Genomic DNA, 55,120 nt, shown 5'->3' on the forward strand with positions numbered 1-55,120 from the left:
CATCAGGAAGTCGCGCAGGCTCGGCCAGATCCATGGCCGCATCAAAAAATCGAGGCTGGGATGGCCTGTCTGCTGGAAGCCGGCGGCCGAGAAGATCGTGGTGATCAGCACGGCGCCGAAGAGATAGGCGGCGTTCTGGTAGAAGGCCATTGTCGTCGCACTTTCCGTCACGCCGACCTTGCGCGCCATCAGCTGCGAGAAGCTGTAGAGAAACGCCGAGGCGAGCGACAGCAAGGCCGCCCATTCGAAGATGCCGGCGCCGGGATTGACCATGATGACCACACCGAAAAGCCCGACCGTGCCGGCGGCAAGGCTCTGCCACGGCACCCGTTCGCCGAGATAGGGACCGGCCATGGTCATGATCAGCAATGGCGTCAGGAAGAAGAGCGCCGCCGCATCGGCGATCGGCAGCGCCGGTATCGCCAGGTAGTAGGCGCAGTAAGACACGAACAGGATCATCGAGCGCGTTGCGAGGAAGCGCCAGTTGGGCGAGGCGAGTGCCGGAAGCCCGACATCGCGATGCACCAGCAGGAGCAGGATCGGCAACGCCACCACGGCGCGGATCAGCAGCGCTTCGCTGACCGGATAGGTGCCGGCCACGGCCTTGATCAGCGCGTCCTGGATCGAAAACACCAGCACGCCCAGGCAAAGGCAGAGGATGCCGAGAAGCGTTCTGTTGTGCATGGTGCAGGAGTGCCTGGCTAAGAGGTCGTCCCGATATTTGTACCTTGAGATCGGGCGGAACGAGAGCGCTTGTCGGCGCCTCCTGTTGGGCCAGCGGCGACAGCGACTGGCGCACAGCTGCCCCAAAAAAATACCCGCCGGCAAGATTGCGGCGGGTGAAAGTGAGGACGGTATTACCAGTCCGCAGCCGCATCTCTTGCGACCACCTTCCAATGGGTAGCGGGACTATTCCCCGCCGTTTGACACGATGCAAACGAATTGGAATGATGGCAGCCATTAGAATTTCTTATGGCTGAAAACGTTTTCATGACCGCACGCCTCGACAGCGACCTGCTGCGCACCTTCCTCGCGGTTGCCGAGAGCGGCAATTTCACCCGCGCGGCCGAAGGTGTCGGGCGCACCCAGTCCGCGGTCAGCATGCAGATCAAGCGCCTCGAGGAGGTCGTCGGCGAGGTGCTGTTCACGCGCGGCGCGCGCGGCGTCGCCCTGACCGAACGCGGCACCGAACTCGTCGGAAATGCGCGCCGCATCGTTGCCCTGCTCGATGAAACGGCGTCGTCGATGCGCGCGGCGCCGCTTGGCGGACCGGTCCGCATTGGCATCCCCGAGGAATATGGCCAGCCTGTTCTGTCGCGTGCCCTGGGTGCCTTTGCCAAGCGCCATTCGAAGGTGGAGGTGACGGTGCGGTTCGGCTATTCGGTCTCCCAACTGGCTTCGCTCGCGGCCGGCGAACTTGATCTTGCCGTGGTCTTCGAGTGGCAATTTCCATCGGGCGCCGAAGTCCTGATGAATGACCCGACGGTCTGGGTGACCTCCATTCACCACCAGCTGCATCTGGAGCGGCCGCTGCCGGTTGCCATGTACACCCGCCACGGCTGGTCGCGGGAGTATGCGCTTCGCTCACTCGAGCAGCGCGGCATCGATTACCGTTTCGCCTACACCAGCGATACCACCAACGGCCTCTCCCTTGCCGTCACCGCCGGACTGGCGCTGGCGCCGATGGCCCGCAGCAACATTCCACCGGATTGCCGCGAGCTGACGGAGGCCGAAGGCTTCGGGGCGATCGACACGACCAGGGTCGTCATGCATCGCAATCCGCGCGCCAACAGCGAAGCCGTCGACGCCATGGCCGACGCCATCCGCGAGGCTTTCCATCAGCGGCGCTGATCGCTGGGAACAAGCCGTATCCTGCCATGCTTCCTGACAAAAGGCTGTCAGGAGACCAATGGGCGGAGTGCGTCGGTACAGGGGGAACAAACGTAGTGAGCTCCCGGCTACCGCAGCTCCAGCAAGCGTTCGAGATAACTCCGCTCCAGTTCGGGGCTGAGCGCATTGCCCAGGCGCTTGCGTATGGCGTCGAGTATCTGGCGGGCGCGCTGCACGTCGATCTCGTCGGGCACCTTGGTCGAGTCGCCGAAGTCGGGACCGGTGGTGGCGCGGGGCCGGCCGAGCGGGTCGCGGTCGGCATTCTGCTGGCGGCCGCCTTCGCCGCTGCCGCCCTGGTCGCCCTGCATGGCCTGCATCTGCTGCATCATGTCCTGGGCGCCCTTGCGCAGCGCTTCCAGCGCGCGGCCCTGGTGGCCGACGGCGCGTTCGCTTTCGCCCTTGCCGAGTGAACCCTCGGCCTGGTTCATCGATTCCCCGGCGTCGCCAAAACCTTCGCCCGGCTTGATGCCGAGGCCCTCGAGCCCCTTCATCAGCGCTTCGAGGTCCTTTTCCAGCTGCCCTTGGCCCTGCTGCATCTGCTTCATCGCGTCGGCAAATTCCTGCGGCGTCATCGGCCGGCCCTGCTGGCCTTTGTTTTGCTGGCCTTGCTCGCCCTGTTGCTGCTGCTGGCCCGGCTCGCCGTTCTCGCCGAAGGGATCGCTCTGCTCGCCTTGGCCGCGCTGCATCTGGTCCATGCGGAAGGTCTCGTTCATCATCTCCTGCTGGCGCCGCATGATCTCGCCGAGCTTGTCCATCTGCTGGCGCATCTCGGAATTCTGCTGGCCCTGCTGACCCTGCTGCCGTTTGCCGGCCTGCAGGTTGTTCATCATGTCCTGCAACTGCGACAGCAACTCGCGCGCCTGGTCGCGGTTGCCCGACTTGGCGAGGTTCTCGATCTGGTCGAGCATGCGCTGCAGGTCGCTCTGGCGCAACTCCTGGGCCGGCGTCTGGTCCTGCGCGGTCCTGTTCTGCTGGTTGCGTTCGGCGAACTCGCGCAGGAAGTCGTTCATCGCCTCGCGCAGCTCGGCCATCAGCTTGTCGATTTCTTCGTCGCTGGCGCCGCGTTCGAGCGCGTCCTGCAAGGCCTGCTGGGCCTGGCGCAGGCGCTTTTCCGCCGCCGACAGGTCGCCGTCCTCGATGCCGAGCGCCACCTGCCAGAGATAGGTGACCACCTCGCGCAGTTGGTCGTCAGAGCTGGCCATCTTGAGCCGCGAGCGGGCGCTCATCAGCGCCAGGTAGTGCGAGAGATTGTCGATCGTGTCCTCGGGACGCAGTGTGATCGCGTCCATCAGATCAAGCACGCGCCGCTTGGCGTTGGCGTCGAGCGCCAGCAGGCGCCGCTGTTCGATCACCGCCCGGGCGAGCGGGTTGGTGAACGGTTTTTCCGGCAGGATGATCGTCTTGGTTTCGCTCTTGGCTTCCTGGCCGGCATCGTCGCTAACATGCAAGGTGAGCTTCACCGAAGCACCAGCCCAGACATGCTCTGTCAGGTCGCGCGTCGCCTTCACCGGCTTCTTGGTCGCACCACGGCGGGGCAGGGAAAGCGGCATTTCGGGCGGGCCATAGAGCGGGCGTGCATCCACCGGCTGCGCGTCGGCAAGGGCGAAGTCGGCCTTGGCCGAGGCCGCGCCATAGTCGTCCTCGATATTGTAGGTCAGTTCCAGCGTGCCGTTGACGGCGCGTTTGGGCTCACCGACGAAGCTGATTTTCGGCGCGCTGTCGGGAATGACGGTGAAGGCCCAGCTGTCGAGCTCGTCGTCGCCGGATTTCAGCGTGAGCTTACCCTGGGCGGTGAGCTTTTCGGCAAACTGCCTGACCGTGGCAACCGGGCCTGTCGCGACAGGCGTTGCTGCGTCGGTGTTGACGCCATTGGGTACGATGTCGCGCACTGTGCCTGCGGCATCGGTGAAGGCGAGCGTTTCGTCGCCCGAGCCGCCGGTGACGCGTAGCGACAGTTCGCTGCCCTCGGGCACGTTGATGACAGGAACGTCCCTGCTTGCATCGGCGGTCAGGAAGATCGGTGCCTTGCCGGTATATGTCGGCGGCGTCACCCAGGCGTCGATGCGCGGCGGCACAGTGTCGTGCGCCGCATGCGCCCGGAAGGCGTCGCCCAGCCGGCCGCCGGTCGGGCCGAAGGAAAATGCGAAGGCGCAAACGAACAACAGGGCAGCGGCGGCGCGTAGTGCCCATGGGTCGCGTTCGGGTACTTGCGTCCGGGGCAGGTCGCCGCCCAGCGTGCCTAGCCGTTCGGCCATGCGCTTCTGGTGCTCGCGCCACAAGGCGTCGGCAAAACTGTCCGGCTTGCCCGACGGCTTGTCGGTCTGGACCTGCACCGGCGTGTGCAGCAGCTGGTTGGCGCGTTCGAGACGGCTGTCGATCTCAGCCCAGCTCGGCAGGCGGAAAAAGCGCAGCGGATAGAGCGAGGCCAACGCGGCTGCGACGAAGGTCACGGCCAGCCCCAGTCGCGCCATGTCGGGCAGGAGCCGGAACAGGCCGAGCCAGGACAGACTGACGAACAGGCTGGCAATAACGATCAGCGGCAACACCAGCGGCCAGCCGCGCTCGACGATCATCGCCGTGGCGATGGCCAGGCGCGTCCTGCCCAGGCCGGCGGCAATGCTACGATGCAGCGCTGGTCGTGTCGGTTCCGTCATCGGCCCTTCCGCTTGGGCGGCGCGGGATGCAGCCACCCTGCCTCAGGGAGAATACCATCAATCGCGGCGAAGGCGAGGCGACCAACGTAATCGTGAAGCTCAACGCACAGCACTTCCGGGGCGGGCGTAAGGAACGTCGTAGAATTCCCTGCTCACCCTGACAATCTGGTGCGCCGTCAGGCGAGCCAGTCGGGCACGGAATCGAGGCCGATCAGCTCTTCATAGGTCCGGCGCTGGCGGACGACATGGAAACGGTCGCCGTCGACCAGAACTTCGGGCACCAGCAGCCGCGTGTTGTAGGTGCCTGCCTGAACCGCGCCATAAGCGCCGGCCGTGCCGACGGCAATCAGGTCGCCGGCCTTCAGCCTGGGCAGGTCGCGGTCGAGGCCGAGGTAGTCGCCGGTCTCGCAGACGGGGCCGACGATGTCGACGGTCATGCGCGGCGCGTTTGCTGCCGGCTGCACCACCGGGCGGATGTCGTGATAGGCATCGTAAAGCGTCGGCCTGATCAGGTCGTTCATCGCCGCATCGACGATGAGGAAATTCTTGGCGTCGCCTTCCTTCACGAAGATGACTTCCGAAACCAGGATGCCGGCATTGCCGACGATCAGCCGGCCCGGCTCGAACATCACCTTGAGGCCGAGCTTGCCGACGCGCTTGTGCACGATCTGGGCATAGGCGTCGGGCAAAGGCGGCGGGTTGTTGTCGGTCTTGTAAGGAATGCCCAGGCCGCCGCCGAGGTCGACATGGTCGATCTCATGGCCGTCCGCCTTCAGCGTTTCCACCAGCTCGGCCATCAGCGCAAAGGCGTCGTCGAAAGGCTGCAGCTCGGTGATCTGGCTGCCGATATGCATATCGATGCCGGTGACCTTGATGCCCGGCAGGGCTGCTGCGCGGGCATAGGCTTCGCGCGCCCGCTGACGCGGGATGCCGAACTTGTTCTCGGCAAGCCCGGTCGAGATCTTCTTGTGCGTCTTGGCGTCGACATCAGGGTTGATGCGCAGCGACACTGGTGCGGTCCTGCCGTTGGCAACAGCGCGTGCCGACAGAAGCTCGAGCTCCGGCTCGGATTCGACGTTGAAGCACAGGATGCCGGCCTGCAGCGCGAAGTCCATTTCGCGCGCCGTCTTGCCGACGCCCGAAAAGACGATCTTCCCGGCCGGGATGCCGGCGGCCAGCGCGCGCCGCATCTCGCCTTCCGACACCGTGTCGGCGCCAGCACCGAGCTTTGCCAGCGTCCTCAACACGGCCTGGTTCGAGTTGGCCTTGAGCGCATAGCAGACCAGCGCATCGAGATCTGCGAAGGCCTTGGAGAAGACCTGAAAATGACGCGTCAGCGTCGCGGTCGAGTAGCAGTAGAACGGCGTGCCGACGGCAGCGGCGATATCGGTCAGCGCCACGTCTTCGGCGTGGAGGACGCCGTCACGATAGTCGAAATGGTTCACGGCAGCATGCTTTCGAAAATGAACAGCGGCTCAGAGCAGCGGGTCGAGGATGAAAGGCTTGTCCTCGACCGGTTTTACCGGTGCCGGGCCCGCCGGCTGGCCGGCCTTCTGGGCATCCTTCTGCGCCTGCACGGCAGCCTCATAGGGGGTGTCGAGGTCGCCCTTGCGGCCGCAGGCGGAAGCCATGCCAACCGCCGCAATCAGCCCGAGCGTCACCAGAATCCTGCCAGCGGTCATGTTCCATCCGTCCGCGAAAATTTCCCCGCTGCTTGTAGCGGAGATTCTTGGGCTTTGCACCCCGGCTAGATCACGCTTTTGCCAGCCGTTTCTTCCAATAGCGAACCTGCTTCTTGACCTCTGCAGGTGCTGTTCCACCGAAGGACGTGCGGCTCTTCACCGAGTTCTGCACCGACAGCACGGAGAAGATGTCGTCGGTGATGCCGTCATGGATCGACTTGAGGTCTTCCAGTGCCAGCTTTTCGAGCCCGACCTTCTTGCTTTCGGCCAGCGCCACGGCACGGCCGGTGACGTGGTGTGCCTCGCGGAATGGCATGCCCAGCGTCCGCACCAGCCAGTCGGCTAGGTCGGTGGCGGTCGAGTAGCCCGAGCCGGCGGCCTTCTTCATCGCCTGCTCGTTGATCGTCATGTCGCCGACCATGCCGGTCATCGCGGCCAGCATCAGGTCGAGCGTCTCGGCGGCGTCGAACACCGCTTCCTTGTCTTCCTGCATGTCCTTGGAATAGGTCAGCGGCAGGCCCTTCATGACGGTCAAGAGGCCGATCAGGTGGCCGTTGACGCGGCCGGTCTTGGCGCGCACCAGCTCGGCGGCGTCGGGGTTCTTCTTCTGCGGCATGATCGACGAGCCGGTCGAGAACGAATCCGACAGGCGCACGAAGCCGAATTGCGGCGTCGACCAGATGACGATCTCTTCGGCGAGGCGCGACATGTGGGTGGCGCAGATCGCAGCGATCGACAGGAACTCCAGCGCGTAGTCGCGGTCCGACACGCTGTCGAGCGAGTTGCGCGTCGGTTCGCGGAAGCCGAGGGCCTTGGCAGTCTTGAAGCGGTCGATGGGGAAGCCGGTGCCGGCAAGCGCTGCCGCACCCAGCGGGCTCTCGTTCATGCGTTCGATGGCGTCGCGCACGCGGCTGAGGTCACGGGCGAACATCTCGACATAGGCCATGCAGTGATGGCCGAAGGTCACCGGCTGCGCCGTCTGAAGATGGGTGAAGCCGGGCATCACGGTAGAGGCATGCTGCTCGGCACGTTCGAGGAAGGCGGCGATCAGCCCCTTCAGTGCCTCGGCGACGCGATGGAACTCGTCCTTGACCCAGAGCCGGAAGTCGACGGCCACCTGGTCGTTGCGCGAGCGTGCAGTGTGCAGGCGTCCGGCGGAGGCGCCGATCAGTTCGGCAAGGCGCGACTCGACATTCATGTGGATGTCTTCGAGCCGGGTCGAGAAGGCGAACTTGCCGTCCTCGATTTCTCGCAGGATCGTGTTCAGGCCGTGAGCGATTTTCTGTTGATCGCCAGCCGAAATAATGCCCGTTTCCGCCAGCATCTCGGAGTGGGCGACGGACCCTCGGATGTCCTGGGCATACAGCTTCTTGTCGAAGCCGATCGAGGCGTTGATCGCTTCCATGATCGCAGCCGGGCCCGAGGCAAAACGTCCGCCCCACATCTGGTTGCTGGCCTTCTTGTCGCTCATCGTGATACCCGGGCTCCGGAGAAAATTGATTAGATGTCGGACCGCAGAAAAATGTTTCCAGCCCCACGCCATATACTGATTGCCGCCGTTGCGGGCGTGATCGCCGGCGCGGTCGCGGTATATGTCAGCACGACCCTTCCTGGCAACAAGACGCCGCAGCCGACGGTCGCCGCCGACACCAGTTCTGCAAGCCCCGACGACAAGCTGTGCGCGGCGAAGGCAGAAAAGGCCAAAGCCGTGGGTGCCGTCGCCGTCGGCCATGTCGCCGCGATGATGCCGGCCGACCCGCCGCAGTCGCTGAAGACGCTTGCCTTCAACGATCCCGAGGGCAAGCCGATGACCATCGCCGACCATGCCGGTCGCACGTTGCTGGTCAATCTCTGGGCCACCTGGTGCGCGCCGTGCCGCGCCGAGATGCCGGCGCTCGATGCTCTGGAGCGCGAGATGGGCGGCGAGGAGTTCGAGGTCGTGGCGATCAATGTCGACACCGGCGACGACACCAAGCCGCAGAAGTTCCTCGAAGAGATCGGCATCTCCTCGCTTGGCCATTACCGCGACAACACGCTCGCCGTGTTCAACGATCTGAAGAAGCGAGGGCTGGCGCTCGGCCTGCCGGTCACGCTTTTGATCGACGGCGAAGGCTGCCTGCTTGCCAACATGAACGGCCCCGCCGAATGGGCCAGCCCCGACGCCAAAAAGCTGGTCGAGGCGGCGCTCGCCAATTAGGGCCTTGCGTGTCCACACACGTTTGCTTTTGCGCCACTGCAATTTGAGATTGCACTGTCGAGGCCGTCATCTTCGCGGTTTTCATCCGCGAAGGAAGCCGCGCGGCATGTCCGTTCCATTTCCAGCCGTTCATTAGCCGGCGTTGTCGGCAGGTGGGGCGAGTCCAATTCTCGGCAATTTGTTTTCGTTTTCTAGAAAAACGAAAGCATGTCATGTGGTTGTGGAAAAAGCGAAATCGAAGCGCGCCAAATGCGACCTTCATGCGATCGCTACAAAACTGTTGTGGCGTTGTCATAATCCGACAATACTGGTCCCAGCGGAACTAAACATTTCGCCAACCAGAACGGGAGCGAGACAATGAAGACCCTAGGCTTCGCGGCCGGAGTTGCCGCCACCATGACGCTGTTGTCCAGCACCTCCGCCTTCGCCGTCACCGAGATCTCATGGTGGCATGCCATGACCGGCGCGAACAACGAGGTCGTCGAGCAGCTTTCCAAGGAATTCAACGAGAGCCAGAGCGACTACAAGATCGTTCCGGTTTTCAAGGGCACCTATCCCGAAACGTTGAACGCCGGCATCGCCGCCTTCCGCGCCAAGCAGTCGCCGCACATCATCCAGGTTTTCGATGTCGGCACCGGCGTCATGATGGGAGCCGAAGGCGCGGTCAAGCCAGTCGCCGATATCCTTTCCATGGGTGGCGCGGCCTTCGACAAGAGCCAGTACCTGCCCGGTATTGTCGCCTATTATTCGAAGCCGGATGGCACGATGCTGTCGTTCCCCTACAATTCGTCCTCGCCGATCCTCTACTACAACAAGGACATCTTCCAGAAGGCCGGTCTCGATGCCGACAATCCGCCCAAGACTTGGCCGGAAGTCTTCGAAGCCGCCAAGAAGATCAAGACCAGCGGCGCTGCGAATTGCGGCTACACCTCGACGTGGCTGACCTGGATCGGCCTGGAGAATTTCGCCGCCTGGAACAACCTCCAGTACGGCACCAACGAAAACGGCCTTGCCGGGACAGACGTCGAGCTGAAGTTCAATTCGGAGCCCTTCGTCAAGCACTTCCAGGCCATCGCCGACCTCGCCAAGGACGGCACCTTCAAGTATGGCGGTCGCACTTCCGAGGCCAAACAGCTTTTCCTCGCCGGCGAATGCGGCCTTTTCACCGAGTCCTCGGGCGGCTTGGGCGACGTCATCAAGTCGGGCATGAACTATGGCCTCGGCCAGTTGCCCTACTATCCTGATCTCGAAGGCACACCGCAGAACACCATCCCGGGAGGCGCCAGCCTCTGGGTCTTTGGCGACAAATCGGACGAAGAGTACAAGGGCGTCGCAGCCTTCTTCACCTTCCTGTCGCAGACGCCGATTCAGGCCCGCCTGCACCAGGTGTCCGGCTACCTGCCGGTCACCATTGCTGCCTATGAAGAAACCAAGAAGTCCGGCTTCTATGACAAGAACCCGGGCCGAGAGATTCCGATCACCCAGATGATGGGCAAGGCCCCGACCGAAAACTCGAAGGGCGTGCGCCTCATCAACTTGCCGCAGGTCCGCGACATCGAGAACGAAGAGTTCGAAAAGATGCTCGCCGGCCAGCAGACCGCCCAGCAGGCGCTCGACAACGCTGTCACGCGCGGCAACAAGGCGATCCAGGAAGCGATCGGCAACTGACGCCCGCTTGATGCCCGCTTGATGCCATCGTAGTGCTGCCGCTCATCCGCCTGCCGGCACCTTCTCCCCTTATGACGGGGAGAGGGACAAGCTGCAAGGTGGCCCGCTCCCTCTTTCCGTTCTTCACGGGGAGAGGGTAAGGGTGAGGGGCAGCGCAAACGCTGGGCCGAAGAATGCGGCGCCAGGCCATTTCTGACAAACGCGTAACCAGAGGCCCTCATTGTCCCCACGCGTCGTCTTTCCCAACAAGATCCTGCCTTACCTGCTGGTGGCGCCGCAACTGGCGATCACCTTGATCTTCTTCTATTGGCCGGCCAGCCAGGCGTTGCGCCAGTCGATGCTGCGCGAGGACCCGTTCGGGCTGTCGTCGAAATTTGTCTGGTTCGACAATTTCAAGAAGGTGCTGTCGGACCCCAACTACCTCAACTCGATCCAGGTCACGGCGATCTTCTCGATCTCGGTCGCGGCGGTGGCGATGGCGACGGCATTGCTGCTCGCCGTCATGGCCGAGAAGGTGGTGCGCAGCCGGGGCCTCTACCGCACGCTGATGATCTGGCCATATGCGGTCGCACCCGCCATTGCCGGCATGCTGTGGCTGTTCCTGTTCAACCCCTCGATCGGCTCGCTTGCCTATGGCCTGCGCTGGCTCGGCATCAACTGGGACCCGCTGCTCGATGGCGAGCAGGCGATGGTGCTCGTGGTGGCTGCCGCGTCGTGGAAGCAGATCAGCTATAATTTCCTGTTTTTCGTCGCCGGCCTACAGGCGATCCCCAAGACTTTGATCGAGGCGGCGGCCATCGACGGCGCCGGCGAAAACAAGCGCTTCTGGACCATCGTCTTTCCGCTGCTGGCGCCGACGACCTTCTTCCTGCTGGTGGTGAACACCGTCTACGCCTTCTTCGACACTTTCGGCATCATCCATGCCGTGACGGGCGGCGGGCCGGGCAAGGCGACCGAGACGATGGTCTACAAGGTCTACAATGACGGCTTCGTCAATCTGATCCTCGGCGATTCGGCGGCACAGTCGGTGATCCTGATGGTCATCGTGATCGCGCTCACCGCCATCCAGTTCCGCTATGTCGAGAGGAAGGTGCATTATGGCTGAGCCGAAAGCCCTTGTGCCTGCGAGCGGTCACGACAAGCTGATGATCGGCCAGTCGATCGCCGGCATTTACGTCGCGCATGCCATCCTGATCCTCGGCATCGTCATCGTCGCGTTCCCGATCTACTACACCTTCGTTGCCTCGACCCATTCGCTGCAGACGATCCTGCGTCCGCCGCTACCGCTTTTGCCCGGCGACCGTTTTGTCGAGAATTATTACGAGGCGCTGTTCGGCGGCGTCGGGCGCATCGGCGGGGTCAGCGTCGCAACCCTTTTGTTCAACACCACCATCGTTGCGCTCGGCATCGCCATCGGCAAGATCGTCATCTCGATCCTGTCGGCCTATGCCATCGTCTTTTTCCGCTTTCCGTTCCGCATGGTGTTTTTCTGGCTGATCTTCATCACGCTTATGCTGCCGGTCGAGGTGCGGATCCTGCCGACCTACAAGGTGATGGTCGATCTCGGCCTGATCGACACCTACACTGGGCTGATTTTGCCACTGATCGCGTCCGCCACCGCGACGCTTCTGTTCCGCCAGTTCTTCCTCACCATCCCGGGTGAGCTGGTCGAGGCCGCGCGCGTCGACGGCGCCGGCCCCTGGCGCTTCTTCAAGGATATCCTGCTGCCCCTGTCGCGCACCAATATCGCGGCGTTGTTCGTCATCCTGTTCATCTATGGCTGGACGCAATATCTCTGGCCGCTGCTCGTCACCAACCGTAACGACATGAACACCATCGTCATTGCACTGAAAAAGATGATCTCCTTTGCCGATGCCGATACCGAATGGCATCTGGTGATGGTCACATCCATGCTGGCCATCGTGCCGCCCATCCTGGTCGTTGTGCTGATGCAGCGCTGGTTCGTCCGCGGCCTCGTCGATACGGAGAAATAATGGCAACCGTCGATCTCAAGGACGTACGCAAGGTCTATGCCGGCGGGGTCGAAGCGGTGAAGGGCGTCTCCATCGCCATTCCCGACAAGGCTTTGTGCGTGCTCGTCGGCCCCTCGGGCTGCGGCAAGTCCACGCTTTTGCGCATGATTGCCGGGCTGGAAACTATTTCGGCCGGCACCTGCTCGATCGACGGCAAGGTGGTCAACGCCATCGGCCCGACCGAGCGCGACATCGCCATGGTGTTTCAGAATTATGCGCTCTACCCGCATATGAAGGTCTACGACAACATGGCCTACGGCCTGCGCAACCGCGGCATGCCGAAGGACGAGGTCGACAAGCGCGTGCGGACCACTGCCAAGACGCTGGAACTCGAGCACCTGCTTGAACGTCGCCCGCGTGAGCTCTCGGGCGGCCAGCGCCAGCGCGTCGCCATGGGCCGCGCCATTGTGCGCAACCCCAAGGTGTTCCTGTTCGACGAGCCGCTCAGCAACCTCGACGCCAAGCTGCGCGGCCAGATGCGCGTCGAGATCAAGAGCCTGCAGCGCCAGCTCGGCGTCACCTCGGTCTATGTCACCCATGACCAGCTCGAGGCGATGACGCTGGCCGACGTTCTGGTGGTGATGAATGGCGGGCTGGTCGAACAGCTCGGCGCGCCGCTCGACATCTATGAAAAGCCGGCATCGACCTTCGTCGCTTCCTTCATCGGCGCGCCGCCGATGAACCTTCTGCCGCTGCGCGGCGGCCAGCTCGTAGATGCGGTGACTTTGCCCGAAATAGCAGGCAACGCCGCAACCATCGGCTTCCGCCCCGAGGACTGCGAGGTCGGCGCCGATGGGGCAGTGTCTGGCGATGGCCTTAGGCTGATGGCCAGGGTCGAGGGCGTCGAGCCGGTGGGCGCCGAGAGTTTCCTCTATTGCGCGGCTGGCGGCGGCAAGATCGTGGTGCGCGTCGCTGGCCGCACCGAGGTGCAGGCGGGCGACCAATTGCCGATCTTTACGCGGCGGGAAAAGCTGCATTTCTTCGGCAGCGACGGCAAGCGCGTCTAGAGGGAGGGCGACGAACCTCGCTGATGTTGTGTCTTGCTGAGCTTTCGACGTGCGCATGGCTGTCCGATAGCAATCGTGAGCGATCGCTTGAATTTGACGACCTGTGCTAACCTCTTGTTCATGCAGCCTGATCGAAAATCGGCTCACGATCCAGGAGGTGTCAGATTTGCCGGCATCGTTGACGAAACTGTCTTCAAGGGCATGGTTGCAACTCGCGGGTTGGACAGTGTTCGGAACGCTCGGTTGTGTCGCCGTCTCGCTCGTGGTCACGATTGCCCTGTTTCGCAATGCCGGCTCGGAAATGCTCGGTCTCGCCTTGATCGAAGCGACGCTCGTGCCGATACTTTTGGCAGCACCGCTGTTTTTCTATCTGACGCTCAAGCTGCGCGAACTGGCCGTCGTCAACCACAAGCTCGTTGTCGCCGCCTCGACCGACGCACTGACCGCCTGCCTCAACAGGGGGGCGTTCTCATCCCGCGTCGAGAATGTGCTTACCCGCGAGATCGCGCGCCGCCAGCGCGCCATGGGCGCGTTGCTCGTCATCGACGCCGATCACTTCAAGATGGTCAACGACCGTTTCGGCCATGCCGAAGGCGATGAGGCGCTGCGCGTCATCGTCGCGGCAATCCAGCCCTGCCTGAGGGGAGACGACATGCTCGGCCGTCTCGGCGGCGAGGAGTTTGCCGTCTTCCTGCCCGGCGCGTCGCCGCTCAGTGCCGCAGATATCGCCGAGCGTATCCGCCGTTCGGTGGCCGACGCACCCTTCCGGCCCGGCGGCAACCGCCACACGCTGACGGTCAGCGTCGGTGGCGCCCTGTTCGACCGGCCGGTGTTGTTCGAGGAGCTGTTCCGCGTCGCCGACCTGCATCTCTACGAAGCCAAGGGCGCAGGCCGCAACCGCGTCGAACTGGCGCCGATGCCGCCGGAACGGACGCCGAGCTGGTATTATCAGGGACGTCCGAACTGAGGCAGCAGGTTCATGGCAGGCGAGGCGCCCGCCGGAACGCCGCTCAGCGTGTCGGGACCGGGTGCTCGCCGCGATAGTCGTAGAAGCCGCGTCCGGTCTTGCGGCCGAGCCAGCCGGCTTCGACATACTTCACCAGCAGCGGGCAGGGGCGATACTTCGAGTCCGACAAGCCGTCGTGGAGCACCTGCATGATCGACAGGCAGGTGTCGAGGCCGATGAAGTCGGCGAGCTGCAGCGGCCCCATCGGGTGATTGGCGCCGAGCTTCATTGCCGTGTCGATGGCTTCGACGGTGCCGACGCCTTCATATAGCGTGTAGATCGCCTCGTTGATCATCGGCAAAAGGATGCGGTTGACGATGAAAGCCGGGAAATCCTCCGAGACCGTCACCGTCTTGTCGAGGTTGGCGACATAGGCCTTGGCGGATTCGAAAGTCTTGTCTTCGGTGGCGATACCGCGCACCAGCTCGACCAGCTTCATCACCGGCACCGGATTCATGAAGTGGATACCGATGAAGCGCTCGGGTCGATCGGTCTGGGCGGCCAGCCGCGTGATCGAGATCGACGAGGTGTTGGTGGCGAGGATCGCCTCCGGGTTCAGCTGCGGACACAGCTGCGCATAGATCTTGCGCTTGATCGTCTCGTCTTCGGTCGCCGCCTCGATGACGAGATCGGCGCTGGCGAGGTCGGCCATGGCGGGTGCGGACGAGATGCGGTTCATCGCATCCTTGCGGGCCTGGTCCTCGAGCTTGCCCGAAGCGACCTGGCGCGCCAGATTGCCATTGATGGTGGCGATGCCTTTTTCGATGCGCTCCGGCGACAAGTCGTAGAGCAGCACACTGTAGCCGGCGAGTGCCGAAACATGTGCGATACCGCCGCCCATCTGGCCAGCGCCGACAATGCCGATCGTCTCGATCTTACCCGTCATCACACCTATCCCGTCGCAGGCTCTTTTAGTTTTGTGCAATGCAAACTAAATGGCCGGGGTAGCACTCGTCTACCCCGGCCATCACATTTTAATCCCTGAGCTGATCGGGCGTCAAAGCGCCTTTTCGAGCTCGGGCAGGACAGTGAACAGGTCGCCGACGATGCCATAGTCGGCCACCTGGAAGATCGGGGCCTCTTCGTCCTTGTTGATGGCGACGATGACCTTCGAGTCCTTCATGCCGGCGAGGTGCTGGATCGCACCCGAGATGCCGCAGGCGATGTAGAGATCGGGGGCGACCACCTTGCCGGTCTGGCCGACCTGCCAGTCGTTGGGAGCGTAGCCGGCGTCGACCGCAGCACGGCTGGCGCCGACGGCGGCGCCGAGCTTGTCGGCGACGGGCAGGATGACTTCCTGGAACTTCTCCGACGAACCGAGCGCGCGGCCACCCGAGATGATGATCTTGGCCGAGGTCAGCTCCGGGCGATCGCTCTCCGACAGCTTGTTCTCGACGAAGGAGGACAGGCCGGGATTGGCCGCAGCGGAGATGGTCTCGACGGCGGCCGAACCACCTTCGCCCGCTGCCTGGAAGGAAGCCGTACGCACGGTGATGACCTTCTTGGCGTCGGTCGCCTGCACCGTCTGTATGGCGTTGCCGGCATAGATCGGACGCTTGAAGGTGTCGGCCGAGACGACCTCGATGATTTCCGAGACCTGGGCGACGTCGAGCAGAGCAGCGACGCGCGGAGCAACGTTCTTGCCGGTCGAGGTGGCAGCGGCGACGATGGTGTCGTAGTTGCCGGCGAGGCCGACGACGAGTGCCGCAGTCGGTTCGGCCAGGCGTTCGGCCAGTTCTTCGCTTTCAGCGAGCAGAACCTTGCGCACGCCCTTCAGCTTGGCGGCTGCATCGGCCGCTGCCTTGGCGCCCTTGCCGGCGACCAGCACGTCGATGTCGGAACCGATCTTCAGGGCCGCCGACAGCGCCTTGGCGGTCTGGTCGGAGAGCGAAGCGTTGTCGTGTTCGGCGATGAGGAGAATTGCCATGTTTTTGATCCCTTTCCGCTTCGCTTAGAGCACGCCGGCTTCGTTGCGCAGCTTGTCGACGAGCTCAGCCGCGGTCTTGACCTTGATGCCTGCCTTGCGGCCACCCGGCTCCTCGGTCTTCAGCACCTTGAGGCGCGGCGTGATGTCGGCACCGAAGTCGGCGGCCGACTTCTCGTCGAGCGGCTTCTTCTTGGCCTTCATGATGTTGGGCAGCGAGGCATAGCGCGGCTGGTTGAGGCGCAGGTCGACTGTGACGATCGCCGGCATCTTGAGCGACACCGTCTGCAGGCCGCCGTCGACTTCGCGCGTCACGTTGGCATGATCACCGGCGAGCTCGATCTTCGAGGCGAAGGTGCCCTGGGCCCAGCCCAGCAGGGCCGCCAGCATCTGGCCGGTCTGGTTCGAATCGTCGTCGATCGCCTGCTTGCCGAGCAGCACCAGGCCCGGCGTCTCAGCCTCGACCACGCCCTTCAGCACCTTGGCGACGCCGAGCGGCTCGACGGCTTCGTCGGTCTTCACCAGGATGGCGCGATCGGCGCCCATGGCGAGAGCGGTGCGCAGCGTTTCCTGGGCCTGCGCAGGTCCGATCGAAACCACGACGATCTCTTCGACCTTGCCGGCTTCCTTGAGGCGGATGGCCTCTTCGACCGCGATCTCATCGAACGGGTTCATCGCCATCTTGACGTTGGCGAGCTCAACGCCCGAGCCGTCCGATTTCACGCGCACCTTCACGTTCGCATCGACAACCCGCTTGACCGGGACGAGAACTTTCATGGGCTGGTACCTCTCTGAACAGCGATATTGTGCGCGCTATAGCAGCGCTTGGCCCCACGCAATTGTCGATTGCCGACATATTGGGCGGAAAAACAGACTTGATCTCGCGCTTTTGGTGGCGGGAGGGCTGCCGCAAGCGGCGGGACCGTAGTTGCGGCTAACCTTAGCGTCAATATCTGCTTGAAGCTCAAATCGTTTGAAAAAAGCTGTGCCAGCGGCCGCTATTGCCGGCCCCAGCGCGTGGTCGGCTGGGCTGTCGGCGGCTCGGGCGTAGCGGGCTCCGGCATGGCCGGCGCCTCGGCCTTGTCAGGGCTCGGCACCGCCTCTTCGGCATCGGCAAACAGCGGCACCTCGCGGCGGCGCAGGACGAGCACCATTACGGCACCGGCGACGATGCCGCCGACATGCGCCGCCCAACTGACCTCGTCGTCGCCGCCGATGGCGATCATCAGGAACTGGAAGGCGACCCACAGGATCAGTGGGATCCAGGCCGGAATGCGCAGCGGGATACGGGCGAAGGCCAGCACCCACACCTTCACCCGGGGGTAGAGGATCAGGTAGGCGGCGACGATGCCGGCGATGGCGCCCGAGGCGCCGATCAGTGGCGTCTGCGAATCCGGCAGGATCAGCCCGTGCAGGAAAGCGCCGGCGACCGCGCAGAGCAAGTAGAACACCAGGAAGCGGAAATGCCCGAGCGCATCTTCGACATTGTCGCCGAACACCCAGAGGAACAGCATGTTGCCGCCGAGATGGAAGATGTCGCCATGCAGGAATGAATAGGTGACGTAGCTCAAGTTTTCCGGAATGATGATCAGATCCGGCGACAGCTCCGCCAGATCGTGCACGACGGAGGGGATGTAGCCGAGCCCGAGCACGGCAGCGGTGGCAAAGTCCTCGCCGCCGACCGTGGTCAGGAGATACACGATGACGTTGATCGCGATCAGGCTGAGCGTGACATATTGCAGCCTGATGTGGCGCAGGTGATTGGAATCATAGAGCGGAATGAACATGCGGCTCGCTTCCGCCCTCCCGGCAACCTTATCAGCAAATCAGCGGTTCTTGCCGGGAACCCATAGCACATCGGCTTTTCCGTTGTCATTGACCACGCGCGCGGCAACGAACAGCAGGTCGGAAACCCGGTTGATGTAGCGTATGCCCTCACGGTTGACGTGTTCGCCGGGGTCCTGCGCCAAGGCCACCATCACACGCTCGGCGCGGCGGGCAACCGTGCGGGCCAGATGCAGCGCTGCTGCCGCCGCCGATCCGCCATTCAGCACAAACGAGCGCAGCGGCTCGAGACCGGCGTTCAGCACGTCGATGTCGGCCTCGATGCGCGCGGTCTGGCTGGCGATGATGCGCAGCGGCTCGTAGCCAAGGTCCTTGCCGGTGTCGGGGGTCGACAGGTCCGCGCCGAGATCGAACATGTCGTTCTGGATGCGGTAAAGCATGGCGTCGATGTCGGGGTTCTCCGTCGCGGTATGCACCCGCGCCATGCCGATGCAGGCATTGGCCTCGTCGACGGCGCCATAGGCTTCGACGCGCAGGTCTGATTTCAGCCGCCTTTCGCCCGAGCCCAGGCCGGTGGTGCCATCGTCGCCGGTGCGGGTGTAGATCTTGTTGAGCTTGACCATTCCGCGCTCCGCTCAGCCGCCACGGGTGAAATAAAGGGTGAGCAGGATGAACACCAGCGCCACTGCCTGCAGCAGCACGCGTGCCTGCATCAGCTTGTTCGAGGTGTTGCCGGAGCCGCCGCGCAGCATGTGGATCAGGCCGCGGATCAGGACCACCACCACGGCGAACATGAAGACGACGGCGAGGATGTTGAAGACGGTAGCCATATTGGTTCCAGTTCAGTCGTAGGCCGGTCAGGCTTGGCGGGCCAGAATTCTGTAAAGCAGCGAAGCAGGCAGCAGCCGCTTCAGCACGACGCCGATTCTCGCGGGCGTCGTGACAACATAATGCGGGCGCGGCCGGGGCGACAGCAGGGCGTGTCGCAATACCGCATGAACCGCTTCCGGTCCCAGCTTGAGCCGCGATTTCGAGCCGCCGCTGGACAGCCTGTCGAGTTGGGCGCGATAGGCCACGTGGTGGGGCGAGTTTTCGTGGTCGATGTAGCGCAGGAACCAGTCGAGCCCGTTGGTGGCGATCTTCGAGCGTATCGGGCCGGGCTCGATCATCGCGACATGGACGCCGCTGCCGGCGAGTTCCTGACGCATGCAAAGCATAAGCCCCTCCAGCGCATGCTTGGAGGCGGAGTAGGCGCCGCGGAACGGCACCGGCGTCAGGCCGAGGATCGACGAGCAGTTGACGATGCGGCCGTGGTTCTGCGCACGCATCACCGGAACGACGCGCCGTGTCAGGTCGTGCCAGCCGAAGAAGTTGGCCTCGAATTGGTCCCGCAGTGCCGCCATCGGCAGATCCTCGACTGCGCCCGGCTGGGCGTGCGCACCATTGTTGAACAGCGCGTTGAGCCTGCCGCCGGTACGTCCAAGCACGGTTTCGACCAACGCCTCGATCGATTCCGGCTTGGCGTAGTCGAGGAACAGCGCCTCGAGACCGTCGGTCTCGAGTGCCGCCAGATCCTCGGTCTTGCGCGCCGTGGCGAACACGCGCCAGCCCTCGGCCTTCAGTGCGCGGGCGCAATGGGCGCCGATGCCCGACGACGCGCCGGTCACGATTATCGTGCGTAACTCGTTGATCGGGTTCACTTCGTTTTTGCCCGGCCTTGCAAATGAGGGCAAAGCCTTCCCATATTCGCCGCCACGAAACAATTGGCCAATTCATGATTGGCCGTGTCACTGTCGGCCGCTAGGTAGTTGGCCAGGACCCAACGGACGGAGCGGAAAACTGGAGCTGATGCGCAAGATCGTCGCCACGAGGCGCGTGCTCTTCGACGCAGCCGGCCATTTCCATGATGACGACGGTTGGGCGATGGCCAGTCATCTCGCCATTTCGGCGCTGATGGCGCTGTTCCCGTTCCTGATCTTCGCCACCACGCTCGCCAGCTTTCTGGGCGCCGATGCGTTCGCCGAAACGGCCGTGCATCTCGTCTTCGACACCTGGCCCGACCAAATCGCGGCCCCCATCGCCCGCGAGGTGGTCAATGTTCTCACCGTGCCGCGCACCGATCTTCTGACCTACGGCGTCGTGCTTGCCGCCTACTTTGCCTCAAACGGCGTCGAGGCGCTGCGTACCTCGCTCAACCGTGCCTACCGCATCACCGAGACCCGCACCTTCTGGTTCCGGCGTATCCAGAGCATCTTCTTCGTGCTCATCGCCACGATCAGCTTTGTCGCCATCTCGGTGCTTCTGGTGTTCGCGCCGATCATCGCGCGCATCCTCGAAGCCAAGTTCGAATGGATCCAGCCCTATATGGGCACCATTACCGTCTGGCGCTTCACCATCGCTTCGGCGGTCATCGTATTCGGCCTGTTTGCCGTGCACATGTGGCTGCCGGCCGGCCGCCGTCGCTTCCTCAGCATCATCCCCGGCATCGTCTTCACGCTCATCGCCTGGGTTGTCGGCTCGACGATCTTCGCCGCCTATCTCGATACCTTCTCGTCCTACGTCACCACCTATGCCGGCCTCGCCTCGATCATGATCGCGGTGGTCTTCCTCTACATCGTCTCGGCGATCTTCATCCTCGGCGGCGAGCTCAATGCCGCGATCAGCCGCTATCTCGAAGCCCGCGCCCGCGTGCCGGGTTGAGCCGTCGCCAGGCCGACGCCGAGCGTGGCGATCGCCATGCCAACCAGTTGGATCGCCGACAGTTCTTCGCCGAACAGCAGCCAGGCAAGGACAGCGGTCACCGCCGGCACGAGGTAGAACAGCGAAGCGACCTTCGATATGGCGCCGTCGCGGATCATCACCATCAACAGGAAGATCGCGCCGATCGACAGCACGAACACCAGCCAGGCCATGGCGAAGATCAGCTCGCCATTGATCGTCACCTGCTGGTGTTCGAAGGCGAAGGAGGCGATGGTCATCAGGATCGCAGCGCCGACATATTGCCAGAATGTACCTGATACCAGGTCGCTGGCCGCGCCGACGCGCTTCTGCCAGATGGTGCCGGCACTGATGCCGGCCATGGCGATCACTGACGCAGTCAGCGTCTGCCAGGTCACGCCGCCGCCGATCGCGCCGAGCTTGGGGGAAAGCACGATCACCACGCCGACGAAGCCAATGGCAAGCCCGACCCAGTGCTTGGGCTTGATCTCCTCGCCGAGCATCTTTCCTGCAAGTACGGCGGTGACCACCGGCTGCAGCCCGGCGATCAGCGCCGACAGGCCCGCCGGCAAGCCCTGGTGGATCGCCCAGAACACGCCGCCGAGATAGACCCCATGCAGCAGCATGCCGATGAGTACGGAGTGCAGGGCGGCCCGCCGCGTGAGCCTGGTGGAGCCGAGCGCCAGCATCACTGCGGCGAGCAGCAGGAAGGCGAGGACGAAGCGCACGGCCAAGAAGGTGAACGGCTCCGCCCAAGGCATGGCGTAGCGCGCGCCGATGAAGCCCGTCGCCCAGAGCAGCACGAAGGTGGCCGGAATCAGCCGCTTTGGAGAAGATGTCATGGATACCCCTGGCGCCGCCGGACGCCGCTTCCGGAAGGAATCTTACCGGGATCGCTCTAATGCCGAACATTAGGACAATCAAAATGAAACGATTGATCCATAGATTCACCGGACCTGATCTGACGACCTGATCTGGGAGAAACTTGCCCGGGAGGGGGCCTGGGAGAACTGCACAGTCGGCCTCTGAAAGGACCGCGCATGCTGTGGAATCTCGATCCGGGCTGGTTGATGATGGCGGTCGCCTTCGTCGCCGTCATGGCCTTCTTCTTTGGTGCTGCACTCGACGCCATCATGAAGGACGACGGCTTCGGCCCGACCGGCAACATGCTGCTGTTCACCACTGGCTTCTTCGGCGCGGTGCTCGTCGCCAACAGCTACGGCATCACGCTGCGCGACCTGCAACTGGCGACCGCCTGGGGGCTTGGCGGCGCCTTCATCTTCATCAGCGTGCTTGCGCTGATCAAGGCGGCGATCGCCCGGATGCTACAACCTTAGTGCATTGGCCTGGTGCATCGGCTCGAAAATCGGCATCGATCTTCGGAACGCACGAGGCGCAGATTCTTAGGGACTCGAGCGTCCTTTGTGCGGCCAATCGGACGCACGGCGCTCCAGCATCGCCTTGACCGATTCTGGCGTCTCACCGGCCTCCCGCAATGCGGCGAGGCCGGTGTCGCGTTGGCTTTTCGACAGCTTTCGTCCATCAGGACCTGTTATCAGCCGGTGGTGGAAATAGCCCGGCTGCGGCAGGCCGAGCACCTGCTGCAGCAGGCGCTGTACCGAGGTCGCGAAATAGAGGTCCTTGCCGCGCACGACATGGCTCACGCCCTGCAGTGCGTCGTCGAGCACCACCGACAGGTGATAGCTCGTCGGGATCTCCCGTCGGGCGATGATCACGTCGCCCCATTGCAGCGGGTCGGCGGCAATTTCCGCCACGCCATCCATCGCCTCGTCGGCCCATTCGCGCCAGCTCAAATGGCCGTCCAGCCGCGCCAGTGCTGCGGCGGTATCGAGCCGCCAGGCAAAAGGCGCGCCCGCATTGATGCGGCGCCGGCGCTCCCGCTGCGACATCTGCTTGTCTGCGCCGGGATAGACCGGCGCGCCGTCTGGATCGCGCGGCCAGCTTTCTCCCGACGCCTCATGGTCCATGATCGCGCCGCGTATCTCGCCCCGGCTCATGAAGGCGGGATAGACGAGTTCGTCCTTCTTCAGCCGTTCGAGCGCTGCCTCGTATTCGGCGAAATGGTCCGACTGGCGCCGTACCGGCCGCTCGTAGGCGACACCCAGCCAGGCGAGGTCGCGGAAGATGCCGGCCTCGAACTCCGGATTGCAGCGAGTTACGTCGATGTCCTCGATGCGCAGCAGCAGCCGGCCGCCGGCACTGGCCGCCATCCTTTCATTGGTCAACGCCGATAGCGCGTGGCCGAGGTGCAATTTGCCGTTGGGACTGGGCGCGAAGCGAAAGACAGGAGCCGTCATGAGCGTTGCTGGTGCCGGATTGAAGGTGTGCCTTGCCGATTGCTACGTTGCCTGCCGCAACCTAACAAGTGACGCATGCGCCGCATCTCCAATCTCGACGACGTCAATTTCGGCCTCGACGCGTTATGCGCGATCGATCCGCGCCTGCAGGCGGTTCGCGGCATGGCCGGCGAGGTGCCGCTCAGGCTGACCGAACCGGGCTTTGCCAGCCTCGCCTCGATCATCGTTTCGCAGCAGGTGTCGACGGCAAGTGCCAAGGCGATCTTCGGCCGCCTGACAGCTCTGGTCGATCCACTGACGCCGCAAGGCCTGCTTGCCGCCGGTGAGGGCATGTTCCGCGAGGCCGGCCTGTCACGGCCAAAGCAGCGCACGCTTCTGGCGGTGGCGCAGGCAGCGACCGACGGCCTCGACCTCGACGGCCTCTGCCGGCTCGACGCCCACGAAGCGATGGCGGCGATGATCGCAATTCCCGGTATCGGCCCGTGGACGGCGGAGGTGTATCTGCTGTTCGCCGCCGGCCATCCCGATATTTTTCCGGCCCGCGATGTCGCCTTGCAATCGGCCGTAGGCCATGCGCTGGGCATCGATCCGCGCCCCGGTGAGAAGGCACTGATTCGGCTTGCCGAATCATGGGCGCCGTGGCGAGGGGTCGCATCGAGGCTGTTCTGGGCGTATTATCGCGAGACCCGTGGTCGCGATGGCGCGCCGCCGGCTGGAAATCCTGCGTAAATCCGCAAAATCGCGGTTTTTTGACGGGTTATGTGACCGGCCAGACGCTTCACATTCCTGTCACCTCGGGCTTACAGTATTCGTGCCGTTAGGTTCGAGGACCAAGGAGGTGCAGGAAGTGACGGTTGCCGTGTCTCCGGATGGGCTCCCAGCACTAGTGCTGAATGCGGATTATCGTCCGCTCAGCTACTACCCCTTGTCGTTGTGGTCCTGGCAGGACGCGATCAAGGCGGTGTTCCTCGACCGCGTCAACATCGTCGCCGAATACGAGCACGCCGTCTCATCGCCGACCTTTTCGATGAAGCTGCCCAGCGTCGTCAGCCTGAAGCATTATGTGAAGCCGTCGCGCTATCCCGCCTTCACCCGTTTCAACGTCTTCCTGCGCGACCGCTTCCAGTGCCAATATTGCGGCACCCCGGAGGATCTGACCTTTGACCACGTCATCCCGCGCCACAGCGGCGGGGCGACCACGTGGGAAAACGTCGTCGCGGCCTGCTCGCCCTGCAATCTCAGGAAGGGCGGCATGATGCCGTCGCAGGCCAAGATGTGGCCGCTGCAGAAGCCGTTCCAGCCGACGGTGCACGACCTGCACAACAATGGCCGGCTGTTTCCGCCCAACCATCTGCACGAAAGCTGGATGGACTATCTCTATTGGGATGTTGAGCTCGAGCCTTGATGAAGGCTGATCTCCCCTTTTTGGGGGAGATGTCCGGCAGGACTGAGGGGGCGAAGGATCGCGACCCCCGAGGTGCTACCCCTTCCTGAAAGCCCCACGCAACGCCACCGCCGCCAGGAAAGCGCTGGCGAGAACGTTCCAGCCGGCGAAGGACAGGCCGAGCACGCGCAAGGCGGCATCCTCGCAACGTGGCGGCACGACGTTGTTGAGCACGTCGAGCAGGCCCTTGCCGCCGGTGTCGATCGTGCCGCTGACGGCCGCGCAATCGGTCGGGCCGGCCCACCAGCGCCATTCGACGCCGGCATGGTAGGCGCCGAGATAGAGCCCGTAGAGCATCAGCAATCCACCTACGGCCAGGAGCGCGCGGGTCATCCAGGCCGGCCAGTGCAGCGCCGACGACAGCGCCGCCAGCGCCATCAGCGGCACTCCGACATAATAGGGCGTGCGCTGCTCGAGGCAGAGCTTGCAGGGCAGGTAGCCGCCGATGTGCTGGAAGCCGAGCGCTGTGCCGACGACGGCTGCCATGGCGACGGTGAGGAAGATTGCGGTCAGCGTCTGGCTGCGGCCGGTCGGAGAGGCGAGGGAAGTCATTCTTGGGTGCCCAGCTGTTGTTACCGGCATTCGCCGTTCAGTGGAGGTATCTGACGAGAAGATAGAGCAAAATAAGGGCAGCGGCGGCGAGGCCGGCGAGCAGCCCGAGGCGCTTTTCGATGAATTCGCGGATCGGCTCGCCATAGGTGCGCAGCAGCCAGGCCAGGAACAGGAAGCGGGCGCCGCGGGCGACGATCGCCGAGACGATGAACCAGCCAAGCGGGAAGCTGACGACGCCGGCGAGAATGGTCACCACCTTGATCGGCGGCAGGTGCGACAGCCCTGAGGTGACCAGCATCAACAGGATGATGCCGGCGCCCGACGAGACCTTGAGCGCTTCGAACTCGTCATACTTGCCGTAGAATTCGAGCACCGGCTTTGCCACCGCCTCGAAGGCGTAGTGGCCGATATACCAACCGGCGATGCCGCCGAGCACTGAGGCCACGGTGGCGATGATTGCGTAACGATAGGCCTTGTCCGGTCGCGACAGCGCCATCGGCAAGTAGAGCACGTCGGCCGGTACCAGGAAGACCGAGCTTTCGACGAAGGCGATGAAGGCCAGCCACCATTCGGCGGATTTCCTTGCCGCGAGCGACAAGGTCCAGTCGTAGAGTCGGCGAAGCATCTGGCCCCCTTGAGATATGCGCTGCCTGTTTAGGAAGAATTGCTGTGGCGCACAATGCTTGGGGTCTTCACGAATGTGAAAGCCGGGGCAACGTTACATTCTGTCGCGTGATCACGCTTGAGACATACTTGCCCGGGCCATCGCTGCAGATGAAGCGTGATGGCACGCAATCGGCGGCCGTGGCCGCCGATCATGGTGTGGTGCTATACGGCGCGCCCGGCCGCCACATGCTGCCCGGGCTGCAGCGCATCGAGCGCGAAGCTGCCCACGCCTACCGGGGCCAACCCGCCCACCGCCTGGATGATCTCGGCCACGTCCTCGGTCGAAAACCCGCCATAGAGCTCGATCAGGCCAAATCCTTCCCGGGCGAGCCGTGCTGCAACCTCGGCGGCCGTTGCCCCATCTGGAACGGCAATGAAATGCGTGTCGAGCGGCGGAAAACTGCTCACGAACCTGTCACGCTCCGGTTCGGCATCCCGCTTCAGGATGATGAAGGCCGCCAGCGGCGGCTTGCCGTCGATGAAGGCCTGATTGTAGGCAGCCGCCGGCTGCAAGGATTCGATGCCAAAGGTCACCGAGCTCACCTTGACGTCGTGTCCGACGACGGCCGAGACCTTGGGGCGCCACGCCGGCGAGATGCCGCCGCACAGCTCGATCAGCTTGGCTCCCTGCGCGGCGAGCTCATGCGCCACCGCCGGTGCCTGTATCGGATCGCCCAGGGCAATGATGGTGATCCTGCCGTCCGGCGTCTCCAGCACGCTTCGGTCGATGGTCGGGTCGGCGCCGGGAGCTTCATAGATCAGGGCCTTGTCGATATGCATGTTGTGTCCTCGTTTGTCTTCGATAGCGACAAGTTGCGACAGAACACTGATCTTGGTAATTGCCATAGTTCTGCAGCCACTGATCGAAGAAATCGAACTGTGCTTGACAATCTGACGCTGGACCAGATGCGAACCTTCGTCGCCGTCGTCGAAGGTGGCAGCTTTCGCGCCGGTGCTGCGCGGCTGTCGCGGGTACAATCGGCGATCAGCCATGCCATCGGCAACCTTGAAGCCGAGCTCAACGTGGCGCTGTTCACCCGCACCGGCCGGAAGCCCGAATTGACCGCCGAAGGGCAGGCGCTGCTCACTGATGCCAGGGCGATCCTGATCAAGGTCGACGCCATGCGCGCCCGGGCGCGCGGGCTGGGGCAGGGGCTGGAGCTTTCGCTCGCAATAGCCATCGATCCGGTCATCCCTGCCGGCATCCTGGCCGGCGCGCTTCTCGACCTCAGGGCCGAGCACCCTTCGGTCGGCGTCGCACTGAAGACGTTGCCGATGCGCGCGGCATTGCATGCGCTCATCAACCGGCACTGCACGCTCGCCATCACCACCGATACCCAGCGCGACAGCCTCGTCGAAGCCGAGTGCCTTGGCCCGGCGCAGCCCTTCGTCGCCGTGTGTGCTGCCCATCACCCGCTCGCGGCGCCGCCCGCAGCCGGTTGGTCGGCGGTCGACCTGTCCGACCACCTACAGATCGTCGTCAGCGATCCCTCGCCGGTGAGCGAAGGGCTGGATTTCGCCGTGCTGTCACCCGGCACCTGGCGTGTCAGCGATCTCGCGACCAAGCTGGCACTGATCCGGGCCGGCATCGGCTGGGGCAATCTTCCCAGCTGGATGGTCGACGTCGACCTCGCCCATGGCGCCCTTGTGCGCGTCACTGCCACCGCCCTGGGCTCACAGTCCGAGACAGCGCTGTCCGCCTATTTGCTCTGGCGCATCGACCAGCCCCCAGGCCCCGCCGCGCGCCACCTGCGCGAACGGCTGCTGGCACATCTTGACGGAGGCAGGTAGTTGCGCGCGACCGCTTTCGCTGCGCCGGCGAACGCCGTACCGGCATGAAGTTGCGCAAAGGCGCCGCTCCCCAGTTGACGAAGGGCCGCCCGACCGTATAGTCCGCGACCATTCTGTCCGTTTAGGGCAGGCCCCTATGGCGGAATTGGTAGACGCGCTCGACTCAAAATCGAGTTCCGCAAGGAGTGCTGGTTCGATCCCGGCTAGGGGCACCATTGACCTTCACGCAGCACTGCGGCGCGGAAGGCGGCTTTGTTCCTCGATCATGCCTTGCATTGTGCCGTCGCGGTGAGGTGAGCCTTCGGGCAAAAATCCGGCAGGCAAGGTCGCAAGCGCCTTTCAAATACTACCAAAAATAGATCGTTTGCGCGTTTGTCACGGTGTACAAAATCGGCCATTGAAGCGTTTATCTTCTATCAACAGGCTTTGCACATGCGCGGAGAGCTTCGGGTCGCGATTGTCATCCATGCATTCTACATGGATGCATTCGATGAAATCCTCGACCTCGCCCAAGCTCTCCCGGCACAACACAAGCTCTTCGTAACGACCGTTCCGGTTCACGAGGCGCTGGTGCGCTCGCGGCTCGATGCTGCGGAGCGAGACTACAGCCTTGGCGTCTTCGAAAATCGGGGCCGCGACATCCTGCCTTTCCTTCGCATGTTTCCAGCTGTTCGCGCCGAGGGCTTTGACGTCGTCATCAAGATTCACACCAAGAAATCGCCGCATCTGAAGGATGGTGACGGCTGGCGCCGTATGTTGGTCGCTGCATTGCTGCAGCCCCAGGCGCTGCAGCAATTGACTTCGGCATTTCAGGCCGACGCTTCGCTGGGCATTGTCTGTCCCGAAGGTCATTTCCTCTCGCTCGACCGCTACATGGGCGGAAACGAAGCGCGCGTCCTTGCCATCGCCCAGCGCCTTGGCCTGGGCCGGGCGCAGCTGCTTGATGCCGGCTATTGCGCTGGAACGATGTTCATGGCGCGTACAGACGTCATCGCGCCACTGGCCGATCTCGGCTTCACGGCCAAGGCCTTCGAGGCGGAGGCCAACCAGGTTGACGGGACGATGGCGCATGCGTTCGAACGCTGTCTGGGTCTGGGGGGCGTCGCCCTTGGCCGCCGCATCGCCTCGAGCGCCGATCCGCTTGGACATGCCGGCTTCAACGACAGCTACGCCTTTACGAGACAGCCACGCCGCCCATCCGCGTCGGCACGCCTGAAATCGGGCTTCAAGGCCGCCCAGGGCAAATTCGGAAATGCGCTGCGGCGGATGCTCGTTCGGCCCGGTTGAACGAGCATCCGCCGCAGCGCACGTTGCCCTATATGATGCCCTGGTCGAAGAGCTGCCTTCTCGTTGAACGCAACTGGTCCCCCGAACCTTTCCTCGTCATGTCCGAAAGGATGTCGGCCAGGTGTCCCTCGTGTCCGACCGCGATAAGGTTTTGTTCGATCTCGCCGATGTCGAACTGCAGGCGGTAGACAAGGTCGCGCTTCATCAGCGGGCAGTTGAGATGTTTCTTGTAAAGGAACCCGGCCGTGTGAATCTGAGAACGCGTGGCGATGCGTTCGCATATCTTCGCGACGAATGCGGCCCAGCTTTCGCTGCCCAAGCTCGCCGCCGGAAGCCTGAGATCCCGACAGATCTGGCCATTCATCGCCCCAACATCCCCGCCGTCAATTTCGCTCAGCCGCAGCCTGAGCTTGTCCGGCGTGTAGACGGTGGTAACGGATCTTGCGATCGGCAGGATTGCCGCGGAGAAACCGATTTCCCCTTTTCGGATCGCCCATAGCCGCGAATTCACCGGCAGGTATTGCTTCCAAAAGCGCGCGAATTCGGAACTTGCAACGATCCTATGCCCCACGGAGAAGCAAAAGGACTGCATGTGGTAGCCATGTTCCCGGTTTTCGAACGAACCGACGATGTCGGCTTCCGCGCCTGCCAACTCCCTGAACAGCGGAGTGAGCCCGTTGCTGAAGAAGTACACGCTGTCATTCAGGTAGAGCAGGCGCGTTGACCCGGTATTTTCGAGCAGGTGAAGTGTCGCATCCCGAAAACCGCCAAAGTCGAGGCCGGCATTGTCGCGAACGATGAGCTTCGAACAGCGTTGCTTGAGATCGGCCAGTCGCTCGGCGTCCAGGCCGTGATTGACCACCAGGACGACGTTCGCCTGGGCCTCGTCCAACGATGCCAGTGCATTGTCGACATACCATGGCGTCTTGTTGGGCTGCCAGACCAGGAAGATGGCGTACACGCTGCCCGGGTGATGCCGCCTGCCCTGATGAACCTGATATGGCTCGTCCCTGCCGAGGCTTCGATTGAACCTGGACTTGATGACCTCGAATTCGTGGTAGCGGATATTGGCAACACGCTTCTTGAGGGACCGCAGAAGTCGCAATTTCGGCATTCCGATCCCGATCTGGTGTTGCTTTGGCGGCCGGACACCGGCAGACGCAATGGAATGCCTGCCGAGGCGCGGCGCTCTGGACCGTTTTCTTGACGCCGAGCGCTTCCGATATTAGGCAGGCTTTCTGTCGGTTGGTAGGTCAACTCCGATCCAGCCACAATGAAATCCCTCGCGGAGGAGCGGAGACGACCGTCCATGCTCGAACGGCGCGACACTTACGACGCCCTCTATCGCGATTTCCGCTGGCAGATTCCGCAAAAGCTCAACATCGGCACCGCTGTTTCAGACCGCTGGGCAGCCGTCGACCCTGACCGAACGGCGCTGCTCGACTACCGCATCGACGGTGCAGCCGAAGAGCTTTCTTTCGGCGAGCTTTCGCGCCGCTCCAACGCATTCGCCAATTCCTTGCGGGCCAGGGGCGTACGCCGCGGCGACCGGGTGGCGCTGCTGTTGCCGCAAAGCTTCGAGACGGCGATCGCCCATGTCGCGATCTACAAGCTCGGCGCGATCGTCGTGCCGCTGGCCTTGCTGTTCGGCGTCGAGGCGCTCGAATACCGGCTGCAGACAGCTGGCGTCAGGGCGATCGTCACCAACGAGGCAGGTTTCGCAAAGGTCAGCCAGGTCAGCGGCCGGCTGCCCGAGCTCGAAGCGATCGTCGTTGTCAGCGGCGGCGACGTCGACGATTTCCATCGCCTGCTCGCCGCGCATTCGCCTGACTTTACAGCCGAGGACACTGGCCCAGACGATCCGGCGATGATGATCTTCACTTCCGGCACGACGGGCCCGCCGAAGGGCGCGCTGCACGGCCACCGAGTCCTGCTCGGCCATCTCCCCGGTATCCAGATTGCGCAGGAGTTCATGCCGCAGTCGGGCGACCTGTTGTGGACCCCGGCCGACTGGGCCTGGGCCGGCGGCCTGCTCAACCTGCTGCTGCCCGGGCTCTATTTCGGCCTGCCGGTGGTCGCTGCCCGCTTCGACAAGTTCGCACCCGAGGCCGCACTGCTGCTGATGGAAAAGATGGCGGTGCGCAACGCCTTCATCCCGCCGACGGCGCTGCGCATGCTCAAGGTCGTGCCCGACATCGGCAAGCGCTTCCGGCTCAGCCTGCGCAGTGTCGGCTCCGCCGGCGAGTCGCTTGGGCGCGAAACCTACGATTGGGCCACAGCCGAGCTCGGGCTTGTCGTCAACGAGTTCTACGGCCAGACCGAATGCAATGCGGTGCTCGCCTCCTGCGCCGGCCTCGGCATCAGCAAGGGTGGGGCCATCGGCAAGGCGGTACCAGGCCATCGCGTCGCCATCATCGACGGCGACGGCCGCCGCGTGCCGCCGGGCGTGTCGGGCCAGATTGCCATTGCCCGGCCGAACCCTGTCATGTTCCTCGAATATTGGCAGAGCCCCGAGGCGACCCAGAAGAAGTTCATCGGCGAGTGGATGACGACGGGCGATCAGGGCATCGAGGACGAGGACGGCTACGTCTCCTTCTTCGGTCGCGACGACGACGTCATCACCTCGGCCGGCTTCCGCATCGGCCCCGGCGAGATAGAGGACTGCCTGACAGGCCACCCGGCGGTGGCGCTTGCAGCCGCCGTCGGCAAGCCCGACGCGCTGCGCACCGAGATCGTCAAAGCCTATGTCGTGCTCAAGGATGGGCTTGTGGGCGATGCGGCACTCGCCGACGAGATCAAGCTCTGGGTGCGCGAGCGCCTGTCGGCACATGAATATCCGCGCGAGGTCGAGTTCGTCGATTCCATGCCGCTGACCACCACCGGCAAGGTCATTCGCCGCATCTTCCGCGACCGGGCAAAGCGCGAGACGAAGACAAGCTGAGCTTGATCCGGAGCCTTCTAGCGCTTCTTGAGCAGGCTGCGCACGCGGTCGCGCAGCCTGACGGCGAGCTTGCGTGTCTCGCGGTACAGGTGCAACTGCGAGGCCGCCTGCCGTGTAACGCGGTCGGCGTCCGGCGTCAGCCCGACGACGAAGGTGCCCATCGGTTTGCGCTCGCTCCACATCTTGCCGACCAGCGGATGGTCGGGCACGGCGCAGCTGTCGGTCATCATGATGTTGGGGTCGTCGAGGTGATGTCCGGTCACCGCCATCATCAGCAACGCGCCCGGTGAATAAGCCGACAGCGTCTCGTCATAGGCGGTCTTCCAGGTGTAGGCGACGCCGGCCTCGACGAAGACGACAAGGCTGGCGATGGTGCGGCCGTCGAGCGTCAGTGAATGGATGCGGCACATGTCCTGTTCCGACATGCGGTGCACCGCCTCGCGGGCGAAGGCGGCGCGGTAGCGGTCGATCGCCATGGCGGTGCGCTGGCGTCCCTTCCAGCCGGAAGCTTCCAGCGTCAGGAACTGTTCGATGGCGTGGCGAACGTCGTCCTGGGTGCGGGCAACCTTGTGCTCGACGACGCCCTGATCAGCGAGTCGGCGGCCCAGCCGGCGGAATTCCTTGTAGTGGCGGCTGCCGAGCGCCTCCTTGAGATAGTCTTCGCCCTCGGCGTCGCTTTCGAGGAAGGGCCGTTCGAACTGACCGGTCACCACCAGCGGCAGGTTACGCGATTCGGCCGTTGCGCTCAGCATCCGCGCCACGGCGCCGTCGAGGCGCATGTCGGGCATGACGAACACTTTCGGCAGCTTGAGATGCGGCCGTGCCAGCATGGCGAAGAAGTCGGCGATCACCCCTTCAGGATCGTCGCGGTCGAGCAGCGGCGTGCCAAGCGGGCCAAACGGGCTCGACCATGTCCGCATGACAGGTATGCCCAGCGGCACCGCCGGCCTCTCCACCGAATAGGGCACCAGCAGCCGCAGCCGGCTGCGATACTCGGTACCGTCGCGGATCACAGCGAGGCGCACCTCGCGGTCCTCGAGCCGCGGCATGGCGGGCGCCAGGAAACGCGGGTTGAAAAAGACGTTGGGCTCGATTGTGCGGGCGCAGAGATGGTCGAGCTCCTCGACGAGGTCGAAGCCGGCCGAGGCCGGATAGATCGCCAGCCTGCGCAGCGGTCTTTCGGCCGATGTCAGTTCGAGATGGGCTGCTTCGGCGGCGTCGGTCGGCACGCCGGCAATGCCGGCGATCAGCGAGCCCGCCGGGCCGCCACTTGTTTCCTCGAGAAGCGGTATGGCTGCCATCAGGCGTTCTCTACCGTGCGTTTCGTGGGAATGAACAGGACCATGACGATACCGAGTTTGCGCCAGACGGTGAAAGACAGGGCGGTGGCCTCGAAGATCATCGCCGCCGAGGTGGCGATCGCCGCGCCCCACAGTCCGAGCGTCGGGATCAGCAGCACGTTGAGGCCGATGTTGAGTGCGAGCGTCGCGGCATAAACCATGGCACAGACATTCTGGTGACCACTCATCGTCAAGAGGCTCTCGCATGGGCCTACCGCCGAACGCGCGACGACGGCTGAAACCAGCAGGAACAGCAGCGGGTAACCATCGCTGAAGCCGGGGCCGAACATGGCGAGCAGCGGCTCGCCGAGCAGCAGCACCACGATGCCCATCGCCAGTGACGGCCAGAACGTCCACGACACCGTCTCGCGGGCAAAGCCGTCGAGCTTTTCGGTGTCGCCATGGGCGATCCGCGCATAGCGCTGGGCGACGCCCGCCTTGACCGCGAAATAGACGAAATGCACCAGCGCCAACGTCTTCACGGTGGCGAAATAGACCGCCACCTTGTCCGGCTCCATGTAGGCGCCGACCATCAGCACGTCGGCGTTGGTGAGCAGGAAGAAGAAGCTCTCGACCAGGAAGATCGGCAGCGAGATCTTCAGCCAGTAGCCGAGCCGGTAGTTGCGCGGGCCAGCGGGGATGCGCCTGTCGGCGCGTGAGGTGATGCGGACGAGCTGGCTGAGCGTCGTCACATAGGTGGCGAGGATGGAGGCCATGACCGCGGTCTCGGCCGTCGGCGCAAAGCCTGTGGCGACGGCTCCGGCCATGAACACCAGGATCAGCACCGGCCGTGTGATGTAGGTCGGCACAAGCGCGGCGAAGGCCCAGGAATTGGCCCGGGCGACGCCTTGCAGCACGTCTGACAAGGCCAGCATTGGCAGGCAGATCATCCCGAGGAAGAACGGCACGATATAGTAGCTCTCGATCCGGCCGGAAAATGCCCAGACGCCGGCCATGCCAAGTGCTGCGATGATTGTCGAGGCGATGATCACCAACAGGCGGCTCGCCACCAACACGCCGCGCAGATCGTCCAGAAGGCCCTTTTCACGGTATTCGGACATGAAGCGGATGATCGAGGTGTGGAAGCCGAAGCAGGACAGCGAGCCGACGATGATCATCGTCACCCACACCAGGACGAAGATGCCGTATTCGAAGCTGCCCATCCAGCGCGCCAGCAGCACCTGGCTGACGAAGGCTATGGCAGCACTGACGATGCGCACGGCGAACGCAAACAGCGACATGCGGCCGGCCTCGCCGCGCTCGTCGCTGCTGAACAGGACTGCGTCGACGCGGCGCAACAGCGGCATGATGCGCGAGGCGATCTGCCCCGGCAGCCACCGTTCGGCCGTCATCGCTGCGGAAAAACGCAACTTGATACACTCCATCTTCCGCGATTTCGCTCACAGCATGTAGCCGATAGCGATTAAGAAACGGTTGGGTGGACCAGACAACCGGGAGGAGAGGGGCGGCATGATCTCAGACGACGAACGCAAATCGATGCTGCGGGCGCATTCGATCGGCCCGAAGATGATCAGCTATCTCCAGGACATCGGCATCACGCGTCTCGATGATCTCAAGGGTGCCGATCCGCTTGAGATCGTGATGCGCATCGACATATCAGTCGGGCGCAAGCACATGAACAGCCTGGGCGTGGCGGCGCTGCGCAACCTCATCGAACTGGCGAACACCAAGGCTTGATCGGGAAGCCGGGCGCGTGGGGTTGACTGGCTCGCTTGTCGGAGCCATCTAGGCGCGTGGGCAGTTTAACCAACGGACTGCGCCGCATGAACCCAAGGAAACAACCATGAACAGCGACAGTCATAGTCGATCGACCAAGCCGTCGACGCCGACCGAAGGGACTGATCGCGGTTGATCGCTCCCCCGGGTCGCCGCCGATGGCTTTCGGCGCGACTGAAGGGGTGAGAAATGAGCTATCCCACCATCATCGAAGAGCTGCGCGACGACGCAGTCATCCGCGACAACGCGGCCATCGCTTCGCGTCTTGCGGAGGAAACCGCACCCGACGTCGTCGAGGTGCTCAACACCTGCGATATTGGGCAAACCGCCCAACTGCTTGAGTTGATGCCGGTGGAGCGGGCTGTCGAAGTGCTCGACCAGCCGGCATTCGACCACGCGGCCGAACTGCTTTCGATTCTGCCGGGGCATACGGCCGCGCGCCTGCTTGCGGGCATGTCGGCCGACCGTGCCGCCGATGCGCTGCGCGAGATCGATCCCGGCGTACGGGCCGAATTGCTGACCGGCCTCGACGGCGAAACGCGCGCGGCGCTGGAACGGCTTCTGGCCTATCCGGAAGGCTGCGTCGGCGCCATGATGACCACGGAGTTCGTCTCGGTGCCGTCCAATTGGACGGTGGCCGAGGTACTTCGCCACGTGCGGGCGGTCGAGAACACGCGCGAAACCGTCTATGCCGTGTTCGTTGTCGATCCGTTGCGGCAAACCCTTGTCCATGCGGTGCCGCTGCGGCGCGTCATTTCGGCTGATCCGAGAGCTTCTATCCTGTCAGCCGTTCCGAAGCGCCGGCTGATCAAGACGTCCGCGCTGGCGCCGCGTGAGGAGGCCGTGCGCCTGATTGCCAAATACGACCTGCTGGCGGTACCGGTTGTCGACAGCAGGAACCACCTCATCGGCATCGTCACCGTCGACGACGTCATCGACACCATGGTCAAGCGCGACACTGAGCAGGTTCATCGCATGGGCGGCATGGAGGCGCTGGACGAGCACTATATGGACATCGGCTTCCTCAGGATGATCCGAAAGCGGGCCGGCTGGCTGAGCGTGCTGTTCCTGTCCGAAATGCTGACGGCTTCTGCCATGCAGAGTTTCGAGGGCGAGCTCGAAAAGGCCATCGTGCTGACGCTGTTCATTCCGCTGATCATGAGCTCGGGCGGCAATTCCGGCAGCCAGGCAAGCTCGCTGCTGATCCGGGCACTGGCGCTGCACGAAGTGCGCCTGGGCGATTGGTGGAAGGTGGCGTTGCGCGAGTTGCCGGCCGGCCTCACGCTGGGCTCGATCCTTGGCGTCATCGGCATGGTGCGCATCGTCACCTGGCAGATGCTCGGCTTCTACGACTACGGTCCGCACTGGCAGCTGGTCTCCCTGACCATCGGCGCCACGCTTGTCGGCATCGTGACCTTCGGCTCGATGACCGGCTCGATGCTGCCGTTTGTGCTGAAGCGACTTGGTTTCGACCCGGCGACTGCCTCGGCGCCGTTCGTCGCGACGCTGGTCGATGTCACCGGATTGGTGATCTATTTCAGCATCGCGCTGGTGATCCTCCACGGCACGCTGCTGTAAGCCAAAGCACAAACGAAAACGGCGGCCCGCTGGGCCGCCGTTTTCGTTTTCCGATCAACTCAGGCGAAGCTGCCGTGGCAGTGCTTGTACTTCTTGCCCGAGCCGCAAGGGCAGGCTTCGTTGCGGCCGACGCGACCCCAGGTCGACTGGTCGTTGGGGTTGCGGTCTTCGGCGGCGACAACGCGGCTGTCCTCGAGCACGGCAACCGAGCCCTCGCCGAAATCGTCCTCGCCGGTGGTGCCGTCGATGTGGTGGCCGTGCATTTCGGGCGCTTCCGGTGGCGGCGCATCCGCTGCCTGGCGCACCAACTCGACGCGCATCAGCTGCGCGGTCACGGCCTGGCGCAAATTACCGAGCATCGCCTGGAACAGTTCGAAGGCCTCGCCCTTGTACTCGTTCAGCGGGTCGCGCTGGGCGTAGCCGCGGAAGCCGACGACCGAACGCAGGTGGTCGAGATTGACCAGATGCTCGCGCCAGAGATGGTCGATGGTCTGCAGCACCACGGAGCGCTCGACATAGGTCATCACTTCGGGACCGAAGCGTTCGGCGCGGTCGGCCGCTGCCTTGTCGGCTTCGGCGGTGATGCGGTCGCGCACTTCCTCTTCGGCAATGCCTTCTTCCTTGGCCCACTCTTCGATCGGCAGGTCGAGGTTGAGGTACTGGATCACGCCTTCCTTGAGGCCTGCGACATCCCACTGTTCGGCATAGGCGTTTTCGGGAATGTGCTTGGCGACGAGATCCTCGATTACGTCATGGCGCATCTCGGCGACAGTATCGGTCAGGCTGGTCGCATCCATCAGCTCGATGCGCTGCTCGAACACCACCTTGCGCTGGTCGTTCGACACGTCGTCATATTTGAGCAGGTTCTTGCGGATGTCGAAGTTGCGCGCCTCGACTTTCTTCTGCGCCTTTTCCAGCGCCTTGTTGATCCAGGGGTGGACGATGGCCTCGTCTTCCTTGAGGCCGAGCTTGGTCAGCATGCCGTCCATGCGCTCGGAACCGAAGATGCGCATCAGGTCGTCCTGCAGCGACAGGAAGAACTTCGAGCGGCCCGGATCGCCCTGGCGGCCGGAGCGGCCACGCAGCTGGTTGTCGATACGGCGGCTTTCATGGCGTTCGGTGGCCAGCACGTAGAGGCCACCGGCAGCCAGCGCCTTTTCCTTGAGACGGGCGACGTCCTCGCGGATCGCCTTTTCCCTGGCGTCGCGCTCAGGGCCGGCCGGCATGTCGGCCAGTTCCTCGGCAATGCGCATGTCGGCGTTGCCGCCGAGCTGGATGTCGGTGCCGCGGCCGGCCATGTTGGTGGCAATGGTGATCGAACCCGGCTTGCCGGCCTGGGCGACGATCGAGGCCTCGCGCTCGTGGTGACGGGCGTTCAGGACCTCGAAGTCCTTGAAGCCGTCCTTGCGCAGGCGCTCGGCCAGCTGCTCGGATTTCTCGATCGAGGTCGTGCCGACCAGCGTCGGCTGGCCCTTGGCGTTGGCTTCCTTGATCTCGCGGACAATCGCCTTGTACTTCTCCTCGACCGTCCGGTAGACCTCGTCGTCCTCATCGATACGGCTGACGGGCAGGTTGGTTGGAACCTCGGTGACGTCGAGATTGTAGATGTTGCCGAACTCTTCGGCTTCCGTCAGCGCCGTACCGGTCATGCCGGCGAGCTTTTCATACATGCGGAAGTAGTTCTGGAAGGTAACCGAGGCCAGCGTCTGGTTTTCCGGCTGGATCGCCACGTGTTCCTTGGCTTCCAGCGCCTGGTGCAGGCCTTCCGAGAAGCGGCGGCCGGGCATCATGCGGCCGGTGAACTCGTCGATGATGACGATTTCATTGTCCTTGACGATGTAGTCCTTGTCCTTCTGGAAAAGGCGATGCGCCTTGAGCGCATTGTTGACGTGGTGGACCATGGCCACGTTTTCGACGTCGTAGAGCGACTCACCCTTGAGCAGGCCTGCCTCGCGCAGCAGGTTCTCCATCTTCTCGGTGCCTTCTTCAGTGAAGATGGCGGTCTTCTGCTTCTCGTCGACTTCATAGTCGGACGGAACCATCTGCTGCATGAAGGCATCGACGGTGTTGTACATTTCCGAACGGTCCTCGAGCGGACCGGAAATGATCAGCGGCGTGCGGGCCTCGTCGACCAGGATCGAGTCGACTTCGTCGACGATCGCGAAGAAGTGACCGCGCTGCACCATCTGGGCGCGCTCATACTTCATGTTGTCGCGCAGATAGTCGAAGCCGAGTTCGTTGTTGGTGGCGTAGGTGATGTCGCAGGCATAGGCCGCGCGGCGCTCTTCGTCGGACAGGCCGTGCACGATGATGCCGACCGACAGGCCGAGGAACTTGTAGAGACGGCCCATCCATTCGGCGTCGCGGCGGGCCAGGTAGTCGTTGACGGTAACGACATGCACGCCCTTGCCGGTCAGGGCATTGAGGTAGACGGGCAGGGTGGCGACCAGCGTCTTGCCTTCGCCGGTGCGCATCTCGGCTATGCCGCGGCCGTGCAGAACCATGCCGCCGATCATCTGGACGTCGAAGGGACGCATGCCGAGCGCGCGCTTGGCGCCTTCGCGCACCGTGGCGAAGGCCGGGACGAGGAGGTCGTCAAGCGAGGCGCCGTTGGCGATGTCCTTGCGGAACTGCTCGGTCCGCGCCCGAAGCTGGTCGTCGGTCAGCGCCTGCAGTTCATTTTCCATTGCAGCGATCGCTTCCACCCGGGGCCGGGTCGACTTGACTCGGCGGTCGTTGGAGGAACCGAAAATCTTACGGGCGAGACCGCCGAGACTGACCATCAAGTGGTCCTTTCAATTCGAATGAAGCCGACTGTCCGCCGGCCAAGCCTGCCGAGGAACATAGGCTGGCAGACTCAACACGAAAAGCGCCCGGAAAAACCCTTCTGGACGCGAAGACGATGGACAGATAAGAGGGGGCACAACTTATGTCAACGTTGCAGAGAGCCTGCCGGAGACGCCAAATTCCGCCACATTCAGGTTGATTTGGAAGTGCGGTCATCACCCCACCGGAGAGTTTAGATGTCTTTTTCGTTCCGTAGCGCCTCGCTTGCCCGCGTCGGGCTTGCCGCCGGGCTTGTGGCGCTGTCGTCGCTGCCGCTGGTTGCACAGGAAACAGCGCCTGCACCCCAGGTCGCTGCCCCTGCAGCCGCTGCCGTCGATCCGAACGCGATCGTGGCGACGATCAATGGCGAGAACGTCACTGAAGCCGACATCACCTTGGCCGAGCAGGACCTTGGCCAGCAGTTCGGCAACCTGCCGCCGGAGCAGCGCCGTGCTGCTGCCTTGTCGTCGATCATCGAAATCCGCCTGATGGCCGCCCAGGCCGTCGAAAAGGGTCTCGACAAGGACGCCGACTTCCAGCGCCGCGTCGCCTTCCTCGACCAGCGCGCCCTGCATGGCGAACTGGTGGAGAAGGAAGTCGCCGGCAAGATCACCGACGACGAGATCCGCGCCCGCTACGACAAGGAAATCGCGGCCCAGAAGCCGGTCAACGAGGTCCATGCCCGCCATATCCTGGTCAAGACCAAGGAAGAGGCCGACGCGATCATCAAGAAGCTCGAAGGCGGCGAAGACTTCCAGAAGCTCGCCAACGAAAACACCACCGACCCGTCCGGCAAGACCTCGGGCGGCGATCTCGGCTTCTTCGGCCCTGGCCAGATGGTGCCGGAATTCGAGAAGGCGGCACTCGCCCTTGAAGTTGGCGCCTATTCCAAGGAGCCGGTGCAGACGCAGTTCGGCTGGCACATCATCAAGGTCGAGGACAAGCGCACCCAGCAGCCGCCGGCATTCGAGACCGTCAAGGACCAGGTCCGCTCGCTGCTGATCCGCGAGAAATACATCGAGTTGGTCAAGCAGGTTCGCGGCGCCGGCAAGGTCGAGATCACCGATCCGGCGCTGAAGAAGGCCATCGACGCCATAGACGCGTCGAAGTAATTTTCTCACCAGAGACAACAAAGGGGCGGTACCTACGGTGCCGCCCTCTTTGTTTGCGTGCGCCATTTCGCCGCCGTGAAGCGGTCAGCGATAGCGGGTCGAAGCCTTGAATGCGACCGGGTCGGCGGCCGCCAGCGCGCCGACGAACTCAGGCACGCGGACCGCCAGCATCATCAGCCACAGCAGCGGCCGGTCGGATGGCCGGCAGAACTGGTCGCCCACCGCATCGATGGTCCGGTGATTTTCCCGAAACGATGCCATCACTGCGCTGACCGCCAGCCCCAGCCGCGAGCGATCGCGGCGTTTGCGCAGTTTCATCAACGCAAACTGGTATCCTTTGTTACGCCGGACGTCCCAGATGAAGCCGAGGCCGTCATAGGCGTGGATGGAGACGGCGCGCGGGTCCACCGCAAATTCCACGTTGTCCTCGTTCATCGCGTCTTGCCTGATGTGGGCGCTGACGAACGGTCCTTGTCCAGGCCGAAAACGATAACGCTCGAGCAGTGCGTGCCGGTAGATCGCACCGTTGCTGGAGACGTGGATCACCTTGCCACGGCGGTCGCGGCACTCGATGAAGCCGCGGTCGAGCAGTGACATCACCCGCTTCATCATGCTGCCGTCGCCATAGGAGGTTCGCCCCGACACCGCTGCGACGGTGGGGTTGTCGTCGAGGGTCTTGTGCAGCGTGGCCATCCATCCTGGCTGCGGCAGGCAATCGGCCTCGACGACCGCGATCAGCGGCTGGTGGCAGTAGGGCAGGGCCGCATCCTTGAGCTGGGAGGATTCGTCACTGTCGTGGGTGACGAGGACGACCGATGGTTCGCCCGGACCAGAGCTGTACGAAAAAGTGCTTTCCGCAGGCAGCATGACGATGATTTCAGCCGGCACCCCCGCTCGGTCGTACAGATAGGCCTGGAGCGACTGGCGTAGCTCGCCATCGCCGTCGGCCGACAGATAGTCGGAAACCACGATCAGGCTTATCGGCAATACCGCCGGCTTCATGTCGTCCATGGTCGCTTACCTCCTGACGGCGATGCCATGCACGATATGCCTGATAGCCCGCCTTAGCATAGCCTCGTCCTCGTCGAGCCGTCCGGTCAGGAGATGCACCCAGGCGTAGGACGAAACCATGTCGGCGACCTGGCTGGGGTCGACATCGGCGGCCACCTCGCCACGGGCCTTGGCCCGCTCGATCAGCTTGCCGGTATGGGCGCGGCGCCCGGCAGAGTATTCGGCCAGCGCCTCGGCGGCGGCTGGGTCCTGCTGCGCCTCGGCGACCAGCGAGCGGAAGATGTCGCCGGCCGGCGTGTCGCGCCACTGCGCAAACAGGCTTCTGGCGAAGATGAACAGGTCTTCCTCGATGCCGCCGGTGTCCGGGTAAGTGATGTCGCGCTTCTGGCGCTGATAGACCTCGAGCAAAAGCGCGGTCTTGCTCGGCCACCAGCGGTAGATCGTCGGCTTGCCGGCGCGGGCCCGACGCGCCACCGCCTCGATGGAGAAGCCGGAATAGCCGTTCTCGATCAGCACCGCCTCGGCCGCCTCGAGGATGGCTTCCGCACTTTCCAGGCTGCGTTTGGCGCCGATCGATTTGCGCGCGGCTTCGGCTTCAATGCTCATTCCGGTCTCCATTGCTGGATTATCTCTACACCACCTCTTGACGAAACGAAACGGCCCGTTTTATATAACGAAACGTTTCGTTCCGATGGAGTTGAAGATGACTGCCTCCCAAACCCGCTTTTCCCGCCCGCGTTTCGCCCTGATGGTCCTGCTCGGGGTCTATCCGCTGATCACCGCACTGCTCTACATCATCATGCCTCTGACCGACGGCTGGACGATCTGGCAGCGCACGCTGCTGATTGCGCCGCTGATGGTATCAGTGATGATCTGGGGCTTGATCCCCATGGTTCAGCGCGTCTTCCGCGGTTTCCTCAATCCGGTCGTCGGCTGAGGCTGGCCCACATCTTCGTGAGGTGAAAACGCCTTGCGAAGCCTCGCGCTATCGGGCAAACGGTGCCAACTTCAACCGTTTCCCGAGCCCGCAGAGGTTCCTTCATGTCGACTGCCGTTTCCCCGCTCGCCCCCAAGAAGTACCCCAAGATGCCTGCCATCGAGGGCGTGCGCATCGCCACAGCCGAAGCCGGGATCAAGTACAAGGGTCGCACCGACGTGCTGGCCATGGTGTTCGATGAGGGCACGGCGGCCGCCGGCGTGTTCACACGGTCCAAGTGCCCCTCGGCCCCGGTCGATTTCTGTCGCCAGAACCTCACCGGTGGCAAGGCACGCGTCCTGATCGTCAACTCCGGTAACGCCAATGCCTTCACCGGCAAGAAGGGCCGCGAGACCACGACGTTGACCGGCGAGGCGGCGTCCAAGGCCGCCGACTGCAAGTCGAGCGAAGTGTTCCTGGCATCCACCGGCGTCATCGGCGAGCCGCTCGACGCCGGCAAATTTAGCCACTTGCTGTCAGGTATGGTCAAGGATGCCCGGCCCGACCAGTGGACCGAAGCCGCCAAGGCGATCATGACCACCGACACCTATCCCAAGGTGGTTACCGCGACCGTCAAGCTCGGCGACACCGACGTCACCATCAATGGTATCGCCAAGGGCGCCGGCATGATTGCACCCGACATGGCGACAATGCTGTCCTTCGTTGCCACCGATGCACCCATTGCGGCCGACGTGCTGCAGGACATGCTTTCGCGCGGCACCGCCAAGACCTTCAATGCCGTCACCGTCGACAGCGACACCTCGACCTCCGACACGCTGATGCTATTTGCCACCGGGGCCGCAGCCAAGCGCGGCGCGCCCAAGATCACCGACCCCAAGGATGCGCGCCTCGGCGCCTTCCGCCGCGCGCTCAACAAGATGCTGAAGACGCTGGCGCTGCAGGTCGTGCGTGACGGTGAAGGCGCGCGCAAGCAGGTCGAAGTTACTGTCACCGGTGCCAAGTCGGCGCGCTCGGCCAAGCGCATCGCGCTTTCGATCGCCAACTCGCCGCTGGTCAAGACCGCGGTTGCCGGTGAGGACGCCAACTGGGGCCGCGTCGTCATGGCCGTCGGCAAGGCCGGCGAGCCCGCCGACCGCGATCTCCTGTCGATCTGGTTTGGCGACAATCGCCTCGCCCACAATGGCGAGCGCGATCCGGGCTATTCGGAAGCGGCGACCTCGGCCTATATGAAGGGCGACAACATCGTCATCCGCGCCGACATCGGCCTTGGCCGTGGCAAGGCAACGGTGTGGACCTGCGACCTGACCAAGGAATATGTCGCCATCAACGGCGACTACCGGAGCTGACGTGAACCAGAACCGCCCGTCGCACGAGCTTGCGATTGTCCGCCGCTACGAGGCGGCGGGTTTTCGCGCATGGCCGGCGGCGGCCGTTCATTACGACGGCACTTGGCTTGTCCGGTTGACGGCGGGCCATCCGGCCAAGCGGCTCAATTCGGTCAATCCGCTTGATCCGGCCGACATCCGCAACATTCCTGACCGCATCGCCCGCGCCAGCCGCCGCTTCGAGGCCTATGGCCGGCCGCTCACCTTTCGCATGTCGCCCTTGTCGGGGCCGGCGATCGCCGCCCATCTCGACCGCGAGGGCTGGAGCACGTTTTCGGAATCGATGGTGATGCGGCTGTCGCTCGACGACGGCGTCGTCGAGCATGCGATGGACCAGATCCCGCTCAAGGACATCGGCCGCTTCGTCAGCGCTTCCATGGTGGTGCACGGGCTAGACGCATCGCTCAGGCCCGGCCTGTCCGAGATCATCGGCGCCATTCAGCCGGAAGCCGGCATGTTCGTGCTCGAGCAGGACGAGCAGCCGGTGACGGCGGCGATCTGCGTCCACGACACCGACCTTGCCGGCCTGTTCGAGATCGCCACCACCGAGGCCGAACGCGGCAAGGGTTTTGGCCGCAGGCTGATCCTGTCGGCGCTGAAATGGGCACGCCTGCGTGGCGCGCGCCAGGCGTGGCTGCAGGTCGAGGCTGACAATGCGGGCGCCATCCGCCTGTACGAGAAAATGGGCTTCAAGGAAGTCTATCGCTACCACTACCGCCGCCCGCCGGAGGCCTGACTTGACCCATCAGGGAAAACGCCTGCTTCTGGTGGCCGCCTGCGCGCTCGTCGACGCCGATGGTCGCGTGCTTCTGGCCCAGCGTCCCGAAGGCAAGTCGCTTGCCGGCCTGTGGGAATTCCCCGGCGGCAAGGTCGAGCAGGGCGAAACGCCGGAAGAAACCCTCATTCGCGAGCTGCGCGAGGAGATCGGCATCGAGACCAAGACGGCGTGCTTGGCACCGCTGACCTTCGCCAGCCACACCTATGACGACTTTCATCTGCTGATGCCGCTCTATGTCTGCCGCCGCTTCTGGGGCATTCCGGAGCCGAAGGAAGGCCAGACCCTTAAATGGGTGCGGCCCAAGCAGATGCGCGACTACCCCATGCCGCCTGCCGACGAGCCGCTAATTCCGTTCCTCATCGACCTGCTTTGATGGGCATGTCTGCCAGCGTTAAGCCAAAGTTTATCCAATCGTGAAAAATTGAATGGCCGCCGCCCGCCTCGGCTGCGCATCGACACGGCTTTTCGCGAGGGACGTTGCCAATGCAAGCTGACAACGAGTGGGACCTCATCCGCCCAGAGCGATCGTCCCCGACTGCGAGGGCGCGGGCCGGCATCCTGCGCGTCTCGCTGCTGTTCGGCCTTATCGCGATAGCCCTGACCCTGTTCGCCACGCCGTTCCTGGAAGACAGGGCGCGTCCAATCCTCGGCCAGTTGCGCCTTGACGGGCTCGACTACACCGCCACAGGATCGGTCAGCCGCACCAACACCTACACGCTACGCCGTTCGGTGCTGCAGGAAACGCCGCAGTCGGTGTGTGTCATTCATCCGCACGGCGAGCATACCGGCGACTGCTGACGATACCCGCTTATCGCTTCACCGCCTGTTAAGCGTGCGCCGTTAACCTTTCTTAAGACGTCGGCGTTATGGTCGGTCAACAATGACGGGTGGACGCGACCGATGATCAGGCGATTTCTCAGGAACGAAAGAGGCGCTACGGCGATCGAATACAGCCTGATCGCGACGCTCATCGCCCTGGGGATCATCGGCGGCCTGGGCCAGTTCGGCACAGCCCTTCAGCTCTACTGGGAAAACATCGGCACCAAGGTCGCCGTGCACTAGAGGTTTCCGCTTTTCTTCGATTTGCGAGATCCCTCTATCTCTTTGTTTTTACTCAATTTCGGACGGAAAGCCGCCGTACATTTTTCATGGAATTGTAACCGCTATTGCTTGCCGTCCTCGCCAAGCACCTTTGTCAGCGACACCTGCGCCGAACCCGGCTTGAGCGGCTTCTGCTGCGAGGCATCAGGCGCCCAGCCTGACAACCAGACGAACGAAAAGCTCGCCCGCACCCTTCCATCAGGATCGGAGAAGCGCTCGGCGTAGATCTCGGCCGCGCGCTGGAACAGCCGGCGTGTCGCAGGTCTCCGTGACCGGTCGGCAAGCGCGCTGGTCGCCCCCATCGCGCGCAGGTCCTGCATCAGCCCGAACATCGTGTCGTAGCGCACCGTCACCGTCTCGACATCGGCGACCGGCAAGGCAAAGCCTGCCCGCTGCAGCAGCCCGCCGGCATCGCGTACGTCGGTGAAGGGGATAACGCGCGGGCTGGCGCCGCCCGAAAGCTCCGTCTCGGCGGCGAGCAGGCTTTCGCGCAGTTCGACGAGCGTGCCGGCACCAGCAAGCACGCCGAGGAACAGCCCGTCCGGCTTCAGTGCGCGGCGGATCTGGATCAGCTGGCCGGGGATGTCGTTGGCTTCCTGCAGCGCCAGAAGCGATACGGCGATGTCGATGCTCGCCGGATCCAGCGCGATCGTCTCGGGATCCGACACGACGCCCGGTCCGCCGCCGAGAAAGGCCCTGTCGGCTTCGACGCGAAGCAATTCGTCGACCTTGCCGCTGGCAGCCAGAACCGCGGTTGCCGCCGGGCTGACCGAGAAGATCGCTGCGCCGCGCGTGAACTTGCGCTCGACCGTCGAGAGACGTTCGCCGAGGTCTTCAGCCGCGCGAGCCATCAGGAAGTCGGCGCCTGGTGTAGCTTGCGCCAGGGCTCGGCGCCGGTGCGCGATCACGAGGCTGGCGTCGAAAATGGCTTGCACGTCGAGATGTCCTTTTTTGCCGGGTTTCTGCTATGGTCGCCCGACCCGAACCTGTCGTGGCCGATCCTATGGCTGAGATCAAGAGCCTAGCATTGTCAGTTGCCGCTTGGCCGGCGCGGATGCTGTTCCCGCCTGTCTGCGCCGGTTGCCGCCGCCAGGTCACGCAACCCGGTGCCTTGTGCGGTGCCTGCTGGCCGCAATTGCGCTTCCTCGAAAAGCCCTGGTGCGAGGTGATGGGCACGCCGTTCAGCCATGATTTCGGCACCGGCTTCCTGTCCGCCGAGGCGATCGCCAACCCGCCGCCCTTTAGCAGGGCCCGCGCCGCCGTCGCCTATACCGGCATCGCCCGGCGCATGGTCCAGGGCCTCAAGTTCCACGACCGCACCGACCTCGCGCCGTGGATGGCGCGCTGGATGCTGCGAGCGGGCGCCGAGCTCATTGCCGATGCTGAGGTCGTCGTGCCCGTGCCCTTGCACTGGCGGCGTTTCTTCTGGCGCCAGTACAACCAGTCGGCGGAACTCGCCCGTGCCATAGCGTCGCTCTCCGGCCTGCCGTTTGCGCCGATGGCGGTGCGCCGCACCAAGCGCACGCGCCAGCAGATCGGCCTTGGCCAGCGCGAGCGAGAGGACAATGTGCGTGCGGCCTTCCTGGTCCCGCCCGAAGCCGAGATCGACGTCAGAGGCAGACGGGTGCTGGTGGTCGACGACGTCTACACGACAGGCGCCACTGTCGCGGCGGTGACACGTGCGCTCAGGAAAGGCGGCGCCGGCGCCGTCGACGTGCTGACTTTCGCCAGGGTTTTGCCGGGGGACTTCCGGCCCGACGATACGGACACTATATAGTCGACCAAGGACAACGGATTTTCGTCATGGTCGATGTGACTATCTATACGCGCATGATGTGTGGCTACTGTACTGCGGCCAAGCGCCTTCTCGAGCGCAAGGGCGTTGCATTCACCGAGCATGACGCTAGCTTCTCGCCCGAGCTTCGGCAGGAAATGATCACCCGCGCCAATGGCCGTGCGACCTTCCCGCAGATTTTCATTGGCAACACCCATGTCGGCGGTTGCGACGACCTGCATGACCTAGACGCGCAAGGCAGGCTCGACCAGCTTCTTGCCGCCGGCGCATAGACCCGAGGACGGACAATGGCGATTTTCAAGGCGGCAGCGGTGCAGATGCGTTCGGGCAAGGAGCCGGAGCGCAATGCACTCGATTTCGAGGCACTGGTGCGCGAGGCTGCCGGTCTCGGCGCCACTTATGTGCAGACGCCCGAAATGACCGGCGCCATCGTCGGCGACAAGGATGCGCGCGCCGCGGCCTTCACCTCCGAGGATCGCGACCTGATCGTCGCCTTGGGCCGCAAACTTGCAGCCGAGCTTGGCATCCATCTGCATGTCGGCTCGACCGCGATCGTGCGCGCCGATGGCAAGCTCGCCAACCGCGCCTACCTGTTCGGCCCCGACGGCGGCGCGCTTGCCACCTACGACAAGATCCACATGTTTGACGTCGACCTCGACAATGGCGAAAGCTGGCGCGAATCTTCGGCCTATGAGCCGGGCACCGAAGCCATCGTTGCCGACACGTCGCTGGCAAAGATCGGCTTTGCCATCTGCTACGACCTGCGGTTCCCGCAACTTTTCCGCGCCGAGGCGCTGGCTGGTGCCGAGCTGCTCACCGTTCCCGCCGCCTTCACGCGCCAGACCGGCCTTGCCCATTGGCATCCGCTGCTGCGGGCGCGCGCCATCGAAAACGGCGCCTTCGTCATCGCCTCCGCCCAGGGCGGCAAGCATGAGGACGGCCGGGAGACCTTCGGCCATTCGCTGATCATCGATCCGTGGGGCCGCATCCTGGCCGAAGCCGACCATGACGAGCCGGGCGTCATCATCGCCGAGATCGACACCCAGCATTCGGCCGACGCACGCAAGAAGATCCCCAATCTCAAGAACGCTCGCGAATTCGGCGTCGCGCTTCGCGCGGGCCAGGGAGCGCTCCGGGGAGCCGCATCTTGATCCGCTTTTCGCTGCATTGCGACCACGCGCATGACTTCGAGGGCTGGTTCCGCAGCAACGACGACTTCGAGACCCAGCGCAAGCGCGGTTTCGTCTCCTGCCCGGAATGCGGCTCGCAAAAGGTCGAAAAGGCGCTGATGGCGCCGGCCGTCTCGACCTCGCGCAAGCAGGAAAAGGTGGCGCTCGCCATGGGAGAGCAGCAGCGCAAGATGATGGCCGCCCTCAAGGACCTGTCCGAGAAGGTTCGCGAGAATGCCGAGAATGTCGGCGACAAGTTCGCCGAGGAGGCGCGCAAGATCCATTTTGGCGAGACCGAAGCCCGCGGCATCTACGGCGCCGCCACGCTCGACGAGGCCAAGGGCCTTGCCGAAGACGGCATCGAATTCATGCCGCTTCCGGTGTTCCCCGAAGACCGGAACTGAGCCGGGACGTTCCTCTTCTCCCCGAAAAGGTCTGCCGCGTCCTCGGCGCCAAGCTAGATACGCTGTCCCACGTCGATCCTGTTGCCGTCGGGGTCGGCAAACACGAAGGCCCGCTGGCCGTAGTCCTTGTCTTTCAGCGATTTGATGATCCGAACGCCGGCGGCCTCGCAGATGGCGTAGAGCGCGTCGATGTCGTCGACGAACATGTGGAACGCGTTGACGGTTGAAGGCGCGTGGTCGCGGCTCTGGCTCAGATGGATCTCGGCGGCGTCCTTCTTCAGCACCATGAAACCCACGGGACTACCGTTCTCGAACACTTTCTGCATGCCGAGGATTTCGGAATAGAAGCGGAATGCCGCCTGGATGTCACGGACGGCAAGGCCTGGGGCCGCCCGGCCGAAGGTGATCGAATGAATGGGGGATGGACTCATAATGTGCTCCTGATGGCGAAAAGGCAGGGGCGGCGATGCGCATACCAGGTGAGGAGCGGTGTCCTGCGGGCAAGCTCGCATGGAAACGGACATGAGGGAAGACCCATCGCACCTCAGGTGCGATCGTCCTCAGCCACCCGCCAGGTCGAAGGCCTTGCGCAAGGTGACTGGTGCGGTGTTGCGCCAGGCGGCGACCAGCGCGCTGCGCAGCGTCGGCTCGTCCGCTGCCGCCAGCATCACCCGCGTCCAGCCCTGCTTGCCCCAGCCGCCTTCGACCGGCCGGAACACCGTGGTCTCCGCTCCGCACATCACTTCCTGCTGGTCGCGCGTCAGCTTGATCACGGCATTGCCGTCCTCGGGCAGGGTGGCGAAGACACGGTCGCGGACACGGAAGTCGGGCTTGCCGAAATGCGATTTCTCGGTCGCCCCTGGCAGTTCCAGGGCGATGCGTCTGACATCTTCAGGTGTCATGGTATTCGAACCCGTAATTGTCTGCCCTTAATATCGAGAGTTGCCGCGGACAGCGCAAGTTGCGCAGGGGCGCTTCACGACCAAATCGCTGCCGAGGACGTCCTCAGTCACCTTCGGCCTCGGGATCGAGCTGCGGATGGCGGCGGCGGTGGGTGGCGGCGACGCGGGCGGCCTGTTCGTAGATACCTGTCACCAATTCCAGCGTGTGTGCTGCGTCGGCCAGCTTGGCGGCCAGGTCGGGCACGCGGGTCACCGCATCGATGAGCAGCACCGAGCGGATATCAGCGTAGCGCTCTGTGACGCGATGGCCGAGCGGCGTCACCTCATAGGTCACGCCGGTCCTGCCGCTGCCGGTGCGCTTGACGAAACCGCCCTTGATCAGCTTGCGCAGGCTGTACTGGATGTTGGGAATATCCTCGCGATTGGTCATGTGGGCGAGGTCATGGATGGTCTTGGGCCGATCGTTCATTCGGATGACGTGCAGCAAGGCGTTCTCTGCACCCGTCGCCGAAAATTCGATCACCGTGGCGAGGCATTCCGCCTGCCAGCGTCCGAACGCTTCGTAGGAGCGCATCAACGCATATTCGACTTCGGTGACGTCGATTTCGAGCGGCGTCCGGGCGAGATGCCAGCCGCGATCAAGCAGTTCGGAGCCCGGTACAGGTTTGTTTTCCTTGCTCATTCTTCGCCCTCCTGAACCTTCGGACCATGCCTTGCCGTGGCACATTGCGTCTACATGAATTTATGATAGACTTTCTATTATAAAGTTCATTTTATGGGGAGGAGACCCAAACATGAGCATGCTCGGCGCCACTGCATCCGCAGTGCAACCCTTCTTTCTCGGCACCTTTGCGTCCAACTGTTCCAGCGGCATGACCGTCACCAAGATACCGGATCGCTGGGACAATTCCTGGGGCAACAATCTGCGCCTCGGCAAGCTTCTCGACGACGCCGGCATCGACTTCATGCTGCCGATCGCCCGCTGGATCGGTTATGGCGGCGAGACCAATTTCCACGGCAACGTGCTGGAGACGATGACCTGGGCGACGGCGCTTCTAGCCCACACCCGCAACATCACGGTCTTCGCCACCATCCACACTGTCGCCAACCATCCTGTTGTCGTTGCCAAGCAACTGGCAACGATCGACCAGATCAGCGGTGGACGCGTCGGCCTCAACATCGTTGCGGGCTGGAACAAGCCCGAATATGAAGCGCTTGGCCTGACGCTGCCCGACGATCACGTCACCCGCTATGGCTATGCCCAGGAATGGTTCGACGTGGTCAGGGCATTGTGGAGCCGCGCCGAGGCCTTCGACTGGGACGGCACCTATTTCAAGCTCAAGCAGGTTCTTGGCGATCCAAGGCCTTCGGCGCGCCTGCCGATCCTCAACGCTGCCGGCTCCGATCATGGCCGCAAGTTCGCGATCCAGAACGCCGACTTCCTGTTCACCCCGGCGATCGACCTGGCCCGCTCGAAGGACGAGATCGCCGCGCTGAAGGCGCAGTCGAAGCAGGCCAGCCGCGCAGTCGATGTGCTGACCTTCTCGCATGTCGTCTGCCGTCCGACTGAAAGGGAGGCACTCGACTTCCTCAACTATTCGGCCCGGGAGAACGCCGATTGGGAGGCCGTCGACAATCTCGTCCGGCTACAGTTCGCCCATGCACAGTCCTTCCCGCACGATCTGCTCGCACTCATCCGCGACCGCATGGCGGCGGGTCATGGCGGCTTCCCGCTTGTCGGCACGCCTGAGCAGGTGGCGGATGGCATCACCGCGCTTCATGAAACAGGCTTCCGCGGAACCACCTTGTCGTTCGTCGATTACGCCGAGGAATTCCCCTATTTCCGTGACAACGTCCTGCCGATCCTGGAGGCGCGAGGCATACGCATCCCGCCTCTGGCGAAGCGTTCGGCGGCGTGAAGGGCGACGAGGTCATGACGATCCCCATTTCTGTTCCTCTCGTTCCCGTGGGGGGCGCTGATTTCCGCGCCGCCATGCGGCTCATCGTCGGCAATGTCAGCGTCATCACCGCCGGCGTCGGCGATGACCGCTCAGGACTGGTGGTGATTTCGGTCGTTTCACTGTCGGCCGAGCCACCCAAGGTCATCGCCTGCGTCAACCGGTCGTCGTCGACCTGGTCGGTCATCGAGCGGCATGGCCATTTCGCCGTCAATTCGCTTGGGCCGCAGCATCAGCAGGTCGCCGAGCGTTTTTCCGGCTTCGGCGGCATCAAGGGCAATGAACGCTACGAAGGTGCTGACTGGCTCACGCTGAAGACCGGGGCGTCGGTGCTGTCGGATGCGGTCGCCGCTTTCGATTGCAGCCTCGACGAGATGATTGATCGCGGCACGCATTCGATCATCATCGGCTCGGTCGAGGCGGTCAGGACGCAGGATGCCGGTCAGGCGCTGCTCTACTGGCGCGGCGGTTACCGGCCGCTCGACGCCTGATGTCGGACCGACGGGAGAGGCGGCCTCAGGCCGCCTTTTCCGCCAGCACCATGTAGTTGACGTCCATGTCGCGGGATTTCTGCCAGCGGTCGGCCAGCGGATTGTAGATCACGCCGGTGCGGTCGATGGTGGCAAGGCCGGCGCCCGTCAGCGCCTTGTCCAGCTCGTCGGGGCGCACCAGCTTGCCGTACTGGTGAGTGCCGCGCGGCAGCCAGCGAAGCACGTATTCGGCGCCGACGATGGCGAGACCGAGCGCCTTTAAGGTGCGGTTGATGGTGGCGACGAACATGATGCCGCCGGGCTTGACCATCTCGCCGCACTTGCTGACGAACAGCTCCACGTCGGCGACGTGCTCGACAACTTCCATGTTGAGGATGATGTCGAACTTCTCGCCGGCGTCAGCGAGATCCTCGGCCGTGGTGGCGCGGTAATCCACCTTTACGCCGCTTTCGGCGGCATGGATCTTGGCTACCTCGATATTGGTGGCGGAGGCGTCGGCGCCGACCACTTCGGCGCCCAGGCGTGCCATCGGCTCGCACAGCAGGCCGCCGCCACAGCCGATGTCGAGGATGCGCAGGCCCTCGAAGGGCCTTGCGGCGTGAGTGTCGCGGCCAAAACGCTGGGCGACCTGGTCGCGGATGTAGCCGAGGCGGACGGGGTTGAATTTGTGCAGCGGACGGAACTTGCCGTTGGGGTTCCACCATTCGGCTGCGAGCGCCGAGAACCGCTCGACTTCTCCGGCATCGATCGTCGATGGGCGGGGATCTGGCATTGCTGTGGTCTCCGTCGGGCGCAAGGAAGTTGGGCGAGCGCAAGGAAGTCGTGTCTGGCGTCCCGATTGTCAAGGTGACATTTCCGCGAGCACCCATGCACTGCCCCGCGAGCCGTACCCATGGCGCTGTGCCGGCAAAAAAAGTCGCGATGATTTGTCTGGCCGGGCGTCCTTGCGGAATGCGTGGGTTTTGGCTATGCAGGCCGCGCATTCGACACCGTGCAATTCATCGGTGTTTTCATTCATTTTCCGGCCCCGTCGGGGCCGGCGTATTTGGCAAGGGCATTTCGCTTCTATGGCGCGCATCGTGATGAAATTCGGCGGGACATCCGTCGCCGACATCGCCCGAATCCGCAACGTGGCGCGTCATGTCAAACGCGAGGTCGACGCCGGCCACGAAGTCGCTGTCGTCGTCTCGGCGATGTCGGGCAAGACCAACGAGCTGGTCGGCTGGGTGCAGGAGGCTTCGAAGGCCGAAGGCGCCAATTTCAACATTTACGACGCCCGCGAATATGACGCTGTGGTCGCCTCGGGCGAGCAGGTGACGTCGGGATTGCTGGCACTTGCGCTGCAGGCGATGGGGATAAATGCACGCTCCTGGCAGGGCTGGCAGATTCCGATCAAGACCGACAACGCCCATGGTGCCGCCCGCATCCTCGACATCGACGGCTCGTTCCTGATCAAGCGTTTCCAGGAAGGCCAGGTTGCTGTCGTCGCCGGTTTCCAGGGCATCGGCCCGGACAACCGCATCGCCACGCTGGGCCGTGGCGGGTCCGATACGTCGGCTGTCGCAATCGCGGCAGCGGTCAAGGCCGATCGCTGCGATATCTACACCGATGTCGACGGAGTCTATACGACCGACCCGCGCATCGAGCCCAAGGCGCGTCGCCTGTCGCGCATTTCGTTTGAAGAAATGCTCGAAATGGCTTCGCTCGGCGCGAAGGTGCTGCAGGTCCGCTCGGTCGAACTGGCCATGGTGCACAAGGTCCGTACCTTTGTGCGTTCTTCCTTCGAGGATCCCGATGCGCCCGGCATGGGCGATTTCCTCAACCCGCCTGGTACTCTCATTTGTGACGAGGATGAAATCGTGGAACAGCAGGTCGTCACCGGAATTGCCTATGCCAAGGACGAAGCCCAGGTCTCGCTGCGCCGTGTCGCGGACCGGCCGGGCGTTGCCGGCGGCATCTTCGGCCCATTGGCCGAGGCCAACATCAATGTCGACATGATCGTCCAGAACATTTCCGAGGACGGCAAGTTCACCGACATGACCTTCACCGTGCCGTCGGGCGACGTCAACAAGGCGCTTGCCGTGCTCGAGAAGATCCGCCCCGACATCGGCTATGATGCCGTCCAGCACGACGAGGGCATGTCCAAGGTGTCGGTCATCGGCATCGGTATGCGCAGCCATGCCGGCGTCGCCGCCACGGCCTTCCAGGCACTGGCATCGAAGGGCATCAACATCCGCGCCATCACCACCTCCGAGATCAAGATTTCGATCCTTATCGACGGGCCTTATACTGAACTTGCGGTTCGGACTTTGCATTCCGTCTACGGTCTGGATAAGCAGTAGTATTAGGAGTCGAGCGTCACCGCGTTGCCGGCGTGGCAAGCACGTGCCGCGCCGGGTCCAACCATGGAGACGGTGAATGATACGTGACATGGCCGCCGGGCCGCGCGTACTTCTGAAACGGCTCCGCGAATTGATGGCGGAGCCCCTCGAGCCACAGGAACGGCTCGACAGGATCGTGCGCGATATCGCCGCCAACATGGTGGCCGAAGTCTGCTCGCTCTATGTGCTCCGCGCCGACTCGGTGCTCGAGCTCTATGCGACCGTCGGTCTCAATCCCAACGCCGTCCACCTGGCGCAGTTGCGTCTCGGCCAGGGTCTGGTCGGCACGATTGCTGCCAGCGCCCGCGCGCTCAACCTGTCCAACGCCCAGGAACATCCCGCCTTCGCCTACCTGCCGGAGACAGGCGAGGAGATCTACCATTCGTTCCTCGGCGTGCCGGTGCTCAGGGCAGGGCGCACGCTCGGCGTTCTGGTCGTCCAGAACAAGACCATGCGGCACTACCGCGACGATGAGATCGAGGCGCTCGAAACCACCGCCATGGTGATTGCCGAGATGATCGCCTCGGGCGACATTGGTCGCCTCAGCCGTCCCGGCCTCGAACTCGATCTGTCGCGCCCGGCGAGCTTCACCGGCATTGCCTTCAACGAAGGTGTCGGCCTCGGCCATGTCGTGCTGCACGAGCCGCGCATC

At 63.6% G+C, this 55,120-nt stretch carries 59 protein-coding genes and 1 tRNA gene (2 of these 60 cut by a window edge); 32 read left to right on the plus strand and 28 right to left on the minus strand.

What is annotated here, in order from left to right:
- A protein-coding gene (locus N7E70_RS08135; protein WP_067957671.1) for a DMT family transporter crosses the window boundary here: on the minus strand, positions 1-684 show its 5' portion. It extends 261 nt beyond the left edge of the window; the window shows 684 of its 945 coding nt (coding positions 1-684); the start codon lies at positions 682-684; the stop codon falls past the left edge of the window.
- A gap of 306 nt (positions 685-990) precedes the next feature.
- Between N7E70_RS08135 and N7E70_RS08140 the strand changes: the two genes are divergently transcribed.
- Positions 991-1,851: a LysR substrate-binding domain-containing protein gene (locus tag N7E70_RS08140; protein ID WP_067966130.1), complete on the plus strand. Its 861-nt coding sequence runs from the start codon at positions 991-993 to the stop codon at positions 1,849-1,851.
- A gap of 107 nt (positions 1,852-1,958) precedes the next feature.
- Here the strand turns inward: N7E70_RS08140 and N7E70_RS08145 are convergent, their stop codons facing one another.
- From N7E70_RS08145 to argH, 4 genes are all read right to left on the minus strand, one after another.
- Complete coding sequence (locus N7E70_RS08145) at positions 1,959-4,544, minus strand: TIGR02302 family protein (RefSeq protein ID WP_263006032.1); 2,586 nt, start codon at positions 4,542-4,544, stop codon at positions 1,959-1,961.
- Positions 4,545-4,720: 176 nt separating this feature from the next.
- Entirely contained in the window at positions 4,721-5,989 is a 1,269-nt protein-coding gene (gene lysA / locus N7E70_RS08150) for a diaminopimelate decarboxylase (RefSeq protein WP_263006033.1), read from the minus strand.
- 30 nt (positions 5,990-6,019) lie between these two features.
- Complete coding sequence (locus N7E70_RS08155; RefSeq protein WP_154386139.1) at positions 6,020-6,226, minus strand: lipoprotein; 207 nt, start codon at positions 6,224-6,226, stop codon at positions 6,020-6,022.
- 70 nt (positions 6,227-6,296) lie between these two features.
- Positions 6,297-7,697 (minus strand): argininosuccinate lyase, encoded by a 1,401-nt coding sequence (argH, locus tag N7E70_RS08160; protein WP_067957685.1) that lies wholly within the window; start codon positions 7,695-7,697, stop codon positions 6,297-6,299.
- Positions 7,698-7,730: 33 nt separating this feature from the next.
- Between argH and tlpA the strand changes: the two genes are divergently transcribed.
- From tlpA to N7E70_RS08190, 6 genes are all read left to right on the plus strand, one after another.
- Positions 7,731-8,423 (plus strand): thiol:disulfide interchange protein TlpA, encoded by a 693-nt coding sequence (gene tlpA, locus N7E70_RS08165; RefSeq protein ID WP_067957688.1) that lies wholly within the window; start codon positions 7,731-7,733, stop codon positions 8,421-8,423.
- A gap of 357 nt (positions 8,424-8,780) precedes the next feature.
- Positions 8,781-10,091, plus strand: a complete 1,311-nt coding sequence (gene ugpB, locus N7E70_RS08170) for a sn-glycerol-3-phosphate ABC transporter substrate-binding protein UgpB (RefSeq protein WP_067957691.1) — start codon at positions 8,781-8,783, stop codon at positions 10,089-10,091.
- Between the two features lie 220 nt (positions 10,092-10,311).
- The gene (ugpA, locus tag N7E70_RS08175; protein ID WP_067957693.1) at positions 10,312-11,196 is read left to right on the plus strand and encodes a sn-glycerol-3-phosphate ABC transporter permease UgpA; all 885 of its coding nucleotides are present in this window, start codon (positions 10,312-10,314) and stop codon (positions 11,194-11,196) included.
- Positions 11,197-11,236: 40 nt separating this feature from the next.
- The gene (gene ugpE, locus N7E70_RS08180) at positions 11,237-12,085 is read left to right on the plus strand and encodes a sn-glycerol-3-phosphate ABC transporter permease UgpE (protein WP_157097196.1); all 849 of its coding nucleotides are present in this window, start codon (positions 11,237-11,239) and stop codon (positions 12,083-12,085) included.
- Positions 12,085-13,131 carry a sn-glycerol-3-phosphate ABC transporter ATP-binding protein UgpC gene (gene ugpC / locus N7E70_RS08185; protein ID WP_263006034.1) on the plus strand — a complete coding sequence of 349 codons (1,047 nt, stop codon included), beginning with the start codon at positions 12,085-12,087 and terminating at the stop codon, positions 13,129-13,131. Before ugpE ends, ugpC begins: the two co-directional genes overlap by 1 nt.
- A 226-nt stretch (positions 13,132-13,357) precedes the next feature.
- The gene (locus N7E70_RS08190) at positions 13,358-14,098 is read left to right on the plus strand and encodes a GGDEF domain-containing protein (protein WP_182575180.1); all 741 of its coding nucleotides are present in this window, start codon (positions 13,358-13,360) and stop codon (positions 14,096-14,098) included.
- Between the two features lie 43 nt (positions 14,099-14,141).
- On the opposite strand, the gene N7E70_RS08195 is transcribed toward N7E70_RS08190, so the two are convergent.
- From N7E70_RS08195 to N7E70_RS08225, 7 genes are all read right to left on the minus strand, one after another.
- On the minus strand, positions 14,142-15,023 hold the full coding sequence (locus N7E70_RS08195; RefSeq protein ID WP_067966133.1) for a 3-hydroxybutyryl-CoA dehydrogenase: 882 nt from the start codon (positions 15,021-15,023) through the stop codon (positions 14,142-14,144).
- 111 nt (positions 15,024-15,134) lie between these two features.
- Entirely contained in the window at positions 15,135-16,064 is a 930-nt protein-coding gene (locus N7E70_RS08200) for an electron transfer flavoprotein subunit alpha/FixB family protein (RefSeq protein WP_263006035.1), read from the minus strand.
- 24 nt (positions 16,065-16,088) lie between these two features.
- Positions 16,089-16,838: an electron transfer flavoprotein subunit beta/FixA family protein gene (locus tag N7E70_RS08205; RefSeq protein WP_067957703.1), complete on the minus strand. Its 750-nt coding sequence runs from the start codon at positions 16,836-16,838 to the stop codon at positions 16,089-16,091.
- A 221-nt stretch (positions 16,839-17,059) separates the two neighbouring features.
- Positions 17,060-17,848, minus strand: coding sequence for a rhomboid family intramembrane serine protease (locus N7E70_RS08210; RefSeq protein ID WP_067957706.1), 789 nt, complete (start codon positions 17,846-17,848; stop codon positions 17,060-17,062).
- Positions 17,849-17,887: 39 nt separating this feature from the next.
- The gene (locus N7E70_RS08215) at positions 17,888-18,469 is read right to left on the minus strand and encodes a cob(I)yrinic acid a,c-diamide adenosyltransferase (RefSeq protein ID WP_067957709.1); all 582 of its coding nucleotides are present in this window, start codon (positions 18,467-18,469) and stop codon (positions 17,888-17,890) included.
- A 12-nt stretch (positions 18,470-18,481) separates the two neighbouring features.
- Complete coding sequence (locus tag N7E70_RS08220) at positions 18,482-18,676, minus strand: twin transmembrane helix small protein (RefSeq protein WP_067957711.1); 195 nt, start codon at positions 18,674-18,676, stop codon at positions 18,482-18,484.
- A gap of 27 nt (positions 18,677-18,703) precedes the next feature.
- The gene (locus N7E70_RS08225; protein WP_263006036.1) at positions 18,704-19,546 is read right to left on the minus strand and encodes an SDR family oxidoreductase; all 843 of its coding nucleotides are present in this window, start codon (positions 19,544-19,546) and stop codon (positions 18,704-18,706) included.
- Between the two features lie 148 nt (positions 19,547-19,694).
- On the opposite strand from N7E70_RS08225, the gene N7E70_RS08230 reads away from it, so the two are divergent.
- A complete protein-coding gene (locus N7E70_RS08230; RefSeq protein WP_182575183.1) occupies positions 19,695-20,546 on the plus strand; it encodes a YihY/virulence factor BrkB family protein in 852 nt (283 codons plus the stop codon).
- Here N7E70_RS08230 and N7E70_RS08235 read toward each other — a convergent pair.
- Positions 20,513-21,406: a DMT family transporter gene (locus N7E70_RS08235; RefSeq protein ID WP_263006037.1), complete on the minus strand. Its 894-nt coding sequence runs from the start codon at positions 21,404-21,406 to the stop codon at positions 20,513-20,515. The two genes, N7E70_RS08230 and N7E70_RS08235, sit on opposite strands and share 34 nt — an antisense overlap.
- A 198-nt stretch (positions 21,407-21,604) precedes the next feature.
- Here N7E70_RS08235 and N7E70_RS08240 point away from each other — a divergent pair, with 198 nt between their 5' ends.
- A complete protein-coding gene (locus N7E70_RS08240) occupies positions 21,605-21,901 on the plus strand; it encodes a hypothetical protein (RefSeq protein ID WP_067957722.1) in 297 nt (98 codons plus the stop codon).
- A gap of 66 nt (positions 21,902-21,967) precedes the next feature.
- Here N7E70_RS08240 and gluQRS read toward each other — a convergent pair whose 3' ends face one another.
- A complete protein-coding gene (gene gluQRS / locus N7E70_RS08245) occupies positions 21,968-22,882 on the minus strand; it encodes a tRNA glutamyl-Q(34) synthetase GluQRS (protein WP_263006038.1) in 915 nt (304 codons plus the stop codon).
- Between the two features lie 75 nt (positions 22,883-22,957).
- Between gluQRS and N7E70_RS08250 the strand changes: the two genes are divergently transcribed.
- Positions 22,958-23,611: a DNA-3-methyladenine glycosylase family protein gene (locus tag N7E70_RS08250; RefSeq protein ID WP_263006039.1), complete on the plus strand. Its 654-nt coding sequence runs from the start codon at positions 22,958-22,960 to the stop codon at positions 23,609-23,611.
- 118 nt (positions 23,612-23,729) lie between these two features.
- Entirely contained in the window at positions 23,730-24,287 is a 558-nt protein-coding gene (locus tag N7E70_RS08255; RefSeq protein WP_067966138.1) for an HNH endonuclease, read from the plus strand.
- 75 nt (positions 24,288-24,362) lie between these two features.
- Here the strand turns inward: N7E70_RS08255 and N7E70_RS08260 are convergent, their stop codons facing one another.
- The 3 genes from N7E70_RS08260 to N7E70_RS08270 all read right to left on the minus strand — a co-directional run bounded on the left by N7E70_RS08260 (position 24,363) and on the right by N7E70_RS08270 (position 26,324).
- Positions 24,363-24,878: a disulfide bond formation protein B gene (locus N7E70_RS08260; protein WP_182575187.1), complete on the minus strand. Its 516-nt coding sequence runs from the start codon at positions 24,876-24,878 to the stop codon at positions 24,363-24,365.
- Between the two features lie 37 nt (positions 24,879-24,915).
- Complete coding sequence (locus tag N7E70_RS08265) at positions 24,916-25,503, minus strand: YqaA family protein (protein WP_067957734.1); 588 nt, start codon at positions 25,501-25,503, stop codon at positions 24,916-24,918.
- A gap of 203 nt (positions 25,504-25,706) precedes the next feature.
- The gene (locus N7E70_RS08270; protein WP_263006040.1) at positions 25,707-26,324 is read right to left on the minus strand and encodes a DUF6506 family protein; all 618 of its coding nucleotides are present in this window, start codon (positions 26,322-26,324) and stop codon (positions 25,707-25,709) included.
- 99 nt (positions 26,325-26,423) lie between these two features.
- Between N7E70_RS08270 and N7E70_RS08275 the strand changes: the two genes are divergently transcribed.
- The 3 genes from N7E70_RS08275 (at position 26,424) to N7E70_RS30900 (ending at position 28,622) form a co-directional block, all read left to right on the plus strand.
- Complete coding sequence (locus N7E70_RS08275) at positions 26,424-27,335, plus strand: LysR family transcriptional regulator (RefSeq protein ID WP_263006041.1); 912 nt, start codon at positions 26,424-26,426, stop codon at positions 27,333-27,335.
- Positions 27,336-27,465: 130 nt separating this feature from the next.
- A tRNA-Leu gene (locus tag N7E70_RS08280) sits at positions 27,466-27,550 on the plus strand.
- Positions 27,551-27,812: 262 nt separating this feature from the next.
- Positions 27,813-28,622, plus strand: coding sequence for a rhamnan synthesis F family protein (locus N7E70_RS30900; protein WP_442866515.1), 810 nt, complete (start codon positions 27,813-27,815; stop codon positions 28,620-28,622).
- A 28-nt stretch (positions 28,623-28,650) separates the two neighbouring features.
- On the opposite strand, the gene N7E70_RS08290 is transcribed toward N7E70_RS30900, so the two are convergent.
- A complete protein-coding gene (locus tag N7E70_RS08290) occupies positions 28,651-29,736 on the minus strand; it encodes a rhamnan synthesis F family protein (RefSeq protein ID WP_263006043.1) in 1,086 nt (361 codons plus the stop codon).
- A 195-nt stretch (positions 29,737-29,931) separates the two neighbouring features.
- Here N7E70_RS08290 and N7E70_RS08295 point away from each other — a divergent pair, with 195 nt between their 5' ends.
- Positions 29,932-31,563 (plus strand): AMP-binding protein, encoded by a 1,632-nt coding sequence (locus N7E70_RS08295; protein ID WP_263006044.1) that lies wholly within the window; start codon positions 29,932-29,934, stop codon positions 31,561-31,563.
- A gap of 17 nt (positions 31,564-31,580) precedes the next feature.
- Here the strand turns inward: N7E70_RS08295 and N7E70_RS08300 are convergent, their stop codons facing one another.
- The gene (locus N7E70_RS08300; RefSeq protein ID WP_263006045.1) at positions 31,581-32,864 is read right to left on the minus strand and encodes a GNAT family N-acetyltransferase; all 1,284 of its coding nucleotides are present in this window, start codon (positions 32,862-32,864) and stop codon (positions 31,581-31,583) included.
- Positions 32,864-34,123 (minus strand): lipopolysaccharide biosynthesis protein, encoded by a 1,260-nt coding sequence (locus tag N7E70_RS08305; protein WP_371818653.1) that lies wholly within the window; start codon positions 34,121-34,123, stop codon positions 32,864-32,866. The genes N7E70_RS08300 and N7E70_RS08305 overlap by 1 nt, the downstream gene beginning before the upstream one ends.
- Before the next feature lie 250 nt (positions 34,124-34,373).
- Here N7E70_RS08305 and N7E70_RS08310 point away from each other — a divergent pair, with 250 nt between their 5' ends.
- Together N7E70_RS08310 and mgtE are read left to right on the plus strand one after the other, a co-directional pair.
- Positions 34,374-34,601, plus strand: coding sequence for a hypothetical protein (locus N7E70_RS08310; RefSeq protein ID WP_154386149.1), 228 nt, complete (start codon positions 34,374-34,376; stop codon positions 34,599-34,601).
- Between the two features lie 228 nt (positions 34,602-34,829).
- Positions 34,830-36,218 (plus strand): magnesium transporter, encoded by a 1,389-nt coding sequence (gene mgtE / locus N7E70_RS08315; protein ID WP_263006046.1) that lies wholly within the window; start codon positions 34,830-34,832, stop codon positions 36,216-36,218.
- A gap of 59 nt (positions 36,219-36,277) precedes the next feature.
- On the opposite strand, the gene secA is transcribed toward mgtE, so the two are convergent.
- The gene (gene secA / locus N7E70_RS08320) at positions 36,278-39,001 is read right to left on the minus strand and encodes a preprotein translocase subunit SecA (protein WP_067957754.1); all 2,724 of its coding nucleotides are present in this window, start codon (positions 38,999-39,001) and stop codon (positions 36,278-36,280) included.
- 240 nt (positions 39,002-39,241) lie between these two features.
- Between secA and N7E70_RS08325 the strand changes: the two genes are divergently transcribed.
- Entirely contained in the window at positions 39,242-40,156 is a 915-nt protein-coding gene (locus tag N7E70_RS08325; protein WP_067957756.1) for a peptidylprolyl isomerase, read from the plus strand.
- 84 nt (positions 40,157-40,240) lie between these two features.
- Here N7E70_RS08325 and N7E70_RS08330 read toward each other — a convergent pair whose 3' ends face one another.
- On the minus strand, positions 40,241-41,167 hold the full coding sequence (locus tag N7E70_RS08330) for a hypothetical protein (RefSeq protein ID WP_182575193.1): 927 nt from the start codon (positions 41,165-41,167) through the stop codon (positions 40,241-40,243).
- A 6-nt stretch (positions 41,168-41,173) separates the two neighbouring features.
- Complete coding sequence (locus tag N7E70_RS08335; RefSeq protein WP_067957759.1) at positions 41,174-41,773, minus strand: TetR/AcrR family transcriptional regulator; 600 nt, start codon at positions 41,771-41,773, stop codon at positions 41,174-41,176.
- 97 nt (positions 41,774-41,870) lie between these two features.
- Here N7E70_RS08335 and N7E70_RS08340 point away from each other — a divergent pair, with 97 nt between their 5' ends.
- The 6 genes from N7E70_RS08340 to N7E70_RS08365 all read left to right on the plus strand — a co-directional run bounded on the left by N7E70_RS08340 (position 41,871) and on the right by N7E70_RS08365 (position 45,329).
- Positions 41,871-42,104, plus strand: coding sequence for a hypothetical protein (locus N7E70_RS08340; protein WP_246670815.1), 234 nt, complete (start codon positions 41,871-41,873; stop codon positions 42,102-42,104).
- Positions 42,105-42,208: 104 nt separating this feature from the next.
- Complete coding sequence (gene argJ, locus N7E70_RS08345; protein ID WP_154386153.1) at positions 42,209-43,450, plus strand: bifunctional glutamate N-acetyltransferase/amino-acid acetyltransferase ArgJ; 1,242 nt, start codon at positions 42,209-42,211, stop codon at positions 43,448-43,450.
- Positions 43,419-44,225: a GNAT family N-acetyltransferase gene (locus N7E70_RS08350; protein ID WP_067957768.1), complete on the plus strand. Its 807-nt coding sequence runs from the start codon at positions 43,419-43,421 to the stop codon at positions 44,223-44,225. The genes argJ and N7E70_RS08350 overlap by 32 nt, the downstream gene beginning before the upstream one ends.
- Before the next feature lies 1 nt (position 44,226).
- The gene (locus tag N7E70_RS08355) at positions 44,227-44,640 is read left to right on the plus strand and encodes a (deoxy)nucleoside triphosphate pyrophosphohydrolase (protein WP_154386154.1); all 414 of its coding nucleotides are present in this window, start codon (positions 44,227-44,229) and stop codon (positions 44,638-44,640) included.
- Between the two features lie 110 nt (positions 44,641-44,750).
- On the plus strand, positions 44,751-45,065 hold the full coding sequence (locus tag N7E70_RS08360; protein WP_067957770.1) for a hypothetical protein: 315 nt from the start codon (positions 44,751-44,753) through the stop codon (positions 45,063-45,065).
- A 102-nt stretch (positions 45,066-45,167) separates the two neighbouring features.
- Positions 45,168-45,329: a Flp family type IVb pilin gene (locus N7E70_RS08365; protein WP_083948485.1), complete on the plus strand. Its 162-nt coding sequence runs from the start codon at positions 45,168-45,170 to the stop codon at positions 45,327-45,329.
- A gap of 101 nt (positions 45,330-45,430) precedes the next feature.
- On the opposite strand, the gene N7E70_RS08370 is transcribed toward N7E70_RS08365, so the two are convergent.
- Positions 45,431-46,303, minus strand: a complete 873-nt coding sequence (locus N7E70_RS08370) for a methyltransferase domain-containing protein (protein WP_182575195.1) — start codon at positions 46,301-46,303, stop codon at positions 45,431-45,433.
- 56 nt (positions 46,304-46,359) lie between these two features.
- Here N7E70_RS08370 and N7E70_RS08375 point away from each other — a divergent pair, with 56 nt between their 5' ends.
- From N7E70_RS08375 to N7E70_RS08390, 4 genes are read left to right on the plus strand one after another with little or no spacing between them, the layout of a single operon-like run.
- The gene (locus tag N7E70_RS08375) at positions 46,360-47,145 is read left to right on the plus strand and encodes a ComF family protein (RefSeq protein ID WP_182575196.1); all 786 of its coding nucleotides are present in this window, start codon (positions 46,360-46,362) and stop codon (positions 47,143-47,145) included.
- Between the two features lie 26 nt (positions 47,146-47,171).
- Entirely contained in the window at positions 47,172-47,435 is a 264-nt protein-coding gene (gene grxC / locus N7E70_RS08380) for a glutaredoxin 3 (protein WP_067957776.1), read from the plus strand.
- Positions 47,436-47,450: 15 nt separating this feature from the next.
- Entirely contained in the window at positions 47,451-48,314 is an 864-nt protein-coding gene (locus N7E70_RS08385; RefSeq protein WP_263006047.1) for a carbon-nitrogen hydrolase family protein, read from the plus strand.
- A complete protein-coding gene (locus N7E70_RS08390) occupies positions 48,311-48,736 on the plus strand; it encodes a DUF1178 family protein (RefSeq protein WP_067957782.1) in 426 nt (141 codons plus the stop codon). The genes N7E70_RS08385 and N7E70_RS08390 overlap by 4 nt, the downstream gene beginning before the upstream one ends.
- Before the next feature lie 53 nt (positions 48,737-48,789).
- Here the strand turns inward: N7E70_RS08390 and N7E70_RS08395 are convergent, their stop codons facing one another.
- From N7E70_RS08395 to N7E70_RS08405, 3 genes are all read right to left on the minus strand, one after another.
- Positions 48,790-49,167 carry a VOC family protein gene (locus tag N7E70_RS08395; protein WP_115730729.1) on the minus strand — a complete coding sequence of 126 codons (378 nt, stop codon included), beginning with the start codon at positions 49,165-49,167 and terminating at the stop codon, positions 48,790-48,792.
- A 129-nt stretch (positions 49,168-49,296) separates the two neighbouring features.
- Positions 49,297-49,638, minus strand: a complete 342-nt coding sequence (locus tag N7E70_RS08400; protein WP_154386158.1) for an MmcQ/YjbR family DNA-binding protein — start codon at positions 49,636-49,638, stop codon at positions 49,297-49,299.
- Between the two features lie 103 nt (positions 49,639-49,741).
- Complete coding sequence (locus N7E70_RS08405; protein WP_154386159.1) at positions 49,742-50,320, minus strand: winged helix DNA-binding protein; 579 nt, start codon at positions 50,318-50,320, stop codon at positions 49,742-49,744.
- Between the two features lie 112 nt (positions 50,321-50,432).
- Here N7E70_RS08405 and N7E70_RS08410 point away from each other — a divergent pair, with 112 nt between their 5' ends.
- Positions 50,433-51,557 carry an LLM class flavin-dependent oxidoreductase gene (locus N7E70_RS08410; RefSeq protein ID WP_154386160.1) on the plus strand — a complete coding sequence of 375 codons (1,125 nt, stop codon included), beginning with the start codon at positions 50,433-50,435 and terminating at the stop codon, positions 51,555-51,557.
- Positions 51,558-51,571: 14 nt separating this feature from the next.
- Positions 51,572-52,087, plus strand: a complete 516-nt coding sequence (locus tag N7E70_RS08415; protein ID WP_067966147.1) for a flavin reductase family protein — start codon at positions 51,572-51,574, stop codon at positions 52,085-52,087.
- Positions 52,088-52,112: 25 nt separating this feature from the next.
- On the opposite strand, the gene ubiG is transcribed toward N7E70_RS08415, so the two are convergent.
- On the minus strand, positions 52,113-52,859 hold the full coding sequence (gene ubiG, locus N7E70_RS08420; RefSeq protein WP_182575199.1) for a bifunctional 2-polyprenyl-6-hydroxyphenol methylase/3-demethylubiquinol 3-O-methyltransferase UbiG: 747 nt from the start codon (positions 52,857-52,859) through the stop codon (positions 52,113-52,115).
- 295 nt (positions 52,860-53,154) lie between these two features.
- Here ubiG and N7E70_RS08425 point away from each other — a divergent pair, with 295 nt between their 5' ends.
- Together N7E70_RS08425 and ptsP are read left to right on the plus strand one after the other, a co-directional pair.
- Positions 53,155-54,429 (plus strand): aspartate kinase, encoded by a 1,275-nt coding sequence (locus N7E70_RS08425; protein ID WP_067957796.1) that lies wholly within the window; start codon positions 53,155-53,157, stop codon positions 54,427-54,429.
- Positions 54,430-54,505: 76 nt separating this feature from the next.
- A protein-coding gene (gene ptsP / locus N7E70_RS08430) for a phosphoenolpyruvate--protein phosphotransferase (RefSeq protein ID WP_154386162.1) crosses the window boundary here: on the plus strand, positions 54,506-55,120 show its beginning. The gene runs 1,662 nt beyond the window's last position; the window shows 615 of its 2,277 coding nt (coding positions 1-615); the start codon lies at positions 54,506-54,508; its stop codon lies beyond the right edge, outside the window.

This window comes from Aminobacter sp. NyZ550 (assembly GCF_025628925.2).
Classification (GTDB): domain Bacteria; phylum Pseudomonadota; class Alphaproteobacteria; order Rhizobiales; family Rhizobiaceae; genus Aminobacter; species Aminobacter ciceronei.

Bases quoted from the DNA above. Each gene is read 5' to 3' on its own strand.
- N7E70_RS08140 (WP_067966130.1), top strand. From the start codon at position 991: ATGACCGCACGCCTCGACAGCGACCTGCTGCGCACCTTCCTCGCGGTT.
- N7E70_RS08145 (WP_263006032.1), bottom strand. From the start codon at position 4,544: ATGACGGAACCGACACGACCAGCGCTGCATCGTAGCATTGCCGCCGGC.
- N7E70_RS08155 (WP_154386139.1), bottom strand. From the start codon at position 6,226: ATGACCGCTGGCAGGATTCTGGTGACGCTCGGGCTGATTGCGGCGGTT.
- argH (WP_067957685.1), bottom strand. From the start codon at position 7,697: ATGAGCGACAAGAAGGCCAGCAACCAGATGTGGGGCGGACGTTTTGCC.
- tlpA (WP_067957688.1), top strand. From the start codon at position 7,731: ATGTCGGACCGCAGAAAAATGTTTCCAGCCCCACGCCATATACTGATT.
- ugpB (WP_067957691.1), top strand. From the start codon at position 8,781: ATGAAGACCCTAGGCTTCGCGGCCGGAGTTGCCGCCACCATGACGCTG.
- ugpE (WP_157097196.1), top strand. From the start codon at position 11,237: ATGATCGGCCAGTCGATCGCCGGCATTTACGTCGCGCATGCCATCCTG.
- ugpC (WP_263006034.1), top strand. From the start codon at position 12,085: ATGGCAACCGTCGATCTCAAGGACGTACGCAAGGTCTATGCCGGCGGG.
- N7E70_RS08195 (WP_067966133.1), bottom strand. From the start codon at position 15,023: ATGACGGGTAAGATCGAGACGATCGGCATTGTCGGCGCTGGCCAGATG.
- N7E70_RS08200 (WP_263006035.1), bottom strand. From the start codon at position 16,064: ATGGCAATTCTCCTCATCGCCGAACACGACAACGCTTCGCTCTCCGAC.
- N7E70_RS08205 (WP_067957703.1), bottom strand. From the start codon at position 16,838: ATGAAAGTTCTCGTCCCGGTCAAGCGGGTTGTCGATGCGAACGTGAAG.
- N7E70_RS08210 (WP_067957706.1), bottom strand. From the start codon at position 17,848: ATGTTCATTCCGCTCTATGATTCCAATCACCTGCGCCACATCAGGCTG.
- N7E70_RS08215 (WP_067957709.1), bottom strand. From the start codon at position 18,469: ATGGTCAAGCTCAACAAGATCTACACCCGCACCGGCGACGATGGCACC.
- N7E70_RS08220 (WP_067957711.1), bottom strand. From the start codon at position 18,676: ATGGCTACCGTCTTCAACATCCTCGCCGTCGTCTTCATGTTCGCCGTG.
- N7E70_RS08230 (WP_182575183.1), top strand. From the start codon at position 19,695: ATGCGCAAGATCGTCGCCACGAGGCGCGTGCTCTTCGACGCAGCCGGC.
- N7E70_RS08235 (WP_263006037.1), bottom strand. From the start codon at position 21,406: ATGACATCTTCTCCAAAGCGGCTGATTCCGGCCACCTTCGTGCTGCTC.
- N7E70_RS08240 (WP_067957722.1), top strand. From the start codon at position 21,605: ATGCTGTGGAATCTCGATCCGGGCTGGTTGATGATGGCGGTCGCCTTC.
- gluQRS (WP_263006038.1), bottom strand. From the start codon at position 22,882: ATGACGGCTCCTGTCTTTCGCTTCGCGCCCAGTCCCAACGGCAAATTG.
- N7E70_RS08250 (WP_263006039.1), top strand. From the start codon at position 22,958: ATGCGCCGCATCTCCAATCTCGACGACGTCAATTTCGGCCTCGACGCG.
- N7E70_RS08260 (WP_182575187.1), bottom strand. From the start codon at position 24,878: ATGACTTCCCTCGCCTCTCCGACCGGCCGCAGCCAGACGCTGACCGCA.
- N7E70_RS08265 (WP_067957734.1), bottom strand. From the start codon at position 25,503: ATGCTTCGCCGACTCTACGACTGGACCTTGTCGCTCGCGGCAAGGAAA.
- N7E70_RS08270 (WP_263006040.1), bottom strand. From the start codon at position 26,324: ATGCATATCGACAAGGCCCTGATCTATGAAGCTCCCGGCGCCGACCCG.
- N7E70_RS30900 (WP_442866515.1), top strand. From the start codon at position 27,813: ATGGATGCATTCGATGAAATCCTCGACCTCGCCCAAGCTCTCCCGGCA.
- N7E70_RS08290 (WP_263006043.1), bottom strand. From the start codon at position 29,736: ATGCCGAAATTGCGACTTCTGCGGTCCCTCAAGAAGCGTGTTGCCAAT.
- N7E70_RS08295 (WP_263006044.1), top strand. From the start codon at position 29,932: ATGCTCGAACGGCGCGACACTTACGACGCCCTCTATCGCGATTTCCGC.
- N7E70_RS08300 (WP_263006045.1), bottom strand. From the start codon at position 32,864: ATGGCAGCCATACCGCTTCTCGAGGAAACAAGTGGCGGCCCGGCGGGC.
- N7E70_RS08310 (WP_154386149.1), top strand. From the start codon at position 34,374: ATGATCTCAGACGACGAACGCAAATCGATGCTGCGGGCGCATTCGATC.
- mgtE (WP_263006046.1), top strand. From the start codon at position 34,830: ATGAGCTATCCCACCATCATCGAAGAGCTGCGCGACGACGCAGTCATC.
- secA (WP_067957754.1), bottom strand. From the start codon at position 39,001: ATGGTCAGTCTCGGCGGTCTCGCCCGTAAGATTTTCGGTTCCTCCAAC.
- N7E70_RS08325 (WP_067957756.1), top strand. From the start codon at position 39,242: ATGTCTTTTTCGTTCCGTAGCGCCTCGCTTGCCCGCGTCGGGCTTGCC.
- N7E70_RS08330 (WP_182575193.1), bottom strand. From the start codon at position 41,167: ATGGACGACATGAAGCCGGCGGTATTGCCGATAAGCCTGATCGTGGTT.
- N7E70_RS08335 (WP_067957759.1), bottom strand. From the start codon at position 41,773: ATGAGCATTGAAGCCGAAGCCGCGCGCAAATCGATCGGCGCCAAACGC.
- N7E70_RS08340 (WP_246670815.1), top strand. From the start codon at position 41,871: ATGACTGCCTCCCAAACCCGCTTTTCCCGCCCGCGTTTCGCCCTGATG.
- argJ (WP_154386153.1), top strand. From the start codon at position 42,209: ATGTCGACTGCCGTTTCCCCGCTCGCCCCCAAGAAGTACCCCAAGATG.
- N7E70_RS08350 (WP_067957768.1), top strand. From the start codon at position 43,419: ATGTCGCCATCAACGGCGACTACCGGAGCTGACGTGAACCAGAACCGC.
- N7E70_RS08360 (WP_067957770.1), top strand. From the start codon at position 44,751: ATGCAAGCTGACAACGAGTGGGACCTCATCCGCCCAGAGCGATCGTCC.
- N7E70_RS08365 (WP_083948485.1), top strand. From the start codon at position 45,168: ATGATCAGGCGATTTCTCAGGAACGAAAGAGGCGCTACGGCGATCGAA.
- grxC (WP_067957776.1), top strand. From the start codon at position 47,172: ATGGTCGATGTGACTATCTATACGCGCATGATGTGTGGCTACTGTACT.
- N7E70_RS08385 (WP_263006047.1), top strand. From the start codon at position 47,451: ATGGCGATTTTCAAGGCGGCAGCGGTGCAGATGCGTTCGGGCAAGGAG.
- N7E70_RS08395 (WP_115730729.1), bottom strand. From the start codon at position 49,167: ATGAGTCCATCCCCCATTCATTCGATCACCTTCGGCCGGGCGGCCCCA.
- N7E70_RS08400 (WP_154386158.1), bottom strand. From the start codon at position 49,638: ATGACACCTGAAGATGTCAGACGCATCGCCCTGGAACTGCCAGGGGCG.
- N7E70_RS08405 (WP_154386159.1), bottom strand. From the start codon at position 50,320: ATGAGCAAGGAAAACAAACCTGTACCGGGCTCCGAACTGCTTGATCGC.
- N7E70_RS08410 (WP_154386160.1), top strand. From the start codon at position 50,433: ATGAGCATGCTCGGCGCCACTGCATCCGCAGTGCAACCCTTCTTTCTC.
- N7E70_RS08415 (WP_067966147.1), top strand. From the start codon at position 51,572: ATGACGATCCCCATTTCTGTTCCTCTCGTTCCCGTGGGGGGCGCTGAT.
- ubiG (WP_182575199.1), bottom strand. From the start codon at position 52,859: ATGCCAGATCCCCGCCCATCGACGATCGATGCCGGAGAAGTCGAGCGG.
- N7E70_RS08425 (WP_067957796.1), top strand. From the start codon at position 53,155: ATGGCGCGCATCGTGATGAAATTCGGCGGGACATCCGTCGCCGACATC.